Origin of the sequence: Prevotella sp. CAG:255 (assembly GCF_000431195.1) — a bacterium.
GTDB lineage: Bacteria > Bacteroidota > Bacteroidia > Bacteroidales > Bacteroidaceae > Prevotella > Prevotella rara.
The window spans coordinates 1-53,254 of record NZ_HF986798.1 but is presented as its reverse complement, the minus strand read 5'-3'; the positions used below and the strand labels follow the sequence as shown (position 1 = coordinate 53,254).

Sequence of the window (53,254 nt, the reverse complement as noted above, 5' to 3'; positions counted from 1 at the left end):
AACCGCTCTTAAAAGCTAATCTTATTAAAGGTGGCGACATGGATAATGCTATTGTGATTTATGAAAGACAGACAACCCAGGAGCGTCTTGATCAATTGGCAGATTTCTTACATGTACCACATCTTGACGCAACAAAACTGGGATACATTCAGCATAAACCGCTAGTATGGGAAAATGAATGTACAAGGCATAAGCTGTTAGACATAATAGGCGATATGGCACTTATCGGCAAACCTATTAAAGGCCGCATAATAGCCACTCGTCCAGGACATACAATCAACAATAAGTTTGCACGCCTCATGCGAAAAGAAATCCGTAAGCATGAAATACAGGCTCCAATATACAATTGCAATGAAGCACCGCTTATGGACGTAAACCGCATTCGCGAATTGCTTCCGCATCGTTATCCCATGCAACTCGTTGATAAAGTGATAGCTCTTGGACCGAGCAGTATCGTTGGCGTAAAAAATGTCACCAGTAATGAACCTTTCTTCCAGGGACATTTTCCTCAAGAGCCCGTTATGCCTGGCGTTTTACAAATTGAGGCTATGGCACAGTGCGGTGGTTTGCTTGTTCTTAACACTTTGGAAGAGCCCGAAAGATGGTCAACATATTTCATGAAGATTGACGATGTGAAGTTTAGACAAAAAGTTGTACCGGGAGATACTCTTTTATTTAAAGTTGACCTTCTTGCTCCTGTACGCCATGGTGTATCTTCTATGAAGGGATATGTATTTGTAGGAGATAAAGTCGTATCAGAAGCCACTTTCACAGCTCAAATCGTAAAAAATAAATAACCCATAAGGCAGATTCACTTCTGCCTTATTTTAAAATATTAGCCATGAATAATATAAGTCCGTTAGCATACATACATCCTGAAGCCAAAATTGGTGACAATAATATTATCGGCCCATTCTGTTATATTGATAAAAATACAGTAATTGGCGACAATAACGTATTACAAAATAATGTAACGATTAACTACGGAGCACGCATCGGAAATAATAACGAAATCTTTCCCGGTGCAAGTATTAGTACAAAGCCACAAGATCTTAAATTCAAAGGTGAAGATACGACATGTGAAGTTGGTGATAACAATAGTATACGTGAAAATGTAACTATATCACGAGGCACTGCATCTAAAGGGACAACAAAAGTTGGTTCAAACAATTTGCTGATGGAAAACATGCATGTTGCTCACGATTGTGTTATCGGTAATGGATGTATTATTGGAAACTCAACAAAGTTTGCAGGAGAAGTTGTTGTTGACGACTATGCCATTATTAGTGCAGTTGTTTTATGCCACCAATTCTGCCATATTGGTAGTTATGTAATGATTCAGGGAGGATGCCGTTTCAGCCAAGACATACCACCTTTTATCATTGCCGGAAAAGAACCGACGAAATATTGCGGAATAAATATTGTGGGATTAAGAAGAAGAGGATTCAGCAACGAATTAATCAACAATATACATGAAGCTTACAGACTTCTGTACTCTAAAGGAATCCTAAAAGAGGGTATTGAAGAAATAAGGAAAAAGCTGCCTGTAACAAAAGAAATTGAATATATAATTAATTTTGTTGAAAACTCTAAGAGAGGTATAATAAGATAAATACCTTCTGTGATGAAGACACTTTTTGTAATAGTTGGACCTACAGGGGTAGGAAAAACATCATTATGTCTGAAGGTTGCCGAACACTTAAATACGGTTATTATTAATGCTGACTCTCGGCAGGTTTTTAAAGAAATACCTGTTGGCACAGCTGCCCCAACAAAAGATGAGCGTAAATCAATTAGACATTTTTTTGTTGGCAATCTTCATATTAATGAATATTACAACGCCTCAAAATATGAACAAGATGTTTTAAAATTATTAAACATCTTGTTCAAGTATAAAGATAATGTAATCATGTCTGGTGGTAGCATGATGTACGTTGATGCAGTATGCAAAGGTATTGACGACATACCATCGGTTGATGACAACATTAGAAAAACACTTCAAGAAAGATTCGATAAAGAAGGTCTTTCTGGCATTAGCAAAGAATTGGCATTATTAGATCCTGATTATTACGCAATTGTTGATAAGAATAATCATAAGCGCATAATACATGCATTAGAAATATGCTTATCTACAGGCAAGCCATATTCTTCTTTCAGAAAAAACACAACCAAAGAAAGACCTTTTAGAATTATAAAAATCGGTCTTAATATGGACCGGCAGAGATTATACGAGAGAATAGACTTACGTGTAGAGCAAATGATTCATGATGGCTTAATTCAAGAAGCTCTAAACGTCTATGAATATAAAGATCTAAATGCATTAAACACTGTTGGTTACAAAGAAACATTTGAATATCTAGACGGATTATGTACACTTGACAATGCAATATTTAGGATAAAAAGCAATACACATAAGTATTGCCGTAAACAGCTTACATGGTTCAGGCGTGATCCAAATATACATTGGTTTTCACCCGACAATATTGAAGAAATCATAAATTACATAAACACATTCATATAAACTGTACTTTTTTTGTACATTTGCAGAATAAATAATACTAAAATTATATGTTCAACAACAACAATGATTCACGTATCGGTAGATTTATCAAAACGTGTCTGAACAAAATTAAAGGTTTTTGGCCTTGGTATAAAGGACTTTATATAGGTCGCAAATGGTATACAAAAACTTGTGTAGCAATTCTGTCTGCCATAATCACATTTTTTGTGTATCTTATAATGGTTGATATTAACTTCTTATGGTTATTTGGAAAGTCTCCTGGCTTTTCACAGATAATGCATCCTACAACAAGCGAGGCATCTGAAATATATAGTGCAGACGGCGTTATGATAGGCAAATATTTTAGCGAGAACAGAACGCCTGTTAAATATGAAGAAGTAAACCCTCTCTTCTGGAAAGCTTTAATTGATACAGAAGATGAACGCTTCTACAAGCACTTTGGTGTTGATTTCACCGGATTATTTGCTGTAGCAAAAGATATTATTGTACATCATGAAGCTCGTGGTGCATCCACAATTACTCAACAGCTCGCAAAAAACATGTTCCGCGTCAGGACACAGTATTCAACAGGATTGTTGGGGTATATTCCGGGTGTACGCATGCTTATTATGAAAAGCAAAGAATGGATTATTGCAACAAAGTTAGAAATTCTATACGATAAAAAAGAAATTCTTACGATGTATGCTAATACCGTAGATTTTGGTTCAAATGCATATGGCATAAAAACCGCATGTAAGACATATTTTAACACAACTCCATCTGAAATGACTGCTGAACAAGCTGCTGTTTTGGTTGGTATGCTAAAAGCTACAACATATTATAACCCTATTACGAATCCTGAGAATAGTCTGCAACGCAGAAATACTGTCTTGCACAATTTAATGACACATAAGGATATCACAAAAGATGATTATGATTCTTTAAGTGCAATACCCATAAAAGTAAACTATAGTGTTGAAAGCAATTATGATGGTCAGGCAAAATATTTTCGTGAGGCAATAGCTGACTATCTTAAGGATTGGTGTAAGGAAAATGGATATGACCTGTATAGTAGCGGCTTGAAAATCTACACTACGATAGATACCCGCATGCAAAAATATGCTGAAGAAGCCGCAATTAAACAAATGAAACAGGTACAAAGAAACTTCAATAGTCATTGGAGCGGTCAAGACCCATGGAGAGATGAGAACCATCAGATTATACCAAACTTTATAGAGAATATAGCTCAGAAATTACCGGTATACAAAACATTATTACAAAAGTTTCCCAATAACCCCGACTCTATTCAATACTATTTGAATAAGCCACACAAAGTCAAATTATTTGATTATGAGAAAGGCACCATTGAAAAAGAAATGAGCACAATGGATTCCATTAGGTATATGGTTAAATTCATGCATTGCTCATTCGTTGCAATGGAGCCACAAACCGGAGCAGTCAGAGCATGGGTCGGAGACATTGACTTTAACTCATGGAAATATGACAAAGTTACAGCTATGCGCCAACCAGGTTCAACATTCAAACTATTTGTATATACAGAAGCTATGAACCAGGGACTTACACCCTGTGATAAGAGAAGGGACGAATACATAAGAATGCAAGTATATGACAAAAATAAGCATGAAATGACTTCATGGACTCCAACAAATGCCAATGGCAGATTCTCTGGAGACTCCATTCCCTTAAAAAGCGCATTTGCGAAAAGTATCAACTCGATTGCTGTCAGACTTGGGCAGGAAATGGGAATAAAGAACATTGCCAAAACAGCACATGACATGGGTATAAAAAGTCCTTTGGACGAAGAGCCTTCATTAGCGTTAGGTGCTTCTGACGTTAATCTGTTAGAAATGGTCAATGCATATTGTACAATAGCAAATGATGGTAAACATATAGAACCAGTCCTTGTGACACGTATAGTAGACAAAGACGGAAGAGAGGTATATGTAAGTTCTACAGAGGAAAAACAAGTTATACCATATAAAAGCGCATTCTTCATGCAACAGCTACTTATGGGCGGTATGCGTGAACCAGGTGGAACATCTCAAAGTTTATGGGCATATACTGACACTGCACGTGATACAGACTTTGGCGGCAAGACAGGAACATCAAATAATCATTCAGATGCATGGTTTATGTGCGTAAGCCCGAATCTTGTAACAGGCGCATGGGTTGGTGGAGAATACAGAAGTATTCATTTCCGCACAGGTGCTCTTGGACAAGGAAGTAGGACGGCATTACCTATTTGCGGATATTTCATTCAGGCACTTATGAAAGATCCTGAATTTAAAAAATATCATGGCCGATTCCATAAGCCAGATGATGAAGACATCACTGCAGATATGTATAACTGCAGCAGTTATGTACCTGCTAAAAAAGATACGACACAGATTGACAGTACCATGGTAGAGGATGAAGAACTTCTTATTGACGAAGAAGGCAATATACTTCCAAGAGGAAACGAAGATAACGAAATCTCAAAAGAAAATAATCCCGCCATCAATACAGATAAAGGTAACGTACAACAATCTGAAGATAAAAAAGAAAAAAAGAAAAATAAACCTCGTGAAGAACAGATTAGATTTGAAGATTTATAAGAAGTTCAACATTGGAACCGAATTCACAAATTGATCAATCAAACAAAGAGTTTCAAGAAGCTCTTCAGATATTAAAATTTACCCGTCGCTCGCTTTTCCTTACAGGTAAAGCAGGGACGGGTAAATCAACTTTTTTAAGATATGTCAAGTCCAACATAAAAAAGAAAATTGTTGTTCTCGCCCCAACTGGCATATCTGCAATCAATGTAGGAGGCGCAACACTACATAGCTTTTTCAAACTCCCATTTCACCCAATATTACCCAATGATACTCAATATTCAGTAAGGCATTTACGCAATACACTAAAATACAATGGTGAAAAATGTAAGCTGCTACGAGAGGTTGAGCTCATCATAATTGATGAAATTAGCATGGTAAGAGCTGACATCATCGATTTTATAGATAAGGTATTACGGGTATATTCAAGGAATATGCGCGAGCCTTTCGGCGGAAAACAATTATTACTTGTAGGAGATATTTTTCAGTTAGAACCAGTTGTCAAGGAGGATGAACGGAAACTCCTTCAGCCATTCTACCCTACCAGTTTCTTCTTTGACGCAAAGATATTTAAAGAGATAAAACTAATATGTATTGAATTAAATAAAATTTACAGACAAAAAGACAGCCAGTTTATCAACATACTCGATAAGATAAGACTTGGTGACGTAAATGACTATGATTTAAAAATATTAAACAGCCGTTATAAAGAAGAAAACCACGAGTTCAAAAGTGAAAAGCTCGTAATAACGTTATCAACACGTAGAGATACTGTAGATTATATAAATGAAAATAAGCTAAAAGAACTTAAAGGATCATCAACAATATTTAATGGGAAAATTGGTGGAGAATTTCCAGAAAATAGTCTACCAACGCTCACAAAATTGGAAATCAAGCCTGGTGCACAAGTAATATTTATAAAGAACGACATAAACAAAAGATGGGTAAATGGTACTCTAGGTATTGTTGAAACTATTGACGTTGAAAAAGGATTAATATATATAATCACAGAAGACGGTAACGAATACGAAGTTTCGAGGGAGAGATGGAGTAATATGAAGTACCGTTTCAATAACAAGGAACAAAAAATTGAAGAAGAAGAAATTGGATATTTTATACAGTTTCCAATAAGATTGGCATGGGCAATAACTGTACACAAAAGCCAAGGCCTAACATTTAACAAGGTTATTATTGACCTGACAGGGGGTGTATTTGCCGGAGGCCAAACATACGTCGCCTTATCAAGATGTACATCATTAAACGGTATTACACTCAAATCGCCAATAAGGCACGAAAATATTTTCGTACGAAAAGAAATATTGCAATTTGCTCAAAATTACAACAATTCAACACTTATAAAAAAAGCATTAAGCGAATCTGCCGCAGATAAAGAATATTACGAAGCAGCAAAAGCATTTGACAACGGAGACTATGAAAACTTCTTAAAATGCTTTTTTAAAGCTATACACAGCAGATACGATATAGAAAAGCCTAGTGCCAAGAGACTTATCCGTAAAAAATTAAATAAGATAAATACACTAAAAGATGAAATAAAATGCCTCGAAGAAAAATTAAATAAGCAAGAGGCTTTCTTAAAAAGACTTGCAGCAGAGTATACGATACTAGGTAAAGAATGTGAAAATGAAAAAATGTATGAAGCTGCAATAGCTAATTATAATAAGGCATTAGAATTATATCCAGAAGCACAAGAACCTTCCAAAAGGATAAATATTTTAACTAAACGAAAACAAAAATAAGCAATCTGATAGAAATCAGATTAATTTAGATTACGCAAAAATTTAGACAATGCCTAAATATAAAAAAGAGACATGCACAAATTGTGCAGTCTCTTTATATGAGTAAGAGTAATACACTAGGAATTAACAGTACCACCCACAATGTCAAGCAACTCATTTGTAATAGCCTGCTGACGACTCTTATTATATTGGAGATTCAAATCTCTCAGAAGTTCATCAGCATTATCTGTTGCTGTCTGCATAGCAACCATACGAGCTGCATGCTCACTAGCATTACTATCAAGCAATGCTGTATATATCATTAAATGTGATAGTTTAGGAATAAGTGAGCACAACACTGATTCCATATCAGGTTCAACAATAAAATTGTCATTAAGAGGCTTTACTGCCTCTTTGGCATTTGAAGAAACCTTACCTTTCTTACGTATATACTCTTGAGCTTCCAAGGTTGCAATATTAGATGTCAAATCTCGCTCATCATCAAAATCCAATTCCTCTTTGATATTAATTGGTAAGAAAGTTTTTTGAGTCAAGATCTGTGAACCAGCACTTTTGAAATGATGATAAATCATCTCTATGCGATCAAACTCACCATCGATGAATTTCTGCGAAAGTAAATCCGCAAGTTCTATACATCGATGCAAATCAGGCTTATCAGCAATTTCAGAGAAATCTCCACCACAGTTCAAGCCGAGTTTCGTCACTTTTTCAGCAACCTTTCGTCCAATAGGATAAACAACAATATTATCCATACCTACCAGACGCTGGTATTTATCAATCGCCTGCTGCATGGCCTTAATAACATTTGCATTAAAACCACCACATAAACTGCTATTAGATGAATATACAACAAAAGCAACTTTTTTTACAGGTCTCACAGTATTATATACAGTTGTAGCATCAACTTCTGAAGCCAAAAATGCTTTTAGTATATGCTCTAGCATAGATTCATAAGGAAGCATGTTCCCTATCATGATCTGTGCATGATGCAGTTTTGACGACGCAACCATCTTCATAGCACTCGTTATTTTACGAGTGCTATTTACAGATGATATACGATTTTTTATTTCTTTTAGTGACGGCATAAATCAACTATTTTTTATAATGCCCTGCAATATCAGCCATTACAGCCTCAATAGTTTGGGTTATTTGATCATCAATTTTTCCTTTAGATAAAGCATCAACAACATCTTCATGTGAAGAACGCATCTTATCCAAAAAGGCATCTTGGCATTCACGCACCTTTTCAACAGGTACATCATGCATTAGACCATGTGTTCCACAATAGAGTATTGCAACTTGCTCACCAACAGGCATTGGACTATATTGTGGCTGTATCAAAAGTTGATTATTCTTACGACCTCTATCAAGTGTCATAGCCGTTACAGCATCCATATCACTTGAAAACTTTGAAAAAGATTCCAACTCTCTATACTGTGCTTGATCTATTTTCAATGTTCCCGCAACCTTCTTCATACTTTTTATCTGCGCAGAACCTCCTACACGACTTACAGAAATACCAACATTAATTGCAGGCCTAAATCCCTGATTGAACAAGTCGGTCTCAAGATAAATCTGTCCATCAGTAATAGAGATAACGTTAGTTGGAATATACGCAGATACGTCTCCTGCCTGAGTTTCAATTATAGGCAAAGCAGTAAGCGAACCACCACCTTTAACATGCCCTTTCATACACTCTGGCAAATCATTCATATTCTCTGCAACCTCTTGCTGGTCATTTATTCGTGCTGCACGCTCCAACAAACGACTATGCAAATAGAACACATCTCCAGGATAAGCTTCACGACCAGAAGGACGACGCAAAATAAGTGAAACCTCACGATATGCAACAGCTTGCTTAGACAAATCATCATATACGACCAAAGCCGAATAACCGCGATCTCTAAAATATTCACCTATTGCAGCTCCTGCAAAAGGTGCATAATATTGCATAGCAGCAGGATCTGCTGCTGTAGCTGCAACAACAATCGTGTATGGCATTGCTCCATGTTCCTTCAATGTAGATACTAATGCCGCAACAGTTGAGGCTTTCTGACCAATAGCTACATATATACAATAAACAGGTTTACCAGCATCGTAAAAACTCTTTTGATTTATAATAGTATCTACAGCAATTGCTGTTTTACCTGTTTGTCGGTCTCCAATAATAAGCTCACGCTGACCTCTACCTATTGGAATCATAGAATCCACGGCTTTCAAACCAGTTTGTAAAGGTTCTTTTACAGGCTGACGATAGATAACACCTGGAGCTTTTCTATCCAATGGCATTTCAAACGAATTCGTCAAATCAATGTCACCTTTACCATCTATAGCCTGCCCCAATGGATTTATGACTCTTCCCAGCATATTATCATTCACCCTGATGCTGGCAATACGTTTTGTACGCTTTACCAACATTCCTTCCTTTATCTCGGAAGTAGAGCCAAGTAGCACACAACCAACGTTGTCCTCTTCAAGGTTCATGACAATAGCCATAGTCCCATTTTCAAATTCAAGAAGTTCATTAGCTTCAGCATTTCGAAGACCATAGATACGTGCTACGCCATCGCTTACCTGAAGGACAGAACCTACTTCATCAAACTTTGCGCTATCATTAATCCCTTTCAGTTGTTCCAAAAGAACTTGAGATACTTCGCTTGGTTTAATTTTATCAGACATATTACAATTAATTTTATTACTTAAGCTGTGACAAAATAGAATTTAATTGAGACTTTACACTAACATCCATTCTATAAGTATCATATTCTATTATGAAACCACCAAGAATTTCAGGTTTAATCTCTGTCTCAAATTCAACATTCCCATTTGTCTTACTTTCAACCAACTGCCTAAGCCGTTGCTCCGTAGAAGGAGATACGGCTGTAGCAGTCAAAAGTTTAGCACGGATTAAATTCTTGTTTTTCCTATATAATGTAATATATGAATTTGCAATGAACTGCATCATGTTTTCGCGCTCTTCCTTCAAAACCAAATCAATAAAGACTTGTGTAAGTTTACAAGGATCTCCGCCTAAAGCAATAATAAATAAATCTTTTTTACGCTTCTTTGAAAACATGGGATTATCTATCGTAAACCTAAAATCAGGAACTTTTATATAACTGGCAGATAAAGTCTGCATTTCTGCATATACCTTATCCTCCAATTTTGCCTCTAAGCTTGCCTTTAACAAGGCACGGGCATATCTAACCGATATTAATCCGAAATCCATATTAACTATTTTTTATTAGACAAAGAAATTTCATCCAGCATACGTTCAATCAAATCCATCTGTGTTTTTTCATCACCAAGCTTTTCTCTCAATACTTTCTCAGCAATTTCAACACTCAGCGTTGCAACTTGTTTACGGATATCGCTAACGGCAGCCTGTCTTTGATTCTCAATTTCAACCTTCGCTTCTGTAAGCAATCGGTTACTTTCCTCATGAGCTTTGTCCTGTGCCTTTTCAACGATAGCATCGCGCGTTGCGGCAGCCTCTTTTAATATTGCAGCCTGACGCTCGCGTGCTTCCTGTAAAAGAGCATCGCTTTCAACTTTGATATTAGCTAATTTTTTGTTTGCCTCATGTGCCTTCTGAAGACTGCTGTCTATATAATCTTTACGATCATTGACCATCTTGACAATAACTTTAAAGCCAAACTTGCTTACAATGCCAAGTACAATCAGAAACACAATCGTCATCCAAAATAACAAGCCAAAATCAGGTGTTATTAATGACATAAGCTGTTAAGATTTCTATTTCTTTAATCTAAAATTTACACGAAAAGTGCCAACAATGCAATAATAACAGCAAAGAAAGCAACACCCTCAACAAGAGCGGCTGCAATAATCATAGAAGAACGCAAATCGCCTATTTTTTCCGGCTGTCTTGCCATTGCATCCATTGCTTGACCACCAATTTTTCCAATACCAATACCTGCACCAATTACAGCTATACTACCACCAATTGCGGCACCTAACTTTGCTACAGCATCTGCTGCTAATAATAATGAAATCATAATCGTAATTTTTTAAAGTTATTTATTTTTATTTTAATCAAAAAACATATTTATTCTGCTGCATGCTCTTTAACCTGAGACAATGATATAAACACAGCGCTTAACATAGTGAAAACTAACGCCTGAATGAAACATACGAGTAATTCCAGCAACATCATGAAAACACTCATAAGAACACTCACAACAGTCATTGATGCACCTGCCACTGCATTAATTCCAAACATTATAAAAATCAGGCACGTCAATGACAATGCTATTGCATGCCCTGCCATCATATTAGCAAATAGTCGAATCATAAGAGCCAAAGGTTTAGTAAAAATACTAAAGAACTCTATGAAAGGCATAAGTGGAACAGGCACCTTTAACCATGTAGGCACATCCGGCCAAAAAATCTCTTTCCAATAAGCTTTCGTTCCTGTAAAGTTTGTTATAAGGAACGTACACAAAGCCAAGAAAAATGTTATAGTGATATTACCTGTTAGATTTCCACCTCCGGGCGGGAATGGCACAACCCCCATAAGATTTGACAAGAAGATAAAGAAAAAGCACGTTAATAAATATGGTGCAAATCTATCTGTATTTTTACCCAAAGTTGCCTTAATAATATCATCATAGATATACATAATAAACATTGTCATCAAGCCTGTAAAACCTTTAGGCGCAGGATCTTCAGGACGATGTTTTTTACACCATCTTGCAGGAATTAAGATACAAATTAGGAGAAGTATGGAATTGATAAATAAAACCACAACCGTTTTGGTTATAGAAATATCAAATGGACGAACTTCTTTACCAGATATCACTTCACATATTTTATTCTCATTATCTTGACTACCGGAAATATATAGACCATACGGTCCAGGACGATTTCCAGCAGCATCCTTCTCTTCAGAAAATTCGGCACTGCTAAACACATGCCATCCAGTAGAACTCTTCACTATAACAGGAAGATTTATTACAATAGGATGACCATTAATATCAGTGATATGCCATTCATACGCATCCTTAATATGCCCAAACAAAACGCCTTGCAAATCAAGCCCTTTTTTATCATCTGTATGCTCTGACGCACTTATAGGTGCGATTATGAATACTAGCATGAACAAGCATAGTATTTGTCTGATCTGTCTCATCTGTCAATCTTTAAGAGTATAACATTTTTCTACATGAGCAAAGAATACACTGTCAAAAACAAGCATTACAATATAAAAGCTCATAAAAAGCAGCGCAAAATCACGTATAGAGTTTTTATCATGACATATTAAGCAATAAGCCGTTACTACAAATGCGGCTGATACAAGACGCAAAGCAGAAGCTGCCAGATAAAATTTTGTCATAACATTAGGAGATGTTTTAGCCATCTTTCTCCAAAATACCACATATATGGAATTTATGAATACCGTATATAATGCGCTTATAGCCAATGCATTAACAATAGAATATTTTAACACATTCATACTTATCGCAGCACTACACAATAATGTAAGTGCCGCAATAAGCCATAGACTATATTTAAAATATCTTTTACTTGTTATGTCTACTTTTTTATTCATATCCATAACTTAAGCTATCTCAACACAAAGGCTGACAACATTTTTTTGAACTTCTACAAAGCCGCCAGTAATTTGAATCTGATTTCGCACACCATTTACAGCATACTCAACCTTTCCTGTTTGAAGTGAGGAAATGATTGGAGCATGATTATTCAATATTTCAAAAGCACCTTTTGTTCCAGGTACCAATACGCTATCAACCAATCCCTCAAATTCAACTTTTTCAGGTGATACTATTTTCAATCTTAAACTCATGCCTATCAGATTTGTTAATTACCTTTAGCAATATCAAGAAGTTTCTTTCCTTTTGCAATAGCGTCATCAATAGTTCCAACATTAAGGAATGCCTGTTCTGGTAAATCATCGACTTCACCATCCAATATAGCATTAAAGCCCTTAATTGTCTCCTCAATTGGCACCATCACACCAGGCAGACCTGTAAATTGCTCAGCAACGGTGAAAGGCTGCGACAAGAAGCGCTGCACACGACGAGCTCTATTAACAGTCAATTTATCCTCATCTGAAAGTTCATCCATACCAAGGATTGCAATAATATCTTGCAGTTCTTTATAATGCTGTAAAATTTCCTTCACTCTCTGTGCGCATTCGTAATGTTCCTTACCAACAATTAGCGGATCCAATATTCTCGAAGTACTACCTAAAGGATCAACTGCAGGATAAATTCCAAGCTCAGCAATCTTTCTACTAAGTTCTGTAGTAGCATCAAGATGAGTAAAAGTTGTTGCTGGTGCAGGGTCAGTCAAGTCATCGGCAGGAACATAAACAGCCTGTACAGAAGTAATACTACCATTTTTGGTTGAAGTAATTCTTTCCTGCATTGTACCCATTTCACTTGCCAATGTCGGCTGATAACCTACGGCTGAAGGCATACGGCCAAGAAGAGCAGACACCTCTGAACCAGCCTGAGTAAACCTGAAGATATTATCAATAAAGAACATAATGTCTGCTGCTTCACCATTCTTTCCGCCATGATCGCGGAATTCCTCTGCAACAGTTAAGCCTGACAAGGCAACAGAAGCACGTGCTCCAGGTGGTTCATTCATCTGTCCATAAACCAATGTTGCTTGAGACATCTTCAATTCTTCAGGATCTACTAACGACAAGTCCCACTTGCCTTCTTCCATTGCTTTTTTAAACTTCTCACCATATCGAATTACGCCAGACTCAAGCATATCACGAATAAGGTCATTACCCTCACGCGTACGCTCACCAACGCCAGCAAACACCGAATATCCATTATGACCTTTTGCAATGTTATTGATAAGCTCCATAATTAAGACAGTTTTACCGACACCGGCTCCACCAAAAAGTCCAATTTTTCCACCTTTCATATAAGGCTCAAGCAAATCAATAACTTTTATACCAGTTGCAAGCATTTCTTTATGCGTTGACAACTCCTCAAAAGTAGGAGCTTCACGATGAATAGGGTATGCGCCTTTCATATCCAAAGTTTTCATACCATCTATAGGCTGGCCTATAACATTCATCATTCGTCCTTTTATCTGTTCTCCTGCAGGCATCAATATTGGATGACCTGTTGAAACTACTTCCAATCCTCTTTTAAGACCGTCAGTATTATCCATTGCAACACATCTAACAGTATCTTCACCGATATGCTGCTGAACTTCAATAACAAGTTCACGTCCATCTTCGCGTGAAATTGTCAACGCATCATGAATTTTGGGCAACACTTTTTCCGGATCTAAGCCACTTGTATCGAAATAGACATCAATAACAGGACCCACAATCTGAGAAATATGCCCTTTTATTTGTTCCATATAAATTTACTTTATTTTTTATTTTTCATGTATTTTTCTAAACGCAAAATTAATCAATTGTTTTATAACTTACAAAGAAAAGAACAAAAACTTTTTATAATAAGTTCAATTGACATAATATAAAGACATTTTTACAACTTATACGTCAGACTATTATATGCTCAACTCATCTAAGACTGTAATTAATTTTTTATCAAAAGGTTTATCTGACCTTATAGCCTCACTCAATGGGACATAAACGACCTCATTATTTCTTACGCCTATCATAACATTACGCTGACCTTGAATGATAGCATCTATTGCCCCCACCCCAGTTCTACTGGCAAGAATGCGGTCATGAGCGGACGGACGTCCCCCACGCTGCAAATGTCCAAGTATTGAAACTCTAACATCGTAATTAGGGAATTCATTACGAACTCTGTCAGCATAATACAAGGCTCCACATTTTGGGCTCTCTGAAACGATTACAATACAGCTTTTTTTACTTTTTCTTATACCTCGTTCCATAAACCTCGCCAATTGGTCAACATCCGTTGAGTCCTCTGGTATTATTGCGGCCTCAGCACCTGAAGCAATAGCACTATTCTGAGCCAAGAATCCTGCATCACGTCCCATTACTTCAATGAAAAAAATTCGTTCATGACTTTGAGCAGTATCCCTTATTCTGTCTACACATTCAACAATTGTATTTAGAGTCGTATCATAGCCAATTGTTGAATCAGTACCATACAAATCATTGTCTATAGTTCCCGGTAATCCTATGCAACATACATCATATTCCTGTGCAAAGACCATTGCTCCGGACAACGAGCCATTTCCGCCTATAACGACAAGTGCATCTATTTCATTTTTCAACAAATTGTCATATGCCTTTTTACGTCCTTCTGGAGTTTTGAATTCGTCACATCGTGCAGTTTTCAAAATGGTTCCTCCAGACATTATTATACCACTGACATTCTCTGTTGTAAAATCAACAATCTCATTATTAATAAGACCATCATATCCACGATAAATTCCTTTTACCTTAAATCCCTTGCATATACCGGCACGCGTTACAGCACGAATTGCCGCATTCATTCCAGGAGCGTCTCCGCCGGAAGTCAATACACCTATTGTTTTAATTTTAGCCATATCTATATCATTTAAGAATTAACTCAAAATCCACATAATAAACAGACCAAGCAGCCAAGCAGCCATAGCAACTACACCGACTTTTTTAAAATACCATCCAATATGTATATGTTCCATTTTCATCAATGCCAATCCGCTTACAGAACCTATAAGCAATATATTTCCACCCATTGCTGAGGAATAAGCAATTATTTTCCAAAATATTCCGTTCTGAACGAATGAAGACATATAATTCGGATCTGACGAAAATGCCAAATTAGCAATATCACCCACAGAGTAAAGAGATATTATACTCATACATGTAGCAAATGTATCCAAGAAACAACTGATTACCCCAGTAATTACGCCCATTACCCATACATTATGAATATTGGTATCAATAAATTGTGTCAAATTGGACGTTATTCCAGTTTCGTATATAGCTCCAACAGCAAGCATTATTCCCATTACAAAAAGCATAAGCTGAATAACACCATACTGAAGGACCCTTGGCACAGGACGTTGTATCATCTGATCGGCATTCATTAGCTTGTGGTTAAATATTTCATTTACAATCCATAACACAGATAACACACACAAAGCACCTAAAAAAGGACTTAATTTAGTAATGTTATGGAAAGTAGGTATAAACCACAATCCGCCTATTCCTACAATAAGCATCAATATACGCTGCCAACGATTAAGATTTGTATCATCTCCTCTATAAGGCATTGCAACATATTGTAAGTCTATATGCTCAGGCAAACTTCTACCGAGCCAATAAATCGGTATGACACAAGCTGCTAAACAAGGTAAAGCCAACGATGCAGAGAAATTTGTTGCAGTAACAATACCATTATTCCACAGAATCAAGCCATTCGGATCCCCAATAACAGTTAATGCGCCACCACAATTGGCAGCCAGCACAATTGCGCTGCCATAAATCATGCGCTGCCTACGATTAGGCAACAATTTATGCATGATAACAAGCATCATTGTTGTTGTTGTTAAATTGTCAAGATTTGCAGAAATAACAAATGTGATTATAGCCATCATCCATAAAAGTTTATGGCTATTACGCGTTTTTAATAACTCTGATAAGAAATCGAAACATCCATTATTATTCAAAATCTCAACAATTGACATTGTCGCAAATAAGAAAAGTACTATCTCTGCACCTTTCCCCACATATTTTAGAAATATGTTTTGAGCTATATATTGTTTTACAGCTGTACTGGAAGACGTTGCGCCCCCAAGGAAATCATAATAAGCTTGTTGATGCTGACTCATAACGAAATCAGTTCCATAGCATATATACAACACCCACCCTAATGTACCGATAAACATTGCAATAGCAGCTCGGTTAACATTAGTGACATATCCTGTAGCGATAAGCATATAGCCTATCAATAATATTGAGACTAAAACAAATGCCATAAAAACAATATTAATCAGCTACAAATTTACGAAATAATATTAAAAGCCAAAAATATGACGATAAAAAATATTCGTGTTTAACTAGTTTTTAACCTATACAAAAAGGCATATTGTAATGTCATGCAACAATAAAAATCCCAATACCACAAAATAGTAAAACTATTCAGGTATTGGGACCCACTTGATAAAAATTTATTCAACTTTTACGCACTATTCTTCTGGTACGGCATATCTGTCACCTGAACTTTTCACAATCTCCCTAGCAACATTTTCAGGAAATCCCGGACGTTCAACTGTAGCACCAAGTCCTGTTTCAGTTCTAATGAATCTGCCATCTTCATCTGACTTTATTGCCATATCATTATATTTCACAATAAGATAAGTCCCTAGCTGTCTCCATCTGTCAATCATCTGTTGAGCCTTGTCTATACTATAATCTGTCAAAAAATCAATAGCTAAAGAAGGATTCTCATCATACAAAACCATTGCCTTGCGCTCTATTTCTGCTTGAGCCGAAAAATAACTGGTTTCTAAAGAATCTCTCACAGACTTTAGAGAACCAAACATTAATGAATAACGTGGATATACCATATTACTAACCCAGTTACAAACCCAAAAAGCATTCTTCATGCTGAATGTAACAGCATCCGCATCTTTAGTATTATAACACTCTGGCTGTGAAGTATTTCCGCAATATACAGGTGTATAAGCAACCATATTACCATCATCATTTCCAAACCAAAGCACACCACCGATTTGTCTTGGAAGCCATGATCTTAATTGAGCAACATAAGAAAATGCTGTTTGTTGTGTTGACGTCGGACGTTCATTAAAATATTCCTTACCATCAACTTTATAGGTTAGAGGCGTTGGTCTATAAGGCATATTCCATACACCTTGACCCGGGTCTTTATCTAAAGAGAACGGAGTTCCTTCATAATGATCTCTCATGCATTCCTGTATATCTTGAACACTAACCTTGCGATTAGGCTTTATCCACAAAGGCATCGGTTCGGCATCTTTAACTTTTCCTTCTGCATAAGGCAAATAACGTTCCATATATGTCGAGAAGTGGTTAAAAAAGCTCCACACACGAGCCTCGCAGAACCGTCTTCCAGAAAAATCAGGATAAGCATAAGCTTCACAAAAACTAAAATCTGCATCTTTACCACTAAACCATCCTTTTTCTCTTGCAAATGTTATGCAGTCTTTTGAAAACATCACATTCTTTTTATCCTTTTGATTAAACGTACGAATACGGCTCTGATTTGCATGAGCACATATAGCATCGTCAGGAATTCTAACAGCTACCCATACAGTCCCCTTGCGTCCAGGTCCCTTTCCTATCATCTCCATTATCCATGCTTCGTTTGGATCACATATTGTAAAAGTCTCTCCGCCGGAACAATATCCATATTTATCGGTTAATGTAGTCATAACTTTTATTGCTTCTCGTGCGGTTTTTGAACGCTGTAAAGCTATATATATTAGAGAGCCATAATCTAAAATACCTGTTGTATCAACAAGTTCCTCTCTTCCACCAAAAGTCGTTTCACCTATCGAAACTTGATATTCATTAATGTTTCCAATAACATTATAGGTTACCTCTGCTTCAGGTATCTGTCCGTGATAAACATTTGTATCCCAATCATAAATTTTACGTACAGAACCCTTCTCATGTTTACCGGCAGGATAATGACACAGGCCGATGAACAATCCATAGTCATCAGCGTTATAAGAACATATCACCGATCCATCAGCACTGGCTTTCTTGCCTACAATAAAATTGGTACAAGCCCAAGAGCTAAAATAACTAACTAACAAAGAAACTACTAAAACTATCCTTTTCATAAGCGATATAATTATTAATACTTAAAATTTTCCATTATGATTCTTTGGTTATCAAGTTTATCTGCAGCAATAATTTTAAGCATATGCATGCCTCCTGTACGTAAGACAGGAGCATTCTTCAAATTACATACATATATATTATTTTTTTCTTTGTACTCTAAAAGAACAAACTTACCATCTACAAATCCCTTAATATATTTTAATCCACTACCTGAGTCTGATGCTTGAACACGTATATTACCTGAAGTTCCAGATACCGACACATGAGGCGGAACATCATCGTAACAGATTTCATACTCAGCACCTAATTCTCTTATCTTCGTTATTACCCAACCATCCTTATAAGTTCCACCCATATATTTATCTATGCCAAAATGACTTACGACGTATAACTTATCCGTATCTTTAACAGGTTTATTCAATTTAATCTTTATTGTTGCCCATCCAAAGATAGGATATGATTTATTATAGAATCGCCATGAGTCTGATAATGCTTCAGGTTGAAACTTTACATTAGGGTGCAATTCAACATTATCAGGCAAGGTCCCTTTTGGAAGTAACAAACTTACCCCCGGACGTTGCAGATGATTAAATCTTTCATAACTCATCAAATTTATCAAATCCGGTTTTCTCTTTTTGGGAATCTGCTGTTTTACACCTTTTACAACAAAAGAATAATCGTAAGAATTACCAAAAACATCAGATATTGTATAAACAAATTTATAATCACGCTCCTGATCAATATTTATTATTCCACTATTATTCAAAGCATGAAGTATCGGCAAGCTATTTCCCGGTTCCTTAAACGACTTCATATACCATACATGCGTCCGGCAATAGTGATCATAATCCCCCCAAGAGTTAACCATCCTATTACAACGAACCGGTATGCTGTCTATGTCACTCTCAAAAACCAATTTTCCATCAACGGTTAACCGGGTATTCCTGATTCCAAGTATTCCATAACTCCCTTCCATGTAATCATTCGCCCATATACCAAATCCGACCTCTCCCCAAGCTGTAAATACACGCGACAACGAAGAAGATGCAAAACCATAAGACTGCTTTTGGACCGATCCGCAAAAGACACCTTTACCTTCAATAGGATAAGCCATAAACGCATGTGCAATAGGCCTTGTCTTATCTACGACATACTCTTTCAAGTACTGCAATGGATCAAGATAACTCCATGTTTTTGTATCATGAAATTCAAGATGCAAATGCGGAGCACGACTTGCTCCGGAATTTCCGCTAACAGCAATAAGTTGTCCTCTGGCAACAGGAAAGTCTGTAGGCTTTAATCTCACATCAACAAAATAGCTTTGGTTTAGATATTGCCATTTCTGCACAATAGCACCAAGCTGCGGTATAAACTTTTTTAAATGACAATATACACTTGTCTTACCACCAGGATGGTTCACATAAACTGCATACCCAAAGCCATCAAGCCCAACAGTTATTCTACTAACATAACCATCAGCTACAGAAAATATCGGTTTGCCTTCAACCTGCTCTGTCCTGATGTCTATTCCACCATGAAAATGATTTGGACGCGGCTCACCAAAGTTGCCGGCCAATGAAATTGGATAATTCACGGGAGAACTAAAACTCGTAATTGCAGCAAGAATCAAAGATGAAAACAAACTAAACATTTTCTAAAACAAAGTTTAAAAACAAATTATAAACATATTTACATACTGAAAGACGTTCTATAGAATGCACTATTAGGGTCAAAAGAGAACGTTTATCAGTATGTAAATATAATTAATCTATTAACAAGCTTTAAAGCTCATATCAAGACACTTAACAGAATGGGTCAATGCCCCGACAGAAACGAAATCGACACCGCATTCAGCATAACTCCTTATCGTATCAAAAGTAATACCTCCACTTGATTCCGTCTCATATTTTCCATTTATCATTTTAACAGCTTTACGCGTATCATCTACAGAAAAATTATCCAACATGATTCTGTCTATACCGCCATGATCAAGCACTTGCTGCAATTCGTCAAAATTACGTACTTCTATCTCAATTTTTAAATCAAGCGAATTTGCTTTCAAATAATCATGACATCTGTCTATTGCGTTATTTATTCCACCGGCAAAATCTACGTGATTATCCTTCAGAAGAATCATGTCAAACAATCCTATACGGTGATTCACTCCTCCACCTATCTTCACAGCCTGCTTTTCGAGCATACGCATACCAGGAGTTGTTTTTCTTGTATCCAAGACATGTGTTTTTGTTCCTTTAAGCAACTCTACATACTTATTTGTGGTTGTTGCTATACCGCTCATTCTTTGCATTATGTTCAGCATGAGACGTTCTGTTTGCAACAAAGATCGTACCTTTCCAGACACAATCATTGCAATATCGCCCTTCTTTACATGAGAGCCATCTTCGATAAGCACTTGCACCTCAAGAGAAGGATCAAATCTTGCAAATACCCTTTTTGCCACTTCCACACCTGCCAGAATACCATCCTCCTTAATAAGCAAATGTGACTTACCCATGGCACTTTCCGGAATACAACACAATGTAGTGTGGTCACCATCACCGATATCCTCGGCAAAAGACAGATCAATAAGTCTGTCTTCTAATTCATCAACTGAATACATATTAAAAAATTTTATTCAAAGTTCTATAAATAAACACCTACGCCTATACGTAAACCGATTTTAGAAAAATCAGAGTGATTCTTAAACGACTGGTCGTAATATACGGCAGGTTCAATCGTTACTGTTCTATTTAAGAAGAACGCATATCCGACTTCTATACCCGGCATCAAATCGTTGTAATTATGATTTGCATGTATCAATTTTGCATTAACACCAAGATACAATCCATTTTGAACTATATAATAGCGTCCTCCAATGCCTATAGAATAAGAATTTGCGACATCATCATTTCCACTATGCTGTATACCAGCCTGAGCTGTTATAATCCAGTCGTCAGCCAAAAGATATCCACCTTTTAAATCAAGACCGATATTAAAATTTTCTGCTCCGCTATAACTAAGATCCAGTCCTGTAAGAGATGCACCAACATAATACTTACCTTGCTCAAACTGAGAATATCCAGAAAGAGCAAACGCCATAAAGGCTATCAACATTACAATTTTTTTCATATATACATTGTTTATTTTTTTAGTATCAACGAATATAGAATTAATGAACTGATATAAAACACTATATAAAATTTTACTTTCATACAAATGTATGTTTTTATCATTTTCATTATTCCCTATCATATGCAAAAGTACATATTTAATTTGAAAAACAAAAAAAATAATATAACTTTGCATCATAATCGATTTACAAATATCAAATGAAAATTTCAATCAAGCAATCATTCCTCAATACTGTAATCATATTGTTATTTATATGCTTTTCAGAAACATGCAATTCCCAAAGCTTTGTTTTCAGGCAACATCCCAAATACGAGGTCAGGGCCGTGTGGCTTACAACAATAGGCGGACTTGACTGGCCACACAGCTATGCGCAAACGGAAACATCAATAAAAAAGCAAAAGAAAGAATTAATTGACATACTTGACAAGCTGAAAAAGGCAAATATTAATACTATATTATTCCAGACAAGAATAAGAGGCACGGTTATTTATCCTTCATCCATAGAGCCTTGGGACGGATGCTGTTCCGGCTTTCCTGGCAAATCCCCCGGATATGATCCGTTAGAATTTGCAATAGCAGAATGCCATAAAAGAGGTATGGAACTGCATGCATGGATAGTTACAATTCCTGTAGGAAAATGGAACGGAATAGGCTGTAGAACATTACGCAATAAATATCCCAATTTAGTAATCAAAAACGGTGGAGAAGGATTTATAGACCCTTCAAATATTTTGGCTGCTCAATATATATCAGATATTTGTAAAGAAATCTCCGACAATTACGATATAGACGGAATACATCTTGATTATATAAGATATCCCGAAAAATGGAAATTGCAGATACCACTTTCTAAAGCAAGAAAAAATATTACAAACATTGTAAAAGAGATCTACAACAAAGTAAAAAGTACAAAACCATGGGTGAAACTAAGCTGTGCTCCAATTGGCAAATACGATGATCTCACCAGATATTCCAGCCGTGGATGGAATGCATATAAAAAAGGATGCCAGGATGCCCAAAGCTGGATCAAACAAGGCCTAATGGATCAGCTTTACCCCATGATGTACTTTCGCGGAAATCAATTCTATCCTTTTGCCATAGACTGGAAAGAAAATTGCAATAACAGAACAATAATACCCGGATTGGGCATTTATTTTCTGGACACCTCCGAAGGTAATTGGAATATAGATGAGATTAAGCGTCAAATGTATGTTACGAGAAGTCATGGCATGGGCTATGCCTTCTTTAGGAACAAATTCTTTTATGATAATACCAAAGGGCTGTATTCATTCACAAAAGATGAATTTAATCTATATCCAGCCTTAACTCCTCCAATGGAATGGGCAAAAGCTCCAATGCCACAATCACCACAAAATTTATCTGTAAAAGTTACAGGTAAAAATGAAATTATAACATGGGATAAAACAGATAACAATTATGGCGGCATTATGTATAATGTTTACGTCAGTAAGAAATATCCTGTTGATATAAATGACAGCAGGAACATCTTGGCGACAAGGATAAAAGATAACTATATTGCAATTGAAACAGACTCAAAATGCGACCTCTTTTATGCGGTTACTAGTATAGACCGTTATGGCAATGAAAGCCTTCCCACACAGCAAAAACAGTCTGACAAATCTGCAATCACAGACAAATTTATTAAAAATGACGGCAAGAAACTTTTATTACCAGACAAAGGGAAAACCTTAGATAGCGAATACGTTATAGTAAAAAGTCTGGCAGGTAATATAATTTCAATACATCCATACAAAGGCAAATATGCAGATATAAGCAATCTTGAAAATGGGTGTTACATTCTATTATCATTAAATAAAAAAGACATAGCACATAGATTAGGATACTTTATGATTAAAAGATAACACTTCGAATGGATGTTGTTTATTCCTATACGCTTTTGTTTGTTCCACAAAAGCGTGGTCAATAAAAATTTTAATATCAAATATTCATTTAAAATAACTCAATGAGTTTTTGCATAAAACTCATTGAGTTATAACTAAAAACCCATTGATTTTCATTAATGAAACCAATGGGTTTATAAGTCTATAATCCGACATTAAATTAATTATATTTATTATAACATTACCACAAGAAATATAAAATCATCAAGTTATATTTATAATCAGACAAACAACAATATTATTATTGGATAATATATAAAACTACACAACAAAGTTTCGTTATTATCACTTTTTCTTATGCCTCATTTTATCTGCAGCTCGTTTAAAGATCTGCCGATGGAAACGCTCTTCTGCTTTCACAATGTCATAGACTTTGCCCGCAGGTAATATCTGCATAAATTTTTCATGATAAGTTTTCTGAAGTTGTTTTATTTCAATTTCACACTTATCACGCTTCATAAGATTCTTTTTGCATTCAGCATCCGTTGTCGGCTTTATTCGTTTTAACTTTTTAAGTTCATCATGAATTGACCGCTGCTTACGTAACATTTCCGAATAAAGCGGAAAGAATTCTGAAGCCTCTTTTGGAGACAAGCCCGCCTTTCGTGTGATATACTGCTCTAATTCTGCTTGAAAACGTTCTGGTGTAAAATGTCTATTCTTATTCTGTGCATCTGATATATTAAATGCTAATATAAAGAATAAACAAATTATAAATCTTCTCATTTTATTATTATCATTCATTTTCCACATAAGAATAAATGTCATCATTATCAAGCATGGCATAATCTGAAATTTCGTCTAAAATATAATCAGCATAAACTGAAGATGACATATTTTCTGATATATTGTCTGCGTGATTCTGATAAGATTCTTTTTCTAAACTATTAAAATATATTGTTCCGGAAACTAGAAGAACCGCAGCAAAACATGCGGCCCACTTCAATGGACGCATAAACGCTTTTATTGCAGGGCGCTTATTAGGTACGGCTGGCTCAACCACGTTCTGCATCAGACTCTTCTCCAAAGAATCAAAATAGCCTTCAGGAACTTTGAATGGCCGCTGGCTGCCAAATTTTTGTTTAAGCAATTGTTCTTCTTTCATAATAAATAATTATTATTCTTTTATTCTATGACGGAACTTCCCATTAAAAGTTTAATTGCCTGTCAAAAAAAGTCATTCATGTAGATGAAAATAATCCGAAATCTTTTTTACTGCAATATGATACGAGGCCTTCAACGCACCTTCTGAGGTGTTGAGAATTTCACTGATTTCACTATATTTCATATTATCGAAATATTTCAAATTGAAAACCGTCCTCTGTACATCAGGCAATGTCGCAACAGCCTCTAACAATAATGCATGTGCCTCATCACCATCAAAATACTCATCAGCCATAAGAGTCTTTGAAACCGACGGTGACTCTGAAATATCTATAGTTGAATTATTTTTATTTTTGCGCAAATAATCTAAAGCCTCATTTATGGCAATACTGCACAGCCACGTAAATAACTTTGATTTATTATGAAAAGAATCAATATTATTCCATGCTTTAAGAAACGTATTTTGCAACACATCATTAGCGTCTTCATGACATAGAACAATATAACGTATCTTCCAATACAATCGTTCACCATATAACTTTACGATTGCATCAAAAGCTTTACGCCTTGTAGTTTCAGAGGCCAGCATCCTGCATATTAAATCTTCACTTAATGCCATATTATTCAATAAACGGAGACAATTTCTCTATCAGGACATCGTCATAGCCATAAACATCATCATAATAGCATAATTGTCCACAAATGCCATCATAAACAGTATAATAGGTAATATATAATGGTATTGGCGGATTTACATTCAAAGTATTTACGAGACGTTTTCTGTCTATATTTCTCTTCTTCAACGAATCTACATCATTAATAAAATCAACAGACATTGAATACTGTAATCTGTCTTCCATCTCTTCTGCACGTTCGCCTAATAAGAATAAAGCCAGTTCCAGAGGACGCTCTACTCTAACACAACCATGGCTCACAGCTCTTTGGGTGCGCTTGAACGCCCATGGTGCAGAGGTGTCATGAAGAAAGACAGAAAAATTATTATCAAATCTGAAAATAATACGCCCTAAAGAGTTCTTTTTACCTCCAGCCTGAACAATATATTGATCATTTGACATTATTCTATCATATGAGACCTGCTCAGGAGCCAACTTACCCTTTTCCCTGTCCAGAACAAACATCCCCATTTTATGCATATAAGAATAATTATGCAAAAATCCTTTGGAAATGCTTTTAGGAACAATCCATTGCGGATTTACATCCATGCGCTTAATCCAGCTGGTAAGTATCGGAGTCTTGAAATTAATCTCGCCACAACATACCTTCATTGTTTGCGATTTTTCACCGTCAAAAGCGTATAATTCAAATGAAGGTATATTCACAACTATATATTTATTGTGTAAATCTGTATTAGGCATTCCACGCAAACGCCATCGACACCGTTCGATATTACACAATATTCTTAACCGTTCAGATTTGGTTAAATTCGGATTATCTAACTCTTTCAACAACTTACCGACCAAACGTCCTTTAGGAAGGGTTGTATGCCAGAACTCAGCTACACTGTCATTCAAAATATGGCTGATGGCTCTAAAATAGAATTTTTTGTCCGGGCGTAATACTTTTAAATCACACAATTGTCTGAATCGTGTTGTCAAAGAATCCACCTGATACTCTTCCAAACTATTATATAAATAATCGGGATTAACAAAGCCAAAATACTGTCCTGCAGAATATCTTAAAAAGGCTTTTGTCAGGTTATACTCTAAACGAGCCAAGATTCGGTTTAGATTATCATTTGAAGACTCTATGTCTAAACTACGTGCCAAGTAAAGATCCTTTTCTATTTTAGAGACACGAAAAGCGTCTTTGCTCAATCCATAATAATCAATGCCCTTAAGAAGACTCAAAAGAGTATCTGCACGGTCATATATACCATAACGGTTTATCCACAAAAACGGTTGTTGCTCTTTATAATATTTATTTACAAACCCATCCATGGGCAATGCGACTCCGTCTTCACTTGCAATTTTGGATATATGTTCACGTATATCAACTATGTCCAAAGAATACTTTTCATCCCGTAAGTCTGAAAATGTATCTAAATTAATATTTTTGTCATGATTATTTGTCGCGTCATGACAAGATGACACGAGCAGACATAAAAGTATAAGGTAAAATAACTTTAACAAAACAGACAAAATACTACTTAACCGAAATCTTCCTTACGACTTTACCAACTTTAACAATATAACAGCCTTTAGGCAAATTCAAATCGTAATATCTATCTGAACCATCAACTTTTATGGACATTATTTTTACTCCGGCAACATTATATATATACAACATCTGCCCATTGGCTCCAACAACGCGAATTGACGATGAATTAACAGAGATTGAAACACTCTGACTTTCAACATCAATTATCTCTATTGCCGAATTGGAATTGGCAACAGAAGGAGTTGCGACAGACAACAGCAACACTGCAGACAGAATAAAAAGTAAGTTTCTTAACATAAAAGCTTCTTTTTTATTACCGCAAAGATAAAATATTTTTACGATATAACAAAATATTATACGTTTTTTTTTACTTACACATCAAAAACAGCCATTTCATTCGCTAAATCTGTATTCGGGAAGAGTTCTTGAGCTTCCTTTAGAATAACATCTTCATTTTCATAGCGCGCAGAAAAATGTCCGACAACAAGTCTTTTAACCTTTGCCTTCAATGCCACCATGGCCGCTTGTCTTGCCGTACTATGATAATATAACTTTGCCCTATTCTCGTTTTCACTACAATAAGTTGCCTCATGATACAGCAAATCCACATTTTCCACCATCCTGTATAGTTCCGGCATGTATCTGGTGTCTGAACAATACGCATATGATCTTGGCGGATCCGCAGGGAAGGTAAGATAAGAATTTGGAATTACGTCGCCGTCAGCAGTTATCCAGTCTGCCCCATTTTTTATGTTATTACGCTGGCATTCAGGTATGCCATAAAAGTCTATCATATCGCGTCTTATATGCGGTAAGGTCGGTTTCTCACGGAATAAATATCCGCAACACGCAACACGATGTTCTAGAGGTATAGAGCTAACCGTAAGACTTTTATCCTCATATATCACATCATTACGCTTCGTATCTACCACATGAAATACAACTTCATATTCCAATCCATTACAGAACAGGTCCAGTTGCTGCTGCAATATAGGGAAAAAGTCTTTAGGCGCAAATACATGCAAAGGACTTATACGGCCAAGCATACCCAGCGTAGAAATCAGGCCGATAAGACCGAAACAATGATCTCCGTGCAGATGACTTATAAAGATGGCAGAAAGTTTATTGAAATTAATACGTGAACGCCTTAATTGCACTTGTGTTCCTTCACCACAATCAACCATAAACATCTTATCACGGACAAGAACAACCTGCGAAGAAGCATTATGCTTCAACGTAGGCAAAGCACTGCCGCATCCTAATATATAGACTTTAAATGGCTGCATGTATTTTATATATTACACAAGATACACAAACTATTTAGCCTCCTTCGACAGACGTTTATAGCCATAGATTCCTTCTGTATTCTCCAGATAAAGTGAATCTGCACCCAAAGAATAGATGTCAAATGTATCTGACGATAAAATCAGCTTACCATTTAATATTTTCCATTCTGTATACGGCTTCGGCTCCTTCATACTACCTTCAACGACTCCGCCCTCACAAATTTCAAAACTCTTGTCAAGGCTGACCCATTTACCCAATAGAGACGTAAGGTTAATTACCTTTTCTGCAAAAAGTCCTTCCTCACTTTTCGGACCCGAGATCACTGCCAGCCGGTCACCAACAAACAATCCTCCTTGAACGTTTGAGCACGTATCAAGTCCCTCCAATGTATATGTCAAGGTGTCTCCCTTATCTGTAATCAGTTCAAGTGTGTGCATTGCAGTACCTTCACCACATTTGCCATACACGGTAGTGTCTGCTATTTCGTTATCAGAAACATTCTCAACTACAGCCTTTGCATTTTTTTTATTGTCACATCCTATCGCTACAATGCAGCACAACAAGAAAGCCAAACTAAGTTTACTCATAATTGTATTATTTATTCGTTTTTTCTTCTTTTTTAGCTTCATTCCATAGTTCATCCATTTCAGCCAAAGTCATCTCAGTCAATGGTTTACCAACTTTTATAGAATGATTTTCTATATAGTTAAAACGTCTGATAAACTTCTGATTTGTATGTTCAAGAGCCGTATCAGGATTTAAATGATAAAGACGTGCTGCATTTATGACACTAAACAAGAAATCACCCAACTCTTTTTCAGAAGCTTCATTATCATCCTTACGCAATTCTGCTTCAAGCTCAGAAAGTTCTTCTCTCACTTTAGCCCAGACATCGCCCTTATCTTGCCAGTCAAAACCGACATTACGAGCTTTATCCTGTATGCGATAAGCTTTAATAAGTGAAGGCAGTGCAGCCGGCACACCGGAAAGAACACTCTTATTACCATCCTTTTCCTTTAATTTTATCTGTTCCCAGTTCTCCAAAACCTTATCTACTGTATCAGCTTTCACATTACCATAGACATGCGGATGTCTGAAAATAAGCTTATCAGCCTGCATGTTACATACATCAGCAATGTCAAAATCTCCTGTCTCGCTGCCTATAAGTGCATAAAAACAAACATGCATAAAGACATCTCCAAGTTCTTTGCATATATTTTTCTTGTCGTCTTTCATCAAGGCGTCACACAATTCAAACACCTCTTCTATCGTATTTGGCCTAAGGCTCTCATTTGTTTGCTTTTTATCCCACGGACATTTTTCGCGTAACGTATCAAGTACATCCAATAAACGTCCAAATGCTTCAAGTTTTTCTTCCTTTGTATGCATAATATGTATTTTAGTTATGCAAATGTAGATATTTTCCACGAATATTTTGTACATTTGCAACGTTTTTTATTGAATTAGGCAAAATAAATAAAAATAAGATAAGAAATGGAACTTGCAAGTAAGTACGACCCAAAAGATGTAGAGTCAAAATGGTATCAATATTGGCTTGACAATAAGCTTTTCAGCAGTAAACCTGACGGAAGAGAGCCTTACACCATAGTTATTCCTCCACCTAATGTAACGGGAGTGCTCCATATGGGACACATGCTCAACAATACTATTCAGGACATTTTGGTAAGACGTGCCAGAATGGAAGGCAAAAATGCCTGCTGGGTGCCAGGAACAGACCATGCATCTATTGCTACAGAAGCAAAAGTTGTAAACAAGTTGGCACAGGAAGGTATAAAGAAGACCGACTTGACACGCGACGATTTTCTTAAGCATGCATGGGACTGGACAAATGAGCACGGTGGAATAATCTTAAAGCAGTTAAGAAAACTTGGTGCAAGCTGCGATTGGGACAGAACAGCGTTCACCATGGACGAAAAACGCTCCAAAGGAGTGATAAAGGTATTCTGCGATTTGTATAACAAAGGACTTATCTATCGTGGAGTACGAATGGTGAACTGGGATCCTAAAGCCCAGACCGCCCTTAGCGACGAGGAAGTTATTTATAAGGACGAACACAGCAAACTGTATTACCTTAGATACAAGGTTGTTGAAGAACCTGAAAAATATGCCATTGTTGCAACTACACGTCCTGAAACAATCATGGGCGATACAGCTATGTGCATAAACCCTGACGACCCGAAGAACACATGGTTAAAAGGAAAACACGTAATCGTTCCTTTAGTAAATCGTCAGATACCAGTCATCGAAGACAGCTATGTTGATATAGAATTTGGAACAGGTTGTCTGAAAGTTACACCGGCACACGACATAAATGACCATGCATTAGGTCTGAAACACAATTTGGAATCGATCGATATCTTTAACGATAACGGAACAATATCTGAAGCAGCCGGTCTGTATGTCGGCATGGACAGAATGGATGTCAGAGTTCAAATTGAAAAAGATCTTAAAGAAGCCGGTCTGCTTGAAAAGGTTGAAGACTATAACAACAAAGTTGGCTTCTCTGAAAGAACTAATGTACCAATAGAGCCAAAACTCTCAACACAGTGGTTCCTGAAAATGCAACACTTTGCAGATATGGCACTTCCACCGGTTATGAATGATGAAATTAAGTTCTATCCGGCAAAATATAAGAACATTTATCGCCATTGGATTGAAAACATTAAAGACTGGTGCATAAGCCGCCAGCTATGGTGGGGACATCGCATTCCGGCATATTACCTACCTAACAATGGCGGATTTGTTGTTGCAGAAACTCCGGAGGAAGCACTTACTATGGCCAAGGAAAAAAGCGGCAACAACGATCTGACCATAGATGACCTGAAACAGGATGAGGACTGCCTTGACACATGGTTCTCATCATGGCTGTGGCCCATATCTGTTTTCAACGGCATCAACGATCCTGACAACGAAGAAATAAAATATTATTATCCTACTTCAGATCTTGTTACCGCACCAGATATCATCTTCTTCTGGGTTGCTCGCATGATAATGGCCGGATATGAATATAAAGGAACATTCCCGTTTAAGCATGTGTACTTCACAGGTATTGTACGTGACAAACTTGGCCGTAAGATGAGCAAGAGTTTAGGTAACAGCCCTGACCCTATAGAACTTATCGACAAGTTCGGAGCCGATGGCGTTCGTATGGGAATGATGCTGTCAGCACCTGCCGGCAACGACATTCTCTTCGATGAGAGTCTATGTGAACAGGGAAGAAACTTCAATAATAAGATATGGAACGCATTCCGTCTGATTAAGGGATGGGAAGTTTCAGACGCTGAACAGCCCACATCAAACAAGACTGCCGTAAAATGGTTTGAGGCCAAACTTAAAATCACTAACGACGAAGTAAATGACCTGTTTAAAAAATATCGCATATCTGAGGCATTAATGGCCGTTTACCGTCTCTTCTGGGATGAGTTCTCAAGTTGGTACCTCGAGATGATAAAGCCTAACTACGGCACACCTATCGACCGCAATACATACGACATGACGCTGAAGTTCTTTAATGAGCTTTTGAAGATGCTACATCCGTTCATGCCGTTCATAACAGAAGAATTATGGCAGCATATATATGAACGCAAAGAAGGTGAAAGCATTATGCGTGATTGTCTGTCAATTCCGGCCTCAACAAAAGAAGATGAGAATCTGGTAGCAGACATTGAAAATGTTAAACAGATAATCAGCAACATCAGAACAATAAGAAATCAAAAGAACATATCACCCAAAGAGGAACTTGAACTGCAGGCTATCGGTGAAAATAAATATGCCGCATATGACGATATTACAATAAAGATGGCAAACTTAAAGTCCATAAATATTGCGGAGGGCAAGTCTGCCGATACAATACAGTTTATGGTCGGCACTGATGAATATGCAGTACCTGTAGGTGATCTTATTGATGTTGAAGCAGAGATTGAAAAGCAGGAAGCACAACTAAAGCATCTGGAAGGTTTCCTTGCAGGTGTGATGAAGAAGCTTTCAAACGAAAAATTTGTTGCTCATGCCCCTGAAGCTGTTGTAGCATTAGAAAGAAAGAAACAGCATGACTCTGAAGAAAAGATAGCAATGCTGAAAGAATCACTTGCTAAATTAAAAAACAAGTAATATAAATAAAACCAGAAATGCTCAAGAGTATTTCTGGTTTTTATTTTAATGGTATTGGTTTCAATTGCCACAAGCGCAAAGGCTATAAATCACTTTACCATAAAGTGAACCTTGAAACAAAAACAGACCAATTACGAAAGGGCACATATTGCAATGCAAAACATACGCTTTTACTTTGCAATATGTGCCCTTTTACTACCTGATATGCCCTATTTTGCAATAGCCTTAACAACCTTACATGGCGCAAGTGTATAACACACTGATATTCAGAATCATATTCAAAGTACATCAATCATGACTATATGTATTTAAAGCACCAATATATACTTTTGAATATTTATTGGCAAAATAATGCGGACGATCATTCGTCATGACATTATTTACTTCACAAACATTATTACGCTTTATTTATATAGTCAACGATCCACTCTCCTACTTCTCTCGTGCCATAAAATTCACCTCCTTCTACCTGGATTTCAGGAGTACGCACATTGGCGTCAAGTGAAGCATCAACGGCCTTACGTATAAGCAATCCCTCATCTTTCAGACCAAAATACTCAAAAAGCATAGCCACTGATAAAATCTGAGCCAGAGGATTAGCGATGTTTTTGCCTGCAGCCTGCGGCCATGATCCATGTACAGGTTCGAAGACCGGAGTGCCTTCTCCTGTAGAAGCTGATGGCAGCAAGCCCATACTTCCAGAAATACAGCTACCTTCATCTGTGAGGATATCTCCAAAAGTATTTTCCGTAACGATTACATCAAAGAAAGTGGGTTCGACAATCATACGCATAGAAGCATTGTCCACAAACATATAATCAGTTATAACATCCGGGTATTCTTTTTCAATTTCTTTAGCAACTTGACGCCAAAGCCTGCTTGAAGCCAGCACATTTGCTTTGTCAACAACAGTAACATGGTGTTTGCGCTTAATCGCATACTGATATGCTACCCTTAAAATACGTTCTACTTCCGGACGTGTATAATAATTTGTATCATACGCCTTTTCATCATCCTGATATTTTTCACCAAAATACATGCCACCGGTAAGCTCTCTTATACATATAAAATCTGCATTTTTTATTATCTCATCTTTCAATGGAGATTTATGCAACAGACACTCAAATGTTTGTACGGGCCTAACATTTGCAAAAAGTCCCAACTTTTTACGCATAGCTAACAGGCCCTGCTCAGGACGAACTTTAGCCCTAGGATCATTATCAAAACGAGGGTCACCTACAGCAGCAAACAACACCGCATCAGCCCACTTGCATATATTAAACGTATCATCAGGAAATGGGTCACCGACCAAATCTATCGCATGTGCTCCACATATAGCCTCTTGATACTCTATTTTATGTCTGAATTTTTCAGCAATGGCATCTATGACATCAACACCCTGCTTAATAATTTCCGGTCCGATACCATCACCAGGAAGAACAGCTATTTTAAGATTCATGATTATTTATTTAATGGTTTATTCTTTATCACTTCATAAAAACACCTATTCGATCATATAAATTACAATATTCCCATTATTCCACTTTAAACATTCTGCTTACAGATGCGCCATTATTATATTCTAATTATAATTTCATACATTATAACATCTAAAATGGTAATGGACCGTTATCTGGAATATCACCAATATACGGCGACGGGCCCAGATCATCTCCATTAATCTTCGAACCAATAATCTCTCCTCCACCGATTGGCGACTTATCAGAATCTGTTGGATTCTCAAAACGCGTAAACTCTCCACGGAAATTCAACAACACATCACCTGTACCACCTTTACGGTGTTTAGCTATAATAATCTGAGCCTTTCCGTGAAGATCGTTTCCTTTTTCATCAGTAAAAATTCTGTAATATTCCGGTCGGTGAACAAACAGCACCATATCGGCATCCTGCTCAATCGCACCAGACTCACGCAAGTCACTGAGTTGAGGCCGCTTTCCGTCTATACCTTCACGTCCTTCAACAGTACGGTTCAACTGAGACAAAGCCAATACAGGAATGTCCAACTCCTTTGCAAGTCCCTTCAATGAGCGGCTGATGGTTGACACCTCTTCCTGTCTGCTTCCAAAACGTGCTCCGTTGGCATTCATAAGCTGCAAATAGTCTATCATTATTACTTGCACTCCTTTTTCTCTTACTAGACGTCTTGCCTTTGTTCTTAATTCAAAAATAGACATACCCGGAGTGTCGTCAATATAAATCGGCGCAGCCTGAAGTTTTCTTACGTTCTTATCAAGTCGTTTCCATTCTTCATCATCCAGCTGTCCGTTAAGTATTTTCTTACCTTCAATCTCACATACATTAGATATCAGACGGTTAACCAGCTGAACATTGTTCATTTCCAATGAAAAGAATGCTATAGGCGTATCGTAATCAACAGCAATATTTTTTGCCAAAGATAATGCAAATGAGGTTTTACCCATAGCCGGACGACCAGCAATAATAACCAAATCGCTTCTTTGCCATCCGGATGTATAATCATCTAATTTGGCATACCCTGTAGGAATACCCGTTAATCCACCTTTGTTTGCTGCAGCTTTTTGCAAGATTTCGACAGCCTGTTTTACTACAGGATCAATTTGGGTATAATCCTGCCTCATGTTTTTTTGTGACAGTTCAAATAGTGAACCCTCAGCCTCCTGCATAAGTTCATCTACATCTACAGTTTCATCAAAAGCCTTTGTCTCGATTACACTCGCAAAGGAAATTAATTGCCGAGCCAAATATTTTTGTGCTAAAATCTTAGCATGATATTCAATATGTGCAGATGATGCCACACGTTCACTTAACTCCAATATATAGCCAGCTCCACCAATGTCATCTAGAGTTCCCTCACGCTTCAATTCTTCAACAACAGTCATAATATCCACAGGATCTTCATTCAAACTTAGAGTTTGAATAGCCTTGTATATTTTCTGACTACGCGGTTCGTAAAAAGTTTCGGGATGCAAAATCTCACTAACAACAGAAAAGGCATCCTTATCAACCATCAAGGCTCCAAGGACCATCTTTTCTATATCAACAGCCTGAGGCTGCATATGGATGCTATTATTATTTACTTTACGGGTTTTCTTATTTTCAGGCATAATATTTACATAATAATTTGCGCAAAATTACAAATAAATCTTCGGTTTAAGACTATTAAATTCAATTTAAATAGTTACCTTTACAAACAAAAATAAAAATGACTATGATTCAACGACCATGTGCAAAAATAAATTTAGGCCTTAATATTGTCAGCAAAAGGCCTGACGGATATCATAATCTAGAAACAGTGTTTTATCCAATAAATCTAAATGACGAGATATGCATTGAACCTGTACCTGATAAAGAAATCACAAAATACCAATGTTCTTTAAGTATAAAAGGTATTAATATAGAAGGCGATTTACAACAAAACTTAATTGTTAAAGCTTATAATATTCTTAAAAAATACTATCCACAAATTCCAAATGTCAATGTAACCCTTACCAAAAATATTCCTACGCAAGCCGGCATGGGTGGAGGTTCGTCAGATTGTGCATATACAATAAAAATGTTGAACGAGATGTTTAACCTGAAAATGTCAATAAAAGACATGCAATCTTTTGCATCTAAATTAGGTGCAGACTGCCCTTTTTTCATAAATCCACAGCCGTCATACGCAACGGGCATCGGAGAGATATTGACACCTATAGACATCAATTTGAGCAAATATAAAATTGCGATTGTAAAACCTCCCGTAATGATAAGTACGAAAGAGGCTTTTTCAAACATCATAGTTAAACAGCCAATAAAATGCTGCAAAGAAATCGTAGCACAGCCGATAGAAACATGGAAAGAAGAACTGATAAACGATTTTGAAAATAGCATCTGCACTATACATCCAGAAATAGGTAGAATTAAAAACAGGCTATATGATTTAGGCGCTATTTACGCTTCAATGACGGGAAGTGGAAGTGCTTTATTCGGTATATTTGAAAAAGAGATAGGAAATCTTGATCGCATATTTGAAGATTGTTACACACACATTGTTTAATATTGAAATAGTCCAAGATTTTGCTTTCACCACAAAATCTTGGACTACCTCAATGATTCTCAATTGTTAGCGTAATTCTTTAATAAAACCATGCCTATAAGCATAAAGCAGTTTTTCCAACTCTGCAATTTGCTTTTTCAAATCACGTCCTATATCTGTATCTGCCACAAGCATTCTATGTGATGACATTTCAACAATCTGTGTCGTACTTTTAATATCGGACCCTCTAAGTATTGCATCTTCTGTACTCGTAAATGGTTCATGCTGAACTAACTGGAAGCCTCTACTATGATAAACCAATGTATATCCGGCAATACCCGTTTCTTCATGATACGCCTGCGAAAATCCGCCATCAATAACCATTAGCTTACCATTAGCCTTTATCGGATTCTCTCCATTTACGACATGAACAGGGACATGTCCATTAATAATATGCCTATTCTGACCGCTCACTCCAAAAGCATCAAGAATGGCATCACACTCTTCCTCATTGTTTCTTAATTTAAAATAATTTCCTTTTTCCTCTTTATATGTAGATTTGTCCTTAAGAAAGTAACGTTCAAAAGTTGCCATCTTAGACTTATCAAACAAAACTGAATTTCGCCCACACCACAAGTAAAGGAAATAATCTACAGAAAATTCCTTCTCACGAGGATCTGAATCATTTTGGAATGCATTTCTAATAATATGTTCCGTCCGATTCATCAGTTCACGTCCTTTGTACTTATGACCTTTGCAAAGTTCCACTTCTTTAAGACTACCATCATCGTTTAAAGGAACGGAAGCATGAAATAAAAGATTATCATTAATTATAGTATATAATGAACCATGACTCAACAATAGCCTTATATGCTTATGAAGCTTCTCGTTAACAGTAAACGAGTGATGAAGTTTACTCATAAGTATAATTTCATCTGGTGTCAATTCATATGGTGCATTAGGATTTACAGTCGGGAAACAGCAGCTTTTCATTTCATAAGACTTTCCAGAGATATTGCATGTCGCATTATCATAATCAATACATTCCAATAAAAGTCTATCTTGCATATCCCATTCAGGATGACGTTTTATCATAGAAGCTTCCACCTTAAATTGAATGATAGTGATAGCTTTATGCATCAATGCAGTCAACCGTTTTGTCTTATCGTCAATATCTGTACTGCCTCCATTAATTTTAGGCATAAACTCCTCACAAGGATCATCGCCATAATGCTCCATCGCAAATGTTGCCAATGGAATAAGATTTATACCATACCCTTCTTCCAGCGTAACAAGATTTGCATAACGCAAAGACAAACGTATTACATTACATATACAAGCATCATTACCGGCACAAGCCCCCATCCAAAGTATGTCATGGTTTCCCCATTGAATATCCCAATTGTGATAATTCGTTAGTACATCCATTATAATATGCGCACCAGGTCCACGGTCATAGACATCACCTAACACATGCAATAGATCAATTGCCAAACGCTGTATCACATGAGAAATAGCAATAATAAAATCATCCGCACGTCCAGTTGATATTATTGTTTCGATTATGACATTAACATAAGCTGCTTTATCTATATCATCTGTACGTTCATGAAGAAGTTCCTGAATAATATAAGAGAAATCCTTCGGTAAAGACTTTCTAACCTTAGAGCGTGTATATTTACTAGAAACATCCCTACAAACCTTTACAAGCTGATGTATTGTTATATGATACCAATCCTCCAAATCCGGCTCACTGGCTTTAACAAGTTCAAGTTTCTCTTTGGGGTAGTATATCAAAGTACACAATTCCCTGATTTCCGATTCACGCAAATCATTGCCAAAGATTTCATTAACCTTACGTTTAATATTACCTGAAGCATTCTTTAACACATGCTGAAAAGATTTATACTCACCATGTAAATCTGCAAGAAAATGTTCAGTACCCTTAGGCAAGTTCAATATCGCCTGCAAATTTATAATCTCTGTACTGGCATCAGCTATTGTCGGAAAAGTATGAGACAACAATTGCAAATACTTTAAGTCCTTTTCAATGTCATAATTCCTTGTCTTCATTGTATATTAGATTTAAAAAACATTTTTCTCAATTTCTCCGTTTTACTATCATTAATCGGTTCTATAAACATAAAGCCTTCACTTAACCCATAACGCTCTTTCATTATTTGAAACAAGCGTGCTGTATCTTTTAAAATACCGGTCTCATGAACTTTATTATATAACTGAATTTCATCAAAATTATTATATTTTAAGCTAAGATATAAATCTAACATATCTTTTCTTTTAATCTCTATACGATGCTTTATACCATATAAGATTGTCATTATCTTAATCATGATATCACGTTCAAGATCTGAAAGACTTGAATCAGTCTTAATTTTTGAAGTATTTCTTATATTAGTAATACGCTGAGACTTATTTTCCAAGAGACAAAATATCCCACCAATTTGTTCTTGTGAAAAAGGTTGGGATAAGTTATATTTTTCAATTCCAGAAAAAACAAATTCTAATATTCCTTGGTTATATGAATGTAAAAGAATTCTACGCCATGCGTTATCATCAAGCGTTGAAAGAATCCTACGTTGATTATCTGACAATTGTAAGCCTGCAATATTTTCTGTCGCACCTGCATGCAACAAAATATCTTCTGCACAACAATCTTCAGAACTCATAAGCCAAAATGGATTACTGTCAACAACTATTTGATACATCCCAATTAGCCTATCAGACAATGGACTAATTGATTTTTCATAAATTTCATTGAATATATCAATTAATACAATATTCCTAATATTCTTATTTTGTTTTGAAACATATACATCATATTCCACATTACCAATATCCCCATTTGATTCATCAATATGGAGCGTATTTGCATGTTCTGATCTTATCCCTAAGATTTTACATAAAAGCGTTGGATATCCAACATAATCAGATATGCTACATATCTCATTATCGCAAACAGCATGCAAGACTTTTGCATGCGACACTATATATCGTTGATAAATAACAGATTTTAAAAAATTACATAAACAATAATGGCCCGACGAATGCCAGGCCTCCAATTGTCTGTCAAATGTTATGATTGTAGGAATTCTATACTTTTCACAACATCTCTGAAGATAGTATGCATATATATTCCAACATGCATGAATATGTACCACATCCGGACGTATATCTGCCAAAAACTTCTTGAAGGAAGAATGCCATCTACCAAACAAATTCTTCAAGAGAGAGAATTTATGGACATGCACACTTCCCATATCTATACCAGGATAGTCAGCACACAATAAATGTACTTCTGCACTTTCTGCCATAGCCTTAATTAGAGCTATTTTATACTGAAGTCCTACAGACTCATTTATATCAGCAAAATTTGGTATAAAATGCAAGACTTTCATAATTCATTATGATTTATGACTTATATATTCATATTTATCTGATAATATGTATTTTATTGCAAATCTGAAATTACTGAAAGGCAGAGCCAATTCAAATGGAATAACTTTCCATAAACTAACATTTGCATTAAATCTATTAAGCACACGTTTCGCACATATTATTCTAGAAATAAAAGGAACCACCAATGCCATAAAAGAAAAAGGCAATATTACAAACCTGACAGAAAGAACTGAATATATTACAGAAAAAATCACTAATATGAAACAAAGATAAAGCCCCAGCACATCCATATTAAATATTTGTCTATGTCTAAAACTACGTTGAAGGTGTTTACGCGTTTCGAAATAAAACGTGTTTTTATTATTCCAAGCTTTTTTTGAGGGCTTATCTTCTACTAACATTACATCTTTAGATATTGCAATAGCTGCGCTCCCGAATTTAGAATATTTATTAACTAAAAAATCATATTCACCTCTAACATATTTCAAGTTACCTTGAAATCCGCGACCTGACATAAAATCGGCCTTCTTAAACAACAGATTATTACCATAAGTACTGTAAGCAAAACCTTTAAACGCTTCATACATATAGGTATATTCCTTATGAAGGCGATAGAACGTTTTAAATTGACCTGTGTCATCAGAATAATTACTATATCCAATAACAAGATTTATTCCATCCCTACATTTGGTACTCATGCCTTCAATCCAATGATTAGAAACAGGTTTACACACGGCATCAGTTAATAAAATCAAATCATTTTTAGCTGCCTTCACACCTAATGTTATTGCAAGTTTTCGTCGACTCATATACCGAGATGTTTCTGGTACAAATGTAGTATATAAGTTTTTATACTTATTGTACGTTTTCAAAACATCTGCCGTTCCATCTTCATCACGACTTACAACAACAATTATTTCATATCCGGCAGAATAATCCTGAGAAAGAAAATATTTCAGATTATTATCCAACTCTACAGAATTATTATCCGAAATAATGACAACTGATACAGGCTTTAAATTCTCTGCAGAATCTGTTTCTTCTTTATCGACCATTTTTTTAAAAAACGTATCAAATAAAGAAGAACAGAGTGCAGAAATCACCAAAATTATACAAATAACGATTGTTATATTGTCTAAAATTAGCATTATTCAATTCTATTTTTTAATTACAATATATCTTCCTTAATATAGCCAATTGGCAAAGAACGACAATTATATTGAGATGCCATAATTTCACCATAAGCACCAGCGGAACGTATAGCAATTATATCATTACGATGGCATTCGTCCAAATCTATTGATTTAGCAAAAACATCACTAGACTCACATATTGGGCCTACAACATCATAAGTATTTATACATCCATCATTACTAATGTTTTCAATCTTATGATATGCATGATATAAAGCTGGTCGTATAAGGTCTGTCATCCCGGCATCAACAATTACAAACTTCTTAGCTGTACCCTCTTTTACATATAACACCTTCGTTATTAAAGATCCACATTGACCAACAACAGAACGCCCAAGTTCAAAATGAAGACTCTGCCCCTTACGGAGTTTAAGATGTTTTGCATACGTTTCAAAATATGATTTAAAATCCGGTATTGAAACACGGTTTGGATGTTGGTAATCAATACCAAGTCCGCCACCAACATTTATCATCTCAACATTAATATGATGAGCCGCCAATTTAACTTGAATCTCGTTAATACGATTACATAATGCCACAAAATCGCCCATATCAAGGATTTGTGAACCTATATGAAAATGCAATCCCATGAATCTCACGTTCTTCATATGTGAGATTCTTGCAATAACATTCTCCATATCCGACATCGCAATGCCAAACTTATTTTCAGCAAGTCCTGTCGTTATGTTAGCATGTGTATGTGCTCCAACGTCAGGGTTGATACGCAATGCTACAGAAGCGACCTTACCGCAGTTTTCTGCAAGCCAATTAATCACTTCCAGTTCAGGTATACTCTCTACATTAAAGCAAAAAATATTTTTTTCTAAACCGAGTTTTATTTCTTTGTCATTCTTCCCTACTCCTGCAAATACAATTTTATTTGAAGGAAAGCCTGCATTAAGTGACGCTAATATTTCACCTCCACTAACACAGTCAGCTCCCAATCCGGCCTGACATATTATATTTAAAACCTTTGGGTTAGCATTTGCTTTTATTGCATAATGCACACAAAAATTTTCATACTTGCCAGCCTCTTTATTTATCGTATTTAAAGTTTCACGCAACAAATCTGTATCATAGTAATAAAATGGCGTATCCGTCTTTTTAAATTTTTCAATTGGAAAAACACCCTTCATTTTCAATTTTCACTTTTATTAAACAATGTATCACTCAAACTTTGTAAAGCTCGTTTCTTATCAGATTCTTTTACCAAGAAAGATATATTGTAATTACTACCTCCATAAGAAATCATTCTTACAGGAATATTCTTCATCGCATCTGTAGCTAATGTCTCAAAGCCGACATTACTCCAATCCAAATCACCGACAACACATATTATACACATATCGCGGTCAACTGTTACAGTTCCATATTTCTTTAATTCTGCAACAATATCATTAAGATGTGCATCGTTATCAATGCTCATAGAAACACCGACCTCACTTGTTGTTATCATATCTATTGCCGTCTGATAACTCTCAAAAATCTCAAAGACCTTACGAAGGAATCCTGTAGCAAGTAGCATGCGGCTGCTCTTTATCTTAATTGCCACAATATTATCTTTAGCAGCAATAGCCTTAATTTTACCTGTTACAGTTTCATTATTTATAATCGTTCCCGGTGCAGCAGGGTCCATTGTATTCAACAAACGCACAGGAATACCTGCATACTTTGCCGGCTGCACACATGTCGGATGTAATATTTTTGCACCGAAATATGCAAGTTCCGCAGCTTCCTCAAAATGTAACTGGCGAACAGCTTCAGTTTTATCAACCACACGCGGGTCGTTATTATGCATACCGTCTATATCTGTCCATATTTGTATCTCATCTGCATTTATAGCAGCTCCTGCCAATGATGCAGTATAATCACTGCCTCCACGAAGCAGATTATCTATTTCTCCGTAAGCATTGCGACAGATAAATCCCTGTGTAATATAAACCTGTTGACCAGGATTCTGCTCCAACAAATTCTGTAATTTATCTTTAATGTATGAAGAATCTGGTTCTGAATTTTTATCAGTACGCATGAAATCCAGTGCAGAAAGCAAAACAGCATTGTAGCCACACTCTTTTAAGTAATTGGTTACCATATTTGTACTCATTATCTCACCTTGAGCAACAATGCTTTTTTCTTCAAAACTAGTGAAAAGATCTTTTGTAAAAGAACGTAAATAATTAAATTCATTTTGGAGGAATATTTTTGTTTCATTCTTCCATTTCTCTGTAGAATAAAGTTCTTCTACATGTTTCATATATGCTTTTTCCAAACGATTTATAACATCATTTGCGCCCTCCGGATTCTTCTTATATAAATAATCAGATATTTCAATCAAAGAATTTGTCGTACCTGACATTGCAGACAAAACGACAAAAACTGGTTTTCCACTATTTGTAATCAATGAGGCAACATGCTTCATGCGCTCAGGCGAGCCAACTGATGTGCCACCAAACTTCATTACTATCATAATCGTATCTTTTTATATTTTTATTTTATATTAGTCTTCTTCATCAAAAAGACTTTTGTTATATATATTAGTTATGTCGTTAATTTTACCTTCCTTACACTGGTAAACGATACCAGGATACTTATCAAGCATCAGGATGTTGTGTGTTGACATTACTACAGCCGTCCCGGTCTGACTTATCTGCTTCAGCAAATTTACAATATTATCCGCTGTTTCAGGATCAAGATTACCGGTCGGTTCATCTGCAATAATTATTTTCGGTTTATTTAATATTGCGCGAGCAATAGCTATTCGTTGTTGCTCTCCTCCAGAAAGTTCATAAGGCATTTTTGTTTTCTTTTCTGACATGCCAACAGCATCCAGCACTTCATCAATGCGCTCATCTATTTCCTTTTTATTTTTCCAGCCCGTTGATTTCAATACAAAGCATAGATTCTTATAAACATTTCTGTCATGCAACAATTGAAAATCCTGAAATATTATTCCTAATTCCTTTCGCAAAGCCGGTACTTCTTTACGTTTAATTTTAAATAGGTCTCGTCCAAGGATTGTTGCATTATCTCCTTCATCAATATCAAGCTCACAATACAAAGTTTTAAGCAAGCTGCTTTTTCCTGTACCTACATTTCCGATGATATAAATAAACTCACCTTCATCAACATGAAAATTCACATTGCCAAGCACACATACATCATCTTGATATATATTTACATTTTTATAATCAATATACATAATCTATATTTTTAATATTTTAATGTTTATGCCATTCAGGACCATTACATCCTGTAGCTTCTCTACAACACCTTTATCCTCAAGCCCTTGTACGCAAACGACATAAGCAGATAACACAGCATATCAGAATCTTCATGTATCAAACGATCATCCTTACGGTTTATAACATCGACAACAGCCTCCAAGACATGTCAGGACATCCCGTTCAATATGCTTTTACAGCTCTAACAAAGACATTTCCCAAATCACGCCTTTTAAAGACAAAATTCAACGAAGTGTCCTTATAAATTGTTCTGACAACATTCTGCTTTATTATTGGATCTTCATCCAATTCTGTTTTTGCACAACAGTGAAGCAATTATATTGCAGTAGGTATCATCTCTTGTATTACAATGTTTTAATGATGCACCCTTTCGACTTGCAAAAGTATTAAAAAACTCCGAATTATCAACCATTATATCCTAATAATTTTAGTATAACACTCAAAGTGCCACTAAAGCATTGTATTTGAAAGGAAAAACGCTATAAAAATTACAGTAAAAGTATTTTTCTGAGTTTTTATTGCGAATATCAAAATAAAAGTGTAATATTGCAGACTAAAAACAAAATTATCTCATTTAATACAGACACATGAATACAATAGAAAAAGAAGCTATAGAACAAAACAGATTAAATAAATTACGACATCACCTATTTGTACAACCGATAAAGATATCATTGGCTTCCTCTAGATATCTATTGCATGATATCAAGCTTAAATAAACCAATAAAAACATACAAGATAGTGGCAAAAAAATGCCGGCCACAATTTGCAAAAGACAATAGTATATTCACCCTTTCAATCAATAAGAATAAAATGAAAATATTTGCATTACTCATTTCCCTGCTTTGTTGCACAACCAACATTATGGGCCAAATATCAATTAAAGAAGTTATAGGTAACATTCCTGATGAAATTTTACCTTATATCACAAACGATCAGAAAGAAGAATTATTAAAATTTACTGGTTCTAAAGATTCTGTAAAAGTAAAGAACACTTTTAACGGGGCAACTTCAATTGACACCATTAGCTTTGATTATGCAAAAATTAACATGAATAAGACTACAGAAATGCAGCTCAAGCTTCTGCGTGGAAACGACTCTACGCAAATACTATGCGTAATCAGGACAATTAAAAGTCCGCTCAAAGAAAGCACAGTAAAATTCTATTCAACAGAATGGCAAGCAATAAACTCAACATTTGGACTTCCCGTCGATAATGATGAAGATACCATTTTAAGTATGTTCACACAAAAGCCAGACTCAATGCCGGAAGACAAATTTAAAAATCTATATAATTGCATAGAACCTGTTATGCTTGCTGCACAATGGGACGAAAAATCAAACTGTATAACATTTAACTTGAGTATTCCATTTATTCAAAAAGACAACAATAACGAAATAAATGCGATAATAAAGAAAATTTCTTTTAAATGGGATGGTCAAAATTTTAAAAAATGTTAGAAAATTATTTCTTTTAGAGATTATATTTGGAGAAAAGAAATAATTAGAATACCTTTGCATCGTGTTTTTCATGGTATTAGATTATTAAGGTTAATAAAAGATTGGTTGTCGTGAGACAATCAATTTTTGTTTTATATAGGTTCTAATTCTAATAAGCCTTAATAACAATATAAGCCAACACCTTTTAATTAACAAAGCATTCATTATCTGTCAGTCGATAAAATAATACAAATTAAACATTACCATTCTATATGTCATTTACGATAAAAGACAAAACCTTATTTATATCACATACAGAGCATTCCGGATTACGTTATCAAAATATCACAAAAACCAAGAGAAAAGTATCATCATGCTTTTCAAGAATGCCACAAAATAAAGAAATAAACACAAATAATAAAAATACAATCGAAAAAGCCACAAAATCATGCACAACACGTAATACGTTATAATTCAGCAAGTTACAGATTAACATTTAAAAATCAAGCACCTTCAACATATAAAATACCAAATAAAATGACACATTTTACGCCATAAAACATCATGTTTTGCAATGAAAAACAATGTGTTTTACATTACAAATCAATGTATTTTGCTACACAAACAACTGCTTTTATCTACATTTTACGATATAATACACTCAACACACAACGAAAAAGTACCATAAGTACAACAAATCAACTAGAATGTTATGCTTATTTGCCAGATTTCCGCGGAACGCAGAATCTGACAAACAGACACTATATAAGCTATAATAGTTACAAAATGTACTGACGCAAAAACTTAAATTTGTAAGCTCATTATTTTATCTTCAAGAATTCTTTTCGCTCTTTCTCACGAGTTTCTATGCTTCCATACATAAAATAACATACGAAAATCACAAAAACATAAACATAAAGGCATATAAATGACGACAGAGCCACAACAACATATTGCAATACACTAAAATAAGAAGGCAAGCCAGAAGGATCGCCCATATATCCTACGCCAATTGCCGACAATGTATTAGCCATAGAAATTATAAGCATTGGGATAGAAACAAAGAACATGCAAACGGCAGCACATAAAGCAGCCAATAAAAGTGTGATAAATATAAATCCCCAATAACGCCATCCCACCTTGTATGCCTTTAATAAGATCTTGCTCAATTTACTATCAGGCTCCATCAAATATTTAACAAATACGTAAACATACGGAAGCAAGACACATGAAAAGAACAATGAAACTCCAATGATAACGCATGCAATTACAGGCATTTTGTCAAGAGGGACAAACGGACCAGTTCCTATAACCAGATAAACAAGTCCCCATTGTACCACAGAAACTATAGCCATTATACACAAGTACACACCAAGGAGTCTGATACATCTAACTAAATTCCACTGCATCGACTGATGGCCAAGAAGCATAAATATACGCGAGACATATCCCACATGAAAACAAACGACCAAGACAACAGAGACCATTAAGAGGGGGTATGAAGAATGTGTATAGCCACCATCCGTTAAAGCCCTTGTATAAAAAATAGATAACAAAGCTATTGACATGGCCAAAAGCAAAGTGTATAACCATGTATGTCTGAATATAGCACGTATATTGTCAAACAGCATCCTATGAGATGCAGAGATACAAGCCGTATAACTACGACTCTTATTTAAAAACTCTTGCTTAAGATTGTTCATTTCATTTTTAATTAATTAATGCAAAGGTAATAATATTCCGGATATTATGAAATGGTATTATCAATAAAAATTGCTAACTTTGCAGAAGATAAGTTGCATAACAAATAGAGTTTGTCAAACAAGCTCCTTAATGTATTATCTTTTTAAGATAAATAAAAAGCATGCGGCTCCAAACGTTTACTAAGAAAAGAATACTTCCACAATAAAAATCGTTAACATCAAGAATATGAAACTGTTAAAATGGGGATTTATTGGTTGCGGAGAGGTTACTGAAAAAAAATCAGGCCCGGCCTTTAACGAAATAGAAGGCTCAAAAGTGATTGCCGTAATGAGCCGCAATGAGAAGAAGGCGCGCTCATACGCAGAGCGACATAAAATAAGCAAATGGTATACTGATGCACAAGAGCTTATCGACGACCCCGACGTTAACGCCATTTATATTGCCACTCCCCCCTCAAGCCATGCCACATACGCAATAATGGCAATGAGAGCAGGAAAACCTGTATACGTAGAAAAGCCTCTGGCTGCTAATTATGACGACTGCGTAAGAATCAACAGAGTCAGCGAGCAGACCGGGATTCCATGTTTCGTCGCCTACTACAGAAGGTATCTTCCATATTTCAAACGCGTCAAAGAAATCATAACAAGCAAAACTATTGGTGAGATAATGAACGTGCAAATACGTTTTTCTTGCCCTCCGCGTGATTTAGATTATTCTTCAAAAGAAAAACTCCCATGGAGATTACAACCGGACATAGCCGGAGGTGGCTATTTCTACGACTTGGCTCCACACCAGCTTGACTTGATGCAGGATCTGTTTGGAGTAATAACAGAAGCTGAAGGCATATGCGCCAACCGCGCCGGACTTTATCAGACAGAAGACAGCATAAGTGCATGCTTCAGGTTTGAAAGCGGTGTTCCAGGAAGTGGCTCATGGTGCTTCGTTGGCCACCAATCTGCAAAAGAAGACAGAATCGATATTGTTGGAAGTAAAGGAAAGCTTAGCTTTTCTGTATACAACTACGACCCAATCCATCTTGTCACAAACGATGACGAAAAATATATAACAGTAGAAAATCCCCCATACGTTCAGCTGCCAATAATTAAAGCAGTTGTTGAAGACCTGCAAGGATTCGGAGCGTGCTCATGCACAAGTGTATCAGCCACTCCTGTCAATTGGGTCATGGACCGCATATTAGGAAAATTCTAAATTTATGAATATGAAACGTCTGATTTTGAGTTTCTTTTTGGTTTCTGCCGTGTCATTGGCTTATTCAACCAACGACACGATAAAAACCGAAAAGAAAAACACAATATTCAGACGAATAGGAAAGGTATTCACAAAGGTATTTAAAGACTTCAATGAAATAGACACAAACTATATAGAACCGCAACATTATAATTATACAATAATGCTGCAAAACACCAATACATATGAGATATATAGACTTGAAAGCAAATCAGGTCAGTACATCACATTTGCTCCTGAACCAACAATCAGAATCGGACCTTATGTTGGATGGAGATGGATATTTCTTGGGTATACGTTTGACATAGGCCATATCAGCAACGACAACAATAAGAAAGAGTTCGAACTAAGCCTTTACAGCTCTATGTTTGGAATCGACCTGTATTATAGACAAACGGGCAACGACTATAAGATACGCGAAGCATACCTAGGAAACGGCCTTAACAGCCATACATTAAAAGGAATTCCATTTTCTGGACTTACTGTTGGAATTAAAGGTTTTGACTTATACTACATATTTAACCACAAAAAATTTTCATATCCGGCGGCTTTCAGCCAAAGTACATGTCAGAAACGCAGCTGCGGCTCTCCGTTGCTTGGCATAGGATATACCACTCACAAGCTTGATTTAGATTATGAGAAGCTTAAAAATGTCGTGGAAAACAACATTAGCGACAAATACCAGAATGTAAAGCTTGATTCCGGATTAATGTTTAACAAAGTACGTTACACATCATATTCTATTTCAGGCGGATACGCATACAATTGGGTTTTTGCACGTAATTGGCTTTTTGCAGCATCACTGTCAGTTGCATTAGCATACAAAAGGTCTACTGGCGACCTGCACTATAAATCGGAATTCTCACTTAGAGACTTTAAATTTGGAGATGTAAATATTGATGGAGTTGGAAGATTCGGAATAGTATGGAACAATACAAAATTTTATGCCGGAGCAAGTACAATTCTTCACTCATATAATTATAGAAAAAGCCAATTCTCCACTAATAATGTATTCGGTTCATTAAACTTTTACTTTGGAATAAACATAGGAAGGAAATAATATGAAGAAATTATTTTTATTATTCATTGCTGTTTTGTCATACGTAACAACCTATGCTTATGAGGTTGACTACAAACCATCAGACAGCATTCGCGTTATTAAATTGTTAAACGATGCGAAAAAACAACCGGAAAGCACTAATTATATAATATATTTTGCACGGAAACTTAAAAGTATTCCCTATGTAGCACACACCCTAGAGATAAACAAGAAAGAAAAATTAGTTATAAATTTGAGGCAACTAGACTGCACCACCTATGTTGAAAATGTCGTAGCCCTTTCAATGTGCATAAGTGAAAAGAAATACACATTTAAAAGTTTCTGTGACAATCTTAAAAAAATAAGATACAGGGACGACTCACGACCTCATTACACACAAAGACTTCACTATTTCACGGATTGGATAGAGAACAATACAAAGAAAGGAATTTGTAAGGAAATACAAAGCCCTACCCCGCCTTTCACCAATACCCAAAGAATAAATGTATTTTACATGTCAGAAAATCCCTCTAAATATAAGATGCTGAAGGAAAATCCTAAGTATATCCCTACAATAAGAAAAACAGAACAGAACATTAATCAGAAAACATACAAATATATTCCCAAGACGGAGGTTAAGAACACTAACACTGTCAGAAGAACAATTCAAGATGGTGACATCATTGCTACCACAACAAGTCTAAAAGGACTGGATATTCAACACATCGGATTTGCCATATGGCATAAAGACGGGCTGCACATGCTTAACGCATCTAGCCTGCACCACAAAGTTGTTGAAGAACCTATGACTTTATACAATTACCTGCAAAAGCAAAAGACAATGACAGGAATAAGGATCATACGCCTAAACATAAAATAGCAAGCGTCCAAACTTATAAAAAGTCACAGATTATTTAAGCGTTTAAGTAATATTTTATTCAAAATATGAATATGGCGTCCTTGACGGCCAATGTCTGTACGCATATTACTTATATCGTTAAAAAAATCACTAAAGGCATTTTGCACCATGTTTGGCTGCCTTTTTGCCTTATCAGCCAAAGGATTAATTATAACCTTTATACCCTTATTGACAACGGATATATCCACATCAGCCCCTGCCATAACAGGATCGCCATCATAGTGTATATATCCTTCCTTTTGACGATGAACCAAGATATGCCTAGTACGGAATGTTTTTATCCTTGCATTCCGATCTAAAGTTTTATTAAACATATCTATACTAATCTGCGGTGCATCAATCATATCAAAAGGTTCCATTATTATAACATCAAGCAATCCGTCACTCATGGATGCCTGTGGTGCTATATATGCATTATTTCCATATTGAGACGCATTGGCACATGAAACAAGAAAAGCCCTATATTTAGTTTTCCCGTTTTCATCTTCTATCTCGTAAGTTTCCGGTTTATACTTTAATCCTTCCCGCAAAATATTCTCCAGATATGAAACAGGACCGCGCTTTCCAGACTCGGCAAACTTCATACTAATAAAAGCATCAAACCCCATACCACATGTACAGAAAAATGGTATTCCGTTAATAATACCATAATCCAAGTCATGCACCGTATGCTTATTAATTACCTCAAGAGCCTTATGCATATCCATCGGTATCATTAAATGCCTAGCCAATCCATTTCCAGAACCACATGGAATAATACCTAATGCCGTATCCGAATTAACAATTGAACGTGCCACTTCATTTATAGTCCCATCACCTCCAACAGCAACAACAACATCAACCCCTCTATCTTTGGCATCTCTGGATATCTCAGAAGCATGCCCGCTGTATTGGGTTTCAACTATTGAGAAATCATAATATTCCTTATCGAGATTATTCTCAATAAGTTTACAGATACCCGATTTTCTTGTCGTTCCAGATATCGGGTTCACAACAAATATTATCTTTTTCTTTCCTGCCATCGTCTTGCAAAAATAATAATATTTTAGTACAAACCATTTTTATTACTTATAATATTTTTGCAAAAAAAACACTTTTCTATTTTTTTTCTTATGATTTACACATTTTTTTGTATCTTTGCAGCCTAATCAAAACAATGTAGAAAATCTACACCTATTTATAATATGGGACTATTACAAGAAAGATACAAAAATTACCGTGAACCACAAAGGTTCATGGAAGCTGGTGTTTACCCTTACTTCCGTGAAATAACAGGCAAACAAGGCACTGAGGTTCAAATGGCCGGACATGAAGTGCTTATGTTCGGTTCTAATGCTTATACTGGATTAACTGGTGACCCGCGTGTTGAGGCCGCCGCAAAAGATGCATTAGACAAATATGGAAGTGGTTGTGCAGGAAGCCGTTTCTTGAATGGAACACTTGACATACATGTACAACTCGAAAAGGAACTTGCTGAATTTGAGCATAAAGACGAAGCATTATGCTTTTCGACAGGATTCTCTGTAAATGCCGGTGTACTCTCCGTTGTTTGTGGACGTGAAGATTATATCATTTGCGATGACCGCGATCATGCAAGTATTGTTGACGGACGACGTCTTTCATTCGCAACTTGCTTAAAATATAAGCACAACGATATGGAAGACTTGGAAAAACAACTCCAAAAATGTAAACCCGAGTCAATAAAGCTTATTGTCGTTGATGGCGTCTTCTCAATGGAAGGTGATCTTGCAAATTTACCTGAAATTGTTCGTTTAAAGAAAAAATATAATGCTTCTCTAATGGTAGACGAAGCACATGGACTAGGAGTTTTTGGAAAAGAAGGAAGAGGCGTATGCGACCATTTTGGCGTAATTGATGACGTTGATCTTATCATGGGTACTTTCTCTAAAAGCCTCGCCAGCATAGGAGGTTTTATTGCCGGTGATAAAGATACCATAAACTATTTGCGCCACACATGCAGAACTTATATATTCAGCGCATCCAATACTCCTGCTGCTACAGCTGCTGCAATGGAAGCCCTGCACATCATACGCAAAGAACCTGAGCGTATTGAAAACCTTTGGACAGTTACAAAATATGCATTAAAACGCTTCCGTGAAGAAGGTTTTGAAATAGGAGACACAGAAAGTCCTATTATACCTCTTTATGTTAGAGATGTAGATAAGACCTTCCTCGTTACTAAATTGGCTTTTGATGCAGGCGTATTTATAAACCCTGTTATCCCTCCTGCATGCGCACCACAAGATACACTTGTCAGATTTGCATTAATGGCAACCCATACTGTGGAACAAGTAGAGAAAGGTGTTCAAGCACTGAAAAAAATCTTTGTTGAGCAAAATATAATTAAATAAATGCTGTAAAATTTGCATGTTTTAAAAAAAAGTAGTACCTTTGCATCGCAAATTTAAAGATTTGGTTACGGGGTGTAGCGCAGTCCGGTAGCGCGCCTGGTTTGGGACCAGGTGGTCGCAGGTTCGAATCCTGTCGCCCCGACTAAATTAGCAGTATACTAAAAGAATAAAAAGCCTAAGAATTTATTATATTCTTAGGCTTTTTATTTTCAATACACACTATAAGTAGAAGGTTGTTAGGCTCACCCGATAAATAGTGGGGAAAGAAAGAAAAA

General features: G+C 36.1%; 46 protein-coding genes and 1 tRNA gene. 14 read left to right on the top strand and 33 right to left on the bottom strand.

Features of this window, described 5'->3' with window-relative positions; all coding sequences use genetic code 11:
- From fabZ to QVO66_RS04870, 5 genes are all read left to right on the top strand, one after another.
- The coding region (fabZ, locus tag QVO66_RS04890; protein WP_288172608.1) for a 3-hydroxyacyl-ACP dehydratase FabZ at positions 1 to 797 on the top strand (797 nt) is incomplete at its 5' end.
- 44 nt (positions 798 to 841) lie between these two features.
- On the top strand, positions 842 to 1,612 hold the full coding sequence (lpxA, locus tag QVO66_RS04885; RefSeq protein WP_021854301.1) for an acyl-ACP--UDP-N-acetylglucosamine O-acyltransferase: 771 nt from the start codon (positions 842 to 844) through the stop codon (positions 1,610 to 1,612).
- A 12-nt stretch (positions 1,613 to 1,624) separates the two neighbouring features.
- Positions 1,625 to 2,521 carry a tRNA (adenosine(37)-N6)-dimethylallyltransferase MiaA gene (gene miaA, locus QVO66_RS04880; RefSeq protein ID WP_021854300.1) on the top strand — a complete coding sequence of 299 codons (897 nt, stop codon included), beginning with the start codon at positions 1,625 to 1,627 and terminating at the stop codon, positions 2,519 to 2,521.
- 47 nt (positions 2,522 to 2,568) lie between these two features.
- On the top strand, positions 2,569 to 5,115 hold the full coding sequence (locus QVO66_RS04875; RefSeq protein ID WP_021854299.1) for a transglycosylase domain-containing protein: 2,547 nt from the start codon (positions 2,569 to 2,571) through the stop codon (positions 5,113 to 5,115).
- A gap of 11 nt (positions 5,116 to 5,126) precedes the next feature.
- Positions 5,127 to 6,869, top strand: coding sequence for an AAA family ATPase (locus QVO66_RS04870; RefSeq protein ID WP_021854298.1), 1,743 nt, complete (start codon positions 5,127 to 5,129; stop codon positions 6,867 to 6,869).
- 116 nt (positions 6,870 to 6,985) lie between these two features.
- On the opposite strand, the gene QVO66_RS04865 is transcribed toward QVO66_RS04870, so the two are convergent.
- From QVO66_RS04865 to QVO66_RS04795, 15 genes are all read right to left on the bottom strand, one after another.
- Positions 6,986 to 7,954: a F0F1 ATP synthase subunit gamma gene (locus QVO66_RS04865; RefSeq protein WP_021854297.1), complete on the bottom strand. Its 969-nt coding sequence runs from the start codon at positions 7,952 to 7,954 to the stop codon at positions 6,986 to 6,988.
- Positions 7,955 to 7,961: 7 nt separating this feature from the next.
- The gene (atpA, locus tag QVO66_RS04860) at positions 7,962 to 9,548 is read right to left on the bottom strand and encodes a F0F1 ATP synthase subunit alpha (RefSeq protein WP_021854296.1); all 1,587 of its coding nucleotides are present in this window, start codon (positions 9,546 to 9,548) and stop codon (positions 7,962 to 7,964) included.
- A gap of 16 nt (positions 9,549 to 9,564) precedes the next feature.
- Positions 9,565 to 10,098 (bottom strand): F0F1 ATP synthase subunit delta, encoded by a 534-nt coding sequence (locus QVO66_RS04855; RefSeq protein ID WP_021854295.1) that lies wholly within the window; start codon positions 10,096 to 10,098, stop codon positions 9,565 to 9,567.
- A gap of 5 nt (positions 10,099 to 10,103) precedes the next feature.
- Positions 10,104 to 10,607, bottom strand: coding sequence for a F0F1 ATP synthase subunit B (atpF, locus tag QVO66_RS04850; RefSeq protein WP_021854294.1), 504 nt, complete (start codon positions 10,605 to 10,607; stop codon positions 10,104 to 10,106).
- 35 nt (positions 10,608 to 10,642) lie between these two features.
- Positions 10,643 to 10,885 carry an ATP synthase F0 subunit C gene (gene atpE, locus QVO66_RS04845; protein ID WP_021854293.1) on the bottom strand — a complete coding sequence of 81 codons (243 nt, stop codon included), beginning with the start codon at positions 10,883 to 10,885 and terminating at the stop codon, positions 10,643 to 10,645.
- Positions 10,886 to 10,935: 50 nt separating this feature from the next.
- Positions 10,936 to 12,018, bottom strand: coding sequence for a F0F1 ATP synthase subunit A (atpB, locus tag QVO66_RS04840; RefSeq protein WP_021854292.1), 1,083 nt, complete (start codon positions 12,016 to 12,018; stop codon positions 10,936 to 10,938).
- Positions 12,019 to 12,021: 3 nt separating this feature from the next.
- On the bottom strand, positions 12,022 to 12,444 hold the full coding sequence (locus QVO66_RS04835; protein WP_125104159.1) for a hypothetical protein: 423 nt from the start codon (positions 12,442 to 12,444) through the stop codon (positions 12,022 to 12,024).
- A 3-nt stretch (positions 12,445 to 12,447) separates the two neighbouring features.
- Positions 12,448 to 12,693, bottom strand: a complete 246-nt coding sequence (gene atpC / locus QVO66_RS04830; RefSeq protein ID WP_021854290.1) for an ATP synthase F1 subunit epsilon — start codon at positions 12,691 to 12,693, stop codon at positions 12,448 to 12,450.
- A gap of 14 nt (positions 12,694 to 12,707) precedes the next feature.
- The gene (gene atpD, locus QVO66_RS04825) at positions 12,708 to 14,237 is read right to left on the bottom strand and encodes a F0F1 ATP synthase subunit beta (RefSeq protein ID WP_021854289.1); all 1,530 of its coding nucleotides are present in this window, start codon (positions 14,235 to 14,237) and stop codon (positions 12,708 to 12,710) included.
- A gap of 153 nt (positions 14,238 to 14,390) precedes the next feature.
- Complete coding sequence (pfkA, locus tag QVO66_RS04820) at positions 14,391 to 15,368, bottom strand: 6-phosphofructokinase (protein ID WP_021854288.1); 978 nt, start codon at positions 15,366 to 15,368, stop codon at positions 14,391 to 14,393.
- Between the two features lie 18 nt (positions 15,369 to 15,386).
- Positions 15,387 to 16,784 (bottom strand): SLC13 family permease, encoded by a 1,398-nt coding sequence (locus QVO66_RS04815; RefSeq protein ID WP_021854287.1) that lies wholly within the window; start codon positions 16,782 to 16,784, stop codon positions 15,387 to 15,389.
- Between the two features lie 210 nt (positions 16,785 to 16,994).
- A complete protein-coding gene (locus tag QVO66_RS04810; protein WP_021854286.1) occupies positions 16,995 to 18,635 on the bottom strand; it encodes a dipeptidase in 1,641 nt (546 codons plus the stop codon).
- A 14-nt stretch (positions 18,636 to 18,649) separates the two neighbouring features.
- On the bottom strand, positions 18,650 to 20,287 hold the full coding sequence (locus QVO66_RS04805) for a M23 family metallopeptidase (RefSeq protein WP_021854285.1): 1,638 nt from the start codon (positions 20,285 to 20,287) through the stop codon (positions 18,650 to 18,652).
- Positions 20,288 to 20,407: 120 nt separating this feature from the next.
- On the bottom strand, positions 20,408 to 21,256 hold the full coding sequence (gene nadC, locus QVO66_RS04800) for a carboxylating nicotinate-nucleotide diphosphorylase (RefSeq protein WP_021854284.1): 849 nt from the start codon (positions 21,254 to 21,256) through the stop codon (positions 20,408 to 20,410).
- Between the two features lie 23 nt (positions 21,257 to 21,279).
- Positions 21,280 to 21,765 (bottom strand): hypothetical protein, encoded by a 486-nt coding sequence (locus tag QVO66_RS04795; protein ID WP_288172604.1) that lies wholly within the window; start codon positions 21,763 to 21,765, stop codon positions 21,280 to 21,282.
- Between the two features lie 200 nt (positions 21,766 to 21,965).
- Between QVO66_RS04795 and QVO66_RS04790 the strand changes: the two genes are divergently transcribed.
- Positions 21,966 to 23,651, top strand: a complete 1,686-nt coding sequence (locus QVO66_RS04790) for a glycoside hydrolase family 10 protein (protein WP_021854282.1) — start codon at positions 21,966 to 21,968, stop codon at positions 23,649 to 23,651.
- A 324-nt stretch (positions 23,652 to 23,975) separates the two neighbouring features.
- Here QVO66_RS04790 and QVO66_RS04785 read toward each other — a convergent pair whose 3' ends face one another.
- The 8 genes from QVO66_RS04785 to mazG all read right to left on the bottom strand — a co-directional run bounded on the left by QVO66_RS04785 (position 23,976) and on the right by mazG (position 29,648).
- Positions 23,976 to 24,416 carry a hypothetical protein gene (locus tag QVO66_RS04785; protein WP_239684896.1) on the bottom strand — a complete coding sequence of 147 codons (441 nt, stop codon included), beginning with the start codon at positions 24,414 to 24,416 and terminating at the stop codon, positions 23,976 to 23,978.
- A 10-nt stretch (positions 24,417 to 24,426) separates the two neighbouring features.
- Positions 24,427 to 24,795 (bottom strand): hypothetical protein, encoded by a 369-nt coding sequence (locus QVO66_RS04780; RefSeq protein WP_021854280.1) that lies wholly within the window; start codon positions 24,793 to 24,795, stop codon positions 24,427 to 24,429.
- A 72-nt stretch (positions 24,796 to 24,867) separates the two neighbouring features.
- Positions 24,868 to 25,413: an RNA polymerase sigma factor gene (locus tag QVO66_RS04775; protein WP_287602035.1), complete on the bottom strand. Its 546-nt coding sequence runs from the start codon at positions 25,411 to 25,413 to the stop codon at positions 24,868 to 24,870.
- Between the two features lies 1 nt (position 25,414).
- A complete protein-coding gene (locus QVO66_RS04770; protein ID WP_288172603.1) occupies positions 25,415 to 26,818 on the bottom strand; it encodes a L,D-transpeptidase family protein in 1,404 nt (467 codons plus the stop codon).
- Between the two features lie 139 nt (positions 26,819 to 26,957).
- On the bottom strand, positions 26,958 to 27,269 hold the full coding sequence (locus QVO66_RS04765; protein WP_021854277.1) for a T9SS type A sorting domain-containing protein: 312 nt from the start codon (positions 27,267 to 27,269) through the stop codon (positions 26,958 to 26,960).
- Positions 27,270 to 27,343: 74 nt separating this feature from the next.
- Positions 27,344 to 28,258 carry a ribonuclease Z gene (locus QVO66_RS04760; RefSeq protein ID WP_021854276.1) on the bottom strand — a complete coding sequence of 305 codons (915 nt, stop codon included), beginning with the start codon at positions 28,256 to 28,258 and terminating at the stop codon, positions 27,344 to 27,346.
- A 30-nt stretch (positions 28,259 to 28,288) separates the two neighbouring features.
- Entirely contained in the window at positions 28,289 to 28,846 is a 558-nt protein-coding gene (locus tag QVO66_RS04755; RefSeq protein WP_021854275.1) for a lipoprotein, read from the bottom strand.
- Positions 28,847 to 28,853: 7 nt separating this feature from the next.
- Positions 28,854 to 29,648, bottom strand: a complete 795-nt coding sequence (gene mazG, locus QVO66_RS04750) for a nucleoside triphosphate pyrophosphohydrolase (protein ID WP_125104152.1) — start codon at positions 29,646 to 29,648, stop codon at positions 28,854 to 28,856.
- Positions 29,649 to 29,753: 105 nt separating this feature from the next.
- Here mazG and QVO66_RS04745 point away from each other — a divergent pair, with 105 nt between their 5' ends.
- Entirely contained in the window at positions 29,754 to 32,390 is a 2,637-nt protein-coding gene (locus QVO66_RS04745) for a valine--tRNA ligase (RefSeq protein ID WP_021854273.1), read from the top strand.
- A 397-nt stretch (positions 32,391 to 32,787) separates the two neighbouring features.
- On the opposite strand, the gene leuB is transcribed toward QVO66_RS04745, so the two are convergent.
- Complete coding sequence (gene leuB / locus QVO66_RS04740) at positions 32,788 to 33,849, bottom strand: 3-isopropylmalate dehydrogenase (protein WP_021854271.1); 1,062 nt, start codon at positions 33,847 to 33,849, stop codon at positions 32,788 to 32,790.
- A 151-nt stretch (positions 33,850 to 34,000) separates the two neighbouring features.
- Positions 34,001 to 35,494 carry a replicative DNA helicase gene (gene dnaB / locus QVO66_RS04735; RefSeq protein WP_125104149.1) on the bottom strand — a complete coding sequence of 498 codons (1,494 nt, stop codon included), beginning with the start codon at positions 35,492 to 35,494 and terminating at the stop codon, positions 34,001 to 34,003.
- 104 nt (positions 35,495 to 35,598) lie between these two features.
- On the opposite strand from dnaB, the gene ispE reads away from it, so the two are divergent.
- Positions 35,599 to 36,426: a 4-(cytidine 5'-diphospho)-2-C-methyl-D-erythritol kinase gene (gene ispE, locus QVO66_RS04730; RefSeq protein WP_021854269.1), complete on the top strand. Its 828-nt coding sequence runs from the start codon at positions 35,599 to 35,601 to the stop codon at positions 36,424 to 36,426.
- A 66-nt stretch (positions 36,427 to 36,492) separates the two neighbouring features.
- Here ispE and QVO66_RS04725 read toward each other — a convergent pair whose 3' ends face one another.
- From QVO66_RS04725 to QVO66_RS04700, 6 genes are all read right to left on the bottom strand, one after another.
- Entirely contained in the window at positions 36,493 to 38,478 is a 1,986-nt protein-coding gene (locus QVO66_RS04725) for a fructose-bisphosphatase class III (protein WP_021854268.1), read from the bottom strand.
- Positions 38,475 to 39,821, bottom strand: coding sequence for a glycosyltransferase family 4 protein (locus tag QVO66_RS04720; RefSeq protein ID WP_021854267.1), 1,347 nt, complete (start codon positions 39,819 to 39,821; stop codon positions 38,475 to 38,477). Before QVO66_RS04720 ends, QVO66_RS04725 begins: the two co-directional genes overlap by 4 nt.
- Before the next feature lie 6 nt (positions 39,822 to 39,827).
- Positions 39,828 to 40,877 carry a glycosyltransferase gene (locus QVO66_RS04715; protein ID WP_288172602.1) on the bottom strand — a complete coding sequence of 350 codons (1,050 nt, stop codon included), beginning with the start codon at positions 40,875 to 40,877 and terminating at the stop codon, positions 39,828 to 39,830.
- Between the two features lie 113 nt (positions 40,878 to 40,990).
- Positions 40,991 to 42,151, bottom strand: coding sequence for a diaminopimelate decarboxylase (gene lysA / locus QVO66_RS04710; RefSeq protein ID WP_021854265.1), 1,161 nt, complete (start codon positions 42,149 to 42,151; stop codon positions 40,991 to 40,993).
- A gap of 2 nt (positions 42,152 to 42,153) precedes the next feature.
- Positions 42,154 to 43,482, bottom strand: coding sequence for an aspartate kinase (locus tag QVO66_RS04705; RefSeq protein WP_021854264.1), 1,329 nt, complete (start codon positions 43,480 to 43,482; stop codon positions 42,154 to 42,156).
- A gap of 30 nt (positions 43,483 to 43,512) precedes the next feature.
- The gene (locus QVO66_RS04700) at positions 43,513 to 44,214 is read right to left on the bottom strand and encodes a cell division ATP-binding protein FtsE (RefSeq protein ID WP_021854263.1); all 702 of its coding nucleotides are present in this window, start codon (positions 44,212 to 44,214) and stop codon (positions 43,513 to 43,515) included.
- A gap of 742 nt (positions 44,215 to 44,956) precedes the next feature.
- Between QVO66_RS04700 and QVO66_RS04695 the strand changes: the two genes are divergently transcribed.
- Complete coding sequence (locus QVO66_RS04695; protein ID WP_288172601.1) at positions 44,957 to 45,718, top strand: DUF3256 family protein; 762 nt, start codon at positions 44,957 to 44,959, stop codon at positions 45,716 to 45,718.
- 800 nt (positions 45,719 to 46,518) lie between these two features.
- Here QVO66_RS04695 and QVO66_RS04690 read toward each other — a convergent pair.
- The gene (locus QVO66_RS04690; protein ID WP_021854259.1) at positions 46,519 to 47,400 is read right to left on the bottom strand and encodes a hypothetical protein; all 882 of its coding nucleotides are present in this window, start codon (positions 47,398 to 47,400) and stop codon (positions 46,519 to 46,521) included.
- Between the two features lie 226 nt (positions 47,401 to 47,626).
- Here QVO66_RS04690 and QVO66_RS04685 point away from each other — a divergent pair, with 226 nt between their 5' ends.
- The 3 genes from QVO66_RS04685 to QVO66_RS04675 are packed head-to-tail and all read left to right on the top strand — an operon-like array spanning position 47,627 to position 50,568.
- Positions 47,627 to 48,610, top strand: coding sequence for a Gfo/Idh/MocA family protein (locus tag QVO66_RS04685; RefSeq protein ID WP_021854258.1), 984 nt, complete (start codon positions 47,627 to 47,629; stop codon positions 48,608 to 48,610).
- 10 nt (positions 48,611 to 48,620) lie between these two features.
- Positions 48,621 to 49,709: a DUF4421 domain-containing protein gene (locus tag QVO66_RS04680; protein ID WP_288172600.1), complete on the top strand. Its 1,089-nt coding sequence runs from the start codon at positions 48,621 to 48,623 to the stop codon at positions 49,707 to 49,709.
- A gap of 1 nt (position 49,710) precedes the next feature.
- Positions 49,711 to 50,568 (top strand): N-acetylmuramoyl-L-alanine amidase-like domain-containing protein, encoded by an 858-nt coding sequence (locus tag QVO66_RS04675; RefSeq protein WP_021854256.1) that lies wholly within the window; start codon positions 49,711 to 49,713, stop codon positions 50,566 to 50,568.
- A 23-nt stretch (positions 50,569 to 50,591) separates the two neighbouring features.
- Here QVO66_RS04675 and QVO66_RS04670 read toward each other — a convergent pair whose 3' ends face one another.
- Positions 50,592 to 51,629 carry a diacylglycerol/lipid kinase family protein gene (locus QVO66_RS04670; RefSeq protein WP_021854255.1) on the bottom strand — a complete coding sequence of 346 codons (1,038 nt, stop codon included), beginning with the start codon at positions 51,627 to 51,629 and terminating at the stop codon, positions 50,592 to 50,594.
- Positions 51,630 to 51,791: 162 nt separating this feature from the next.
- On the opposite strand from QVO66_RS04670, the gene spt reads away from it, so the two are divergent.
- Together spt and QVO66_RS04660 are read left to right on the top strand one after the other, a co-directional pair.
- A complete protein-coding gene (spt, locus tag QVO66_RS04665; RefSeq protein WP_053398316.1) occupies positions 51,792 to 52,979 on the top strand; it encodes a serine palmitoyltransferase in 1,188 nt (395 codons plus the stop codon).
- Between the two features lie 68 nt (positions 52,980 to 53,047).
- Positions 53,048 to 53,121, top strand: a tRNA-Pro gene (locus QVO66_RS04660).
- The last annotated feature ends 133 nt before the right edge of the window (positions 53,122 to 53,254 follow it).

Excerpts from the sequence above, each read along its gene's own strand:
- QVO66_RS04780 (WP_021854280.1), bottom strand. The coding sequence starts at position 24,795 with ATGAAAGAAGAACAATTGCTTAAACAAAAATTTGGCAGCCAGCGGCCA.
- QVO66_RS04760 (WP_021854276.1), bottom strand. The coding sequence starts at position 28,258 with ATGCAGCCATTTAAAGTCTATATATTAGGATGCGGCAGTGCTTTGCCT.
- atpB (WP_021854292.1), bottom strand. The coding sequence starts at position 12,018 with ATGAGACAGATCAGACAAATACTATGCTTGTTCATGCTAGTATTCATA.
- miaA (WP_021854300.1), top strand. The coding sequence starts at position 1,625 with ATGAAGACACTTTTTGTAATAGTTGGACCTACAGGGGTAGGAAAAACA.
- lysA (WP_021854265.1), bottom strand. The coding sequence starts at position 42,151 with ATGAAGGGTGTTTTTCCAATTGAAAAATTTAAAAAGACGGATACGCCA.
- QVO66_RS04755 (WP_021854275.1), bottom strand. The coding sequence starts at position 28,846 with ATGAGTAAACTTAGTTTGGCTTTCTTGTTGTGCTGCATTGTAGCGATA.
- QVO66_RS04865 (WP_021854297.1), bottom strand. The coding sequence starts at position 7,954 with ATGCCGTCACTAAAAGAAATAAAAAATCGTATATCATCTGTAAATAGC.
- QVO66_RS04795 (WP_288172604.1), bottom strand. The coding sequence starts at position 21,765 with ATGAAAAAAATTGTAATGTTGATAGCCTTTATGGCGTTTGCTCTTTCT.
- QVO66_RS04745 (WP_021854273.1), top strand. The coding sequence starts at position 29,754 with ATGGAACTTGCAAGTAAGTACGACCCAAAAGATGTAGAGTCAAAATGG.
- QVO66_RS04790 (WP_021854282.1), top strand. The coding sequence starts at position 21,966 with ATGAAAATTTCAATCAAGCAATCATTCCTCAATACTGTAATCATATTG.
- ispE (WP_021854269.1), top strand. The coding sequence starts at position 35,599 with ATGATTCAACGACCATGTGCAAAAATAAATTTAGGCCTTAATATTGTC.
- spt (WP_053398316.1), top strand. The coding sequence starts at position 51,792 with ATGGGACTATTACAAGAAAGATACAAAAATTACCGTGAACCACAAAGG.
- QVO66_RS04815 (WP_021854287.1), bottom strand. The coding sequence starts at position 16,784 with ATGGCATTTGTTTTAGTCTCAATATTATTGATAGGCTATATGCTTATC.
- QVO66_RS04680 (WP_288172600.1), top strand. The coding sequence starts at position 48,621 with ATGAAACGTCTGATTTTGAGTTTCTTTTTGGTTTCTGCCGTGTCATTG.
- QVO66_RS04715 (WP_288172602.1), bottom strand. The coding sequence starts at position 40,877 with ATGGTCGATAAAGAAGAAACAGATTCTGCAGAGAATTTAAAGCCTGTA.
- dnaB (WP_125104149.1), bottom strand. The coding sequence starts at position 35,494 with ATGCCTGAAAATAAGAAAACCCGTAAAGTAAATAATAATAGCATCCAT.
- leuB (WP_021854271.1), bottom strand. The coding sequence starts at position 33,849 with ATGAATCTTAAAATAGCTGTTCTTCCTGGTGATGGTATCGGACCGGAA.
- nadC (WP_021854284.1), bottom strand. The coding sequence starts at position 21,256 with ATGTATTCAGTTGATGAATTAGAAGACAGACTTATTGATCTGTCTTTT.
- QVO66_RS04725 (WP_021854268.1), bottom strand. The coding sequence starts at position 38,478 with ATGAAGACAAGGAATTATGACATTGAAAAGGACTTAAAGTATTTGCAA.
- lpxA (WP_021854301.1), top strand. The coding sequence starts at position 842 with ATGAATAATATAAGTCCGTTAGCATACATACATCCTGAAGCCAAAATT.
- QVO66_RS04810 (WP_021854286.1), bottom strand. The coding sequence starts at position 18,635 with ATGAAAAGGATAGTTTTAGTAGTTTCTTTGTTAGTTAGTTATTTTAGC.
- QVO66_RS04690 (WP_021854259.1), bottom strand. The coding sequence starts at position 47,400 with ATGAACAATCTTAAGCAAGAGTTTTTAAATAAGAGTCGTAGTTATACG.
- atpD (WP_021854289.1), bottom strand. The coding sequence starts at position 14,237 with ATGGAACAAATAAAAGGGCATATTTCTCAGATTGTGGGTCCTGTTATT.
- QVO66_RS04765 (WP_021854277.1), bottom strand. The coding sequence starts at position 27,269 with ATGTTAAGAAACTTACTTTTTATTCTGTCTGCAGTGTTGCTGTTGTCT.
- QVO66_RS04675 (WP_021854256.1), top strand. The coding sequence starts at position 49,711 with ATGAAGAAATTATTTTTATTATTCATTGCTGTTTTGTCATACGTAACA.
- atpF (WP_021854294.1), bottom strand. The coding sequence starts at position 10,607 with ATGTCATTAATAACACCTGATTTTGGCTTGTTATTTTGGATGACGATT.
- mazG (WP_125104152.1), bottom strand. The coding sequence starts at position 29,648 with ATGCATACAAAGGAAGAAAAACTTGAAGCATTTGGACGTTTATTGGAT.
- atpC (WP_021854290.1), bottom strand. The coding sequence starts at position 12,693 with ATGAGTTTAAGATTGAAAATAGTATCACCTGAAAAAGTTGAATTTGAG.
- QVO66_RS04720 (WP_021854267.1), bottom strand. The coding sequence starts at position 39,821 with ATGAAAGTCTTGCATTTTATACCAAATTTTGCTGATATAAATGAGTCT.
- atpA (WP_021854296.1), bottom strand. The coding sequence starts at position 9,548 with ATGTCTGATAAAATTAAACCAAGCGAAGTATCTCAAGTTCTTTTGGAA.
- QVO66_RS04855 (WP_021854295.1), bottom strand. The coding sequence starts at position 10,098 with ATGGATTTCGGATTAATATCGGTTAGATATGCCCGTGCCTTGTTAAAG.
- QVO66_RS04705 (WP_021854264.1), bottom strand. The coding sequence starts at position 43,482 with ATGATAGTAATGAAGTTTGGTGGCACATCAGTTGGCTCGCCTGAGCGC.
- QVO66_RS04875 (WP_021854299.1), top strand. The coding sequence starts at position 2,569 with ATGTTCAACAACAACAATGATTCACGTATCGGTAGATTTATCAAAACG.
- pfkA (WP_021854288.1), bottom strand. The coding sequence starts at position 15,368 with ATGGCTAAAATTAAAACAATAGGTGTATTGACTTCCGGCGGAGACGCT.
- atpE (WP_021854293.1), bottom strand. The coding sequence starts at position 10,885 with ATGATTTCATTATTATTAGCAGCAGATGCTGTAGCAAAGTTAGGTGCC.
- QVO66_RS04775 (WP_287602035.1), bottom strand. The coding sequence starts at position 25,413 with ATGGCATTAAGTGAAGATTTAATATGCAGGATGCTGGCCTCTGAAACT.
- QVO66_RS04700 (WP_021854263.1), bottom strand. The coding sequence starts at position 44,214 with ATGTATATTGATTATAAAAATGTAAATATATATCAAGATGATGTATGT.
- QVO66_RS04695 (WP_288172601.1), top strand. The coding sequence starts at position 44,957 with ATGATATCAAGCTTAAATAAACCAATAAAAACATACAAGATAGTGGCA.
- QVO66_RS04835 (WP_125104159.1), bottom strand. The coding sequence starts at position 12,444 with ATGGATATGAATAAAAAAGTAGACATAACAAGTAAAAGATATTTTAAA.
- QVO66_RS04685 (WP_021854258.1), top strand. The coding sequence starts at position 47,627 with ATGAAACTGTTAAAATGGGGATTTATTGGTTGCGGAGAGGTTACTGAA.
- QVO66_RS04670 (WP_021854255.1), bottom strand. The coding sequence starts at position 51,629 with ATGGCAGGAAAGAAAAAGATAATATTTGTTGTGAACCCGATATCTGGA.
- QVO66_RS04785 (WP_239684896.1), bottom strand. The coding sequence starts at position 24,416 with ATGAGAAGATTTATAATTTGTTTATTCTTTATATTAGCATTTAATATA.
- QVO66_RS04805 (WP_021854285.1), bottom strand. The coding sequence starts at position 20,287 with ATGTTTAGTTTGTTTTCATCTTTGATTCTTGCTGCAATTACGAGTTTT.